This is a genomic window from Erwinia sp. MYb416 (genome assembly GCF_037479575.1).
In the GTDB taxonomy this organism is placed as follows: domain Bacteria; phylum Pseudomonadota; class Gammaproteobacteria; order Enterobacterales; family Enterobacteriaceae; genus Erwinia; species Erwinia rhapontici.
In genome coordinates this window covers 115,344-173,014 of the sequence record NZ_JBBGYT010000443.1, presented here as the reverse complement: position 1 = coordinate 173,014, position 57,671 = coordinate 115,344, and the positions used below count along the sequence as shown (strand labels likewise).

The 57,671-nt window shown below is 52.3% G+C and carries 44 protein-coding genes, 1 tRNA gene and 2 pseudogenes (2 of these 47 cut by a window edge); 22 read left to right on the top strand and 25 right to left on the bottom strand.

Annotated features, from left to right (window positions below; all coding sequences use genetic code 11):
• The 5 genes from rpsO to WH277_RS28090 form a co-directional block, all read left to right on the top strand.
• A protein-coding gene (gene rpsO / locus WH277_RS28105) for a 30S ribosomal protein S15 (protein ID WP_133844034.1) crosses the window boundary here: on the top strand, nucleotides 1-131 show its end. The gene continues 139 nt to the left of window position 1, outside the view; only the last 131 of its 270 coding nucleotides appear in the window; the start codon falls outside the window, past its left edge; it ends in the stop codon at nucleotides 129-131.
• Nucleotides 132-440: 309 nt separating this feature from the next.
• Nucleotides 441-2,576: a polyribonucleotide nucleotidyltransferase gene (pnp, locus tag WH277_RS28100; protein WP_133844032.1), complete on the top strand. Its 2,136-nt coding sequence runs from the start codon at nucleotides 441-443 to the stop codon at nucleotides 2,574-2,576.
• A gap of 129 nt (nucleotides 2,577-2,705) precedes the next feature.
• On the top strand, nucleotides 2,706-3,590 hold the full coding sequence (gene nlpI / locus WH277_RS28095) for a lipoprotein NlpI (protein WP_133844030.1): 885 nt from the start codon (nucleotides 2,706-2,708) through the stop codon (nucleotides 3,588-3,590).
• A 101-nt stretch (nucleotides 3,591-3,691) separates the two neighbouring features.
• The gene (gene yrbN, locus WH277_RS28825; protein WP_445235344.1) at nucleotides 3,692-3,751 is read left to right on the top strand and encodes a protein YrbN; all 60 of its coding nucleotides are present in this window, start codon (nucleotides 3,692-3,694) and stop codon (nucleotides 3,749-3,751) included.
• Nucleotides 3,752-3,767: 16 nt separating this feature from the next.
• Nucleotides 3,768-5,699 (top strand): DEAD/DEAH family ATP-dependent RNA helicase, encoded by a 1,932-nt coding sequence (locus tag WH277_RS28090; RefSeq protein ID WP_133844028.1) that lies wholly within the window; start codon nucleotides 3,768-3,770, stop codon nucleotides 5,697-5,699.
• Nucleotides 5,700-5,808: 109 nt separating this feature from the next.
• Here WH277_RS28090 and WH277_RS28085 read toward each other — a convergent pair whose 3' ends face one another.
• The 3 genes from WH277_RS28085 to ubiU all read right to left on the bottom strand — a co-directional run bounded on the left by WH277_RS28085 (nucleotide 5,809) and on the right by ubiU (nucleotide 8,901).
• Nucleotides 5,809-6,816 (bottom strand): luciferase-like monooxygenase, encoded by a 1,008-nt coding sequence (locus WH277_RS28085; protein ID WP_133844026.1) that lies wholly within the window; start codon nucleotides 6,814-6,816, stop codon nucleotides 5,809-5,811.
• A 202-nt stretch (nucleotides 6,817-7,018) separates the two neighbouring features.
• A complete protein-coding gene (locus tag WH277_RS28080; RefSeq protein WP_133844024.1) occupies nucleotides 7,019-7,897 on the bottom strand; it encodes a U32 family peptidase in 879 nt (292 codons plus the stop codon).
• An 8-nt stretch (nucleotides 7,898-7,905) separates the two neighbouring features.
• On the bottom strand, nucleotides 7,906-8,901 hold the full coding sequence (gene ubiU / locus WH277_RS28075) for a ubiquinone anaerobic biosynthesis protein UbiU (RefSeq protein ID WP_133844022.1): 996 nt from the start codon (nucleotides 8,899-8,901) through the stop codon (nucleotides 7,906-7,908).
• 208 nt (nucleotides 8,902-9,109) lie between these two features.
• Here ubiU and ubiT point away from each other — a divergent pair, with 208 nt between their 5' ends.
• Nucleotides 9,110-9,634, top strand: a complete 525-nt coding sequence (ubiT, locus tag WH277_RS28070) for a ubiquinone anaerobic biosynthesis accessory factor UbiT (RefSeq protein ID WP_133844242.1) — start codon at nucleotides 9,110-9,112, stop codon at nucleotides 9,632-9,634.
• Nucleotides 9,628-10,131 (top strand): GNAT family N-acetyltransferase, encoded by a 504-nt coding sequence (locus WH277_RS28065; RefSeq protein WP_159337321.1) that lies wholly within the window; start codon nucleotides 9,628-9,630, stop codon nucleotides 10,129-10,131. The genes ubiT and WH277_RS28065 overlap by 7 nt, the downstream gene beginning before the upstream one ends.
• Here the strand turns inward: WH277_RS28065 and WH277_RS28060 are convergent.
• Complete coding sequence (locus WH277_RS28060; RefSeq protein ID WP_133844018.1) at nucleotides 10,118-10,423, bottom strand: GIY-YIG nuclease family protein; 306 nt, start codon at nucleotides 10,421-10,423, stop codon at nucleotides 10,118-10,120. The two genes, WH277_RS28065 and WH277_RS28060, sit on opposite strands and share 14 nt — an antisense overlap.
• Before the next feature lie 103 nt (nucleotides 10,424-10,526).
• On the bottom strand, nucleotides 10,527-11,048 hold the full coding sequence (locus WH277_RS28055) for a type 1 glutamine amidotransferase domain-containing protein (protein ID WP_159337322.1): 522 nt from the start codon (nucleotides 11,046-11,048) through the stop codon (nucleotides 10,527-10,529).
• A gap of 212 nt (nucleotides 11,049-11,260) precedes the next feature.
• Between WH277_RS28055 and WH277_RS28050 the strand changes: the two genes are divergently transcribed.
• On the top strand, nucleotides 11,261-11,659 hold the full coding sequence (locus WH277_RS28050) for a DUF350 domain-containing protein (RefSeq protein WP_133844014.1): 399 nt from the start codon (nucleotides 11,261-11,263) through the stop codon (nucleotides 11,657-11,659).
• A gap of 2 nt (nucleotides 11,660-11,661) precedes the next feature.
• On the opposite strand, the gene nrdG is transcribed toward WH277_RS28050, so the two are convergent.
• On the bottom strand, nucleotides 11,662-12,126 hold the full coding sequence (gene nrdG, locus WH277_RS28045; protein ID WP_133844012.1) for an anaerobic ribonucleoside-triphosphate reductase-activating protein: 465 nt from the start codon (nucleotides 12,124-12,126) through the stop codon (nucleotides 11,662-11,664).
• Nucleotides 12,123-14,261, bottom strand: coding sequence for an anaerobic ribonucleoside-triphosphate reductase (gene nrdD / locus WH277_RS28040; RefSeq protein ID WP_339507482.1), 2,139 nt, complete (start codon nucleotides 14,259-14,261; stop codon nucleotides 12,123-12,125). The genes nrdG and nrdD overlap by 4 nt, the downstream gene beginning before the upstream one ends.
• A 297-nt stretch (nucleotides 14,262-14,558) precedes the next feature.
• On the opposite strand from nrdD, the gene WH277_RS28035 reads away from it, so the two are divergent.
• Together WH277_RS28035 and WH277_RS28030 are read left to right on the top strand one after the other, a co-directional pair.
• The gene (locus WH277_RS28035; RefSeq protein WP_339507481.1) at nucleotides 14,559-17,111 is read left to right on the top strand and encodes a DEAD/DEAH box helicase; all 2,553 of its coding nucleotides are present in this window, start codon (nucleotides 14,559-14,561) and stop codon (nucleotides 17,109-17,111) included.
• 130 nt (nucleotides 17,112-17,241) lie between these two features.
• Nucleotides 17,242-19,614, top strand: a complete 2,373-nt coding sequence (locus WH277_RS28030; RefSeq protein ID WP_133844006.1) for a beta-N-acetylhexosaminidase — start codon at nucleotides 17,242-17,244, stop codon at nucleotides 19,612-19,614.
• 48 nt (nucleotides 19,615-19,662) lie between these two features.
• On the opposite strand, the gene ridA is transcribed toward WH277_RS28030, so the two are convergent.
• From ridA to argF, 4 genes are all read right to left on the bottom strand, one after another.
• The gene (ridA, locus tag WH277_RS28025; protein WP_133844004.1) at nucleotides 19,663-20,049 is read right to left on the bottom strand and encodes a 2-iminobutanoate/2-iminopropanoate deaminase; all 387 of its coding nucleotides are present in this window, start codon (nucleotides 20,047-20,049) and stop codon (nucleotides 19,663-19,665) included.
• Nucleotides 20,050-20,583: 534 nt separating this feature from the next.
• Nucleotides 20,584-21,048 (bottom strand): aspartate carbamoyltransferase regulatory subunit, encoded by a 465-nt coding sequence (gene pyrI, locus WH277_RS28020; RefSeq protein ID WP_133844002.1) that lies wholly within the window; start codon nucleotides 21,046-21,048, stop codon nucleotides 20,584-20,586.
• Between the two features lie 12 nt (nucleotides 21,049-21,060).
• Entirely contained in the window at nucleotides 21,061-21,996 is a 936-nt protein-coding gene (pyrB, locus tag WH277_RS28015; RefSeq protein WP_133843999.1) for an aspartate carbamoyltransferase, read from the bottom strand.
• Nucleotides 21,997-22,301: 305 nt separating this feature from the next.
• Entirely contained in the window at nucleotides 22,302-23,312 is a 1,011-nt protein-coding gene (gene argF, locus WH277_RS28010) for an ornithine carbamoyltransferase (RefSeq protein WP_133843995.1), read from the bottom strand.
• Between the two features lie 157 nt (nucleotides 23,313-23,469).
• Here argF and rraB point away from each other — a divergent pair, with 157 nt between their 5' ends.
• The gene (gene rraB, locus WH277_RS28005; RefSeq protein WP_133843993.1) at nucleotides 23,470-23,898 is read left to right on the top strand and encodes a ribonuclease E inhibitor RraB; all 429 of its coding nucleotides are present in this window, start codon (nucleotides 23,470-23,472) and stop codon (nucleotides 23,896-23,898) included.
• 55 nt (nucleotides 23,899-23,953) lie between these two features.
• Nucleotides 23,954-24,718, top strand: a complete 765-nt coding sequence (miaE, locus tag WH277_RS28000) for a tRNA isopentenyl-2-thiomethyl-A-37 hydroxylase MiaE (protein ID WP_133843991.1) — start codon at nucleotides 23,954-23,956, stop codon at nucleotides 24,716-24,718.
• A 66-nt stretch (nucleotides 24,719-24,784) separates the two neighbouring features.
• Here miaE and WH277_RS27995 read toward each other — a convergent pair whose 3' ends face one another.
• Complete coding sequence (locus WH277_RS27995) at nucleotides 24,785-25,288, bottom strand: GNAT family N-acetyltransferase (RefSeq protein WP_259150696.1); 504 nt, start codon at nucleotides 25,286-25,288, stop codon at nucleotides 24,785-24,787.
• A gap of 220 nt (nucleotides 25,289-25,508) precedes the next feature.
• Between WH277_RS27995 and WH277_RS27990 the strand changes: the two genes are divergently transcribed.
• Nucleotides 25,509-26,696 carry a YjgN family protein gene (locus WH277_RS27990; protein ID WP_159337325.1) on the top strand — a complete coding sequence of 396 codons (1,188 nt, stop codon included), beginning with the start codon at nucleotides 25,509-25,511 and terminating at the stop codon, nucleotides 26,694-26,696.
• 2 nt (nucleotides 26,697-26,698) lie between these two features.
• Nucleotides 26,699-27,715 (top strand): M48 family metallopeptidase, encoded by a 1,017-nt coding sequence (locus WH277_RS27985; protein ID WP_339507479.1) that lies wholly within the window; start codon nucleotides 26,699-26,701, stop codon nucleotides 27,713-27,715.
• A 291-nt stretch (nucleotides 27,716-28,006) separates the two neighbouring features.
• Here WH277_RS27985 and WH277_RS27980 read toward each other — a convergent pair whose 3' ends face one another.
• From WH277_RS27980 to pepA, 3 genes are all read right to left on the bottom strand, one after another.
• On the bottom strand, nucleotides 28,007-30,862 hold the full coding sequence (locus WH277_RS27980) for a valine--tRNA ligase (RefSeq protein WP_227535626.1): 2,856 nt from the start codon (nucleotides 30,860-30,862) through the stop codon (nucleotides 28,007-28,009).
• Nucleotides 30,863-30,867: 5 nt separating this feature from the next.
• Nucleotides 30,868-31,323, bottom strand: a complete 456-nt coding sequence (locus WH277_RS27975) for a DNA polymerase III subunit chi (RefSeq protein ID WP_133843981.1) — start codon at nucleotides 31,321-31,323, stop codon at nucleotides 30,868-30,870.
• A gap of 134 nt (nucleotides 31,324-31,457) precedes the next feature.
• Nucleotides 31,458-32,966, bottom strand: coding sequence for a leucyl aminopeptidase (gene pepA / locus WH277_RS27970; RefSeq protein WP_133843979.1), 1,509 nt, complete (start codon nucleotides 32,964-32,966; stop codon nucleotides 31,458-31,460).
• A gap of 256 nt (nucleotides 32,967-33,222) precedes the next feature.
• Here pepA and lptF point away from each other — a divergent pair, with 256 nt between their 5' ends.
• Both lptF and lptG read left to right on the top strand, forming a co-directional pair.
• Nucleotides 33,223-34,323: an LPS export ABC transporter permease LptF gene (gene lptF / locus WH277_RS27965; RefSeq protein ID WP_159337326.1), complete on the top strand. Its 1,101-nt coding sequence runs from the start codon at nucleotides 33,223-33,225 to the stop codon at nucleotides 34,321-34,323.
• Entirely contained in the window at nucleotides 34,323-35,399 is a 1,077-nt protein-coding gene (gene lptG, locus WH277_RS27960; RefSeq protein ID WP_167863394.1) for an LPS export ABC transporter permease LptG, read from the top strand. Before lptF ends, lptG begins: the two co-directional genes overlap by 1 nt.
• A gap of 678 nt (nucleotides 35,400-36,077) precedes the next feature.
• On the opposite strand, the gene WH277_RS27955 is transcribed toward lptG, so the two are convergent.
• Together WH277_RS27955 and WH277_RS27950 are read right to left on the bottom strand one after the other, a co-directional pair.
• Nucleotides 36,078-37,373 (bottom strand): DUF445 domain-containing protein, encoded by a 1,296-nt coding sequence (locus WH277_RS27955; protein ID WP_159337327.1) that lies wholly within the window; start codon nucleotides 37,371-37,373, stop codon nucleotides 36,078-36,080.
• A gap of 7 nt (nucleotides 37,374-37,380) precedes the next feature.
• Complete coding sequence (locus tag WH277_RS27950) at nucleotides 37,381-38,883, bottom strand: helicase HerA-like C-terminal domain-containing protein (RefSeq protein WP_133843971.1); 1,503 nt, start codon at nucleotides 38,881-38,883, stop codon at nucleotides 37,381-37,383.
• A gap of 130 nt (nucleotides 38,884-39,013) precedes the next feature.
• On the opposite strand from WH277_RS27950, the gene WH277_RS27945 reads away from it, so the two are divergent.
• Nucleotides 39,014-39,634 carry a LysE family translocator gene (locus WH277_RS27945; protein ID WP_171148904.1) on the top strand — a complete coding sequence of 207 codons (621 nt, stop codon included), beginning with the start codon at nucleotides 39,014-39,016 and terminating at the stop codon, nucleotides 39,632-39,634.
• 72 nt (nucleotides 39,635-39,706) lie between these two features.
• Here WH277_RS27945 and WH277_RS27940 read toward each other — a convergent pair whose 3' ends face one another.
• Nucleotides 39,707-40,219: a DUF2501 domain-containing protein gene (locus tag WH277_RS27940; protein ID WP_171148903.1), complete on the bottom strand. Its 513-nt coding sequence runs from the start codon at nucleotides 40,217-40,219 to the stop codon at nucleotides 39,707-39,709.
• Nucleotides 40,220-40,526: 307 nt separating this feature from the next.
• Here WH277_RS27940 and WH277_RS27935 point away from each other — a divergent pair.
• Both WH277_RS27935 and WH277_RS27930 read left to right on the top strand, forming a co-directional pair.
• A tRNA-Leu gene (locus WH277_RS27935) sits at nucleotides 40,527-40,611 on the top strand.
• Nucleotides 40,612-40,788: 177 nt separating this feature from the next.
• Nucleotides 40,789-42,055, top strand: a pseudogene (locus WH277_RS27930) (tyrosine-type recombinase/integrase).
• A gap of 109 nt (nucleotides 42,056-42,164) precedes the next feature.
• Here WH277_RS27930 and WH277_RS27925 read toward each other — a convergent pair.
• From WH277_RS27925 to hsdR, 5 genes are all read right to left on the bottom strand, one after another.
• Nucleotides 42,165-43,268, bottom strand: coding sequence for a nuclease (locus WH277_RS27925; RefSeq protein ID WP_339507478.1), 1,104 nt, complete (start codon nucleotides 43,266-43,268; stop codon nucleotides 42,165-42,167).
• Between the two features lie 143 nt (nucleotides 43,269-43,411).
• Nucleotides 43,412-45,313, bottom strand: a complete 1,902-nt coding sequence (locus tag WH277_RS27920) for an AAA family ATPase (protein ID WP_339507477.1) — start codon at nucleotides 45,311-45,313, stop codon at nucleotides 43,412-43,414.
• Nucleotides 45,314-45,357: 44 nt separating this feature from the next.
• The gene (locus WH277_RS27915) at nucleotides 45,358-47,136 is read right to left on the bottom strand and encodes a restriction endonuclease subunit S (RefSeq protein ID WP_339507476.1); all 1,779 of its coding nucleotides are present in this window, start codon (nucleotides 47,134-47,136) and stop codon (nucleotides 45,358-45,360) included.
• Nucleotides 47,136-48,608 carry an N-6 DNA methylase gene (locus WH277_RS27910; protein ID WP_339507475.1) on the bottom strand — a complete coding sequence of 491 codons (1,473 nt, stop codon included), beginning with the start codon at nucleotides 48,606-48,608 and terminating at the stop codon, nucleotides 47,136-47,138. The genes WH277_RS27915 and WH277_RS27910 overlap by 1 nt, the downstream gene beginning before the upstream one ends.
• A gap of 73 nt (nucleotides 48,609-48,681) precedes the next feature.
• Nucleotides 48,682-51,117 carry an EcoAI/FtnUII family type I restriction enzme subunit R gene (gene hsdR, locus WH277_RS27905; protein WP_339507474.1) on the bottom strand — a complete coding sequence of 812 codons (2,436 nt, stop codon included), beginning with the start codon at nucleotides 51,115-51,117 and terminating at the stop codon, nucleotides 48,682-48,684.
• Nucleotides 51,118-51,554: 437 nt separating this feature from the next.
• On the opposite strand from hsdR, the gene WH277_RS27900 reads away from it, so the two are divergent.
• The 3 genes and pseudogenes from WH277_RS27900 (at nucleotide 51,555) to WH277_RS27890 (ending at nucleotide 56,330) form a co-directional block, all read left to right on the top strand.
• Nucleotides 51,555-52,502: a hypothetical protein gene (locus WH277_RS27900; RefSeq protein WP_339507473.1), complete on the top strand. Its 948-nt coding sequence runs from the start codon at nucleotides 51,555-51,557 to the stop codon at nucleotides 52,500-52,502.
• Between the two features lie 8 nt (nucleotides 52,503-52,510).
• Nucleotides 52,511-53,011: pseudogene (locus WH277_RS27895) on the top strand (tyrosine-type recombinase/integrase); the annotation flags it as partial.
• 67 nt (nucleotides 53,012-53,078) lie between these two features.
• Entirely contained in the window at nucleotides 53,079-56,330 is a 3,252-nt protein-coding gene (locus tag WH277_RS27890; RefSeq protein WP_339507472.1) for a hypothetical protein, read from the top strand.
• A 398-nt stretch (nucleotides 56,331-56,728) separates the two neighbouring features.
• Here WH277_RS27890 and WH277_RS27885 read toward each other — a convergent pair whose 3' ends face one another.
• On the bottom strand, nucleotides 56,729-57,229 hold the full coding sequence (locus tag WH277_RS27885; RefSeq protein ID WP_200642768.1) for a DUF4411 family protein: 501 nt from the start codon (nucleotides 57,227-57,229) through the stop codon (nucleotides 56,729-56,731).
• A protein-coding gene (locus WH277_RS27880; RefSeq protein WP_339507471.1) for an ImmA/IrrE family metallo-endopeptidase crosses the window boundary here: on the bottom strand, nucleotides 57,226-57,671 show its 3' end. It continues 697 nt past the right edge of the window; the window shows 446 of its 1,143 coding nt (coding positions 698-1,143); the start codon falls outside the window, past its right edge; it ends in the stop codon at nucleotides 57,226-57,228. The genes WH277_RS27885 and WH277_RS27880 overlap by 4 nt, the downstream gene beginning before the upstream one ends.

Here is a 57,671-nt window from a genome sequence, read left to right as displayed (position 1 = left end):
AGAAAGACCACCACAGCCGTCGCGGTCTGCTGCGTATGGTTTCCCAGCGTCGTAAGCTGCTGGATTACCTGAAGCGTAAAGATGTTGCACGTTACACCAGCCTGATCGAACGTCTGGGTCTGCGTCGCTAATTCTTACAGGTTGTCCCGCCACGGTTTCAGAACATCTGAACACTAAAGTGGGTAATCGGACAACCTGGTGCGAGTTTCGCTGGAAAGGGGCCTTTATGGCCCCTTTTTTCAAGCAAGCGGCAGCAATTAAACGCAAACTATTGTATTGTTGGTGAGTGTGATCTTCAGTTGCAGAGGTTCGCGCGGCTAATGAGAGGCTTTATCCCATCTGGGATCAGGGTTGTCATTAGTCGCGAGGATGCAAGAATGAAGATTAGAAATCCACGGTCGGTATAAAAAACTACCGGCCCTGAAGTTAAGGAACTAATTTTGCTGAATCCGATCGTCAAAAAATTCCAGTATGGTCAGCACACCGTCACACTTGAGACCGGTATGATGGCCCGCCAGGCAACGGCAGCCGTAATGGTAAGCATGGACGACACCGCAGTGTTCGTCACCGTTGTAGGCCGCAAAACGCCTAAGCCAGGTCAGGACTTCTTCCCACTGACTGTTAACTACCAGGAGCGTACTTATGCTGCTGGTCGTATCCCGGGCAGCTTCTTCCGTCGCGAAGGCCGTCCAAGCGAAGGCGAAACACTGACCTCTCGTCTGATTGACCGTCCGCTTCGCCCACTGTTCCCGGAAGGCTTCGTAAACGAAGTGCAGGTTATCGCGACCGTTGTTTCTGTTAACCCACAGGTTAACCCGGACATCGTTGCGCTTATCGGTGCTTCTGCTGCTCTGGCGCTGTCTGGCCTGCCATTCAACGGTCCAATCGGTGCGGCACGCGTCGGTTACCTGAATGATCAGTACGTACTGAACCCAACCACCGACGAACTCAAAGAGAGCAAGCTGGACCTGGTGGTTGCCGGTACGAAAGGCGCAGTGCTGATGGTTGAGTCTGAAGCTGAGCTGTTAAGTGAAGATCAGATGCTGGGTGCGGTGGTGTTTGGCCACGACCAGCAGCAGATCGTTATCGACACCATCAACGAACTGGTCGCTGAAGCAGGCAAACCACGTTGGGACTGGACGCCAGAAGCTGTCAACGAAGCGTTACACGCGCGTATTGCTGCACTGGCTGAAGCTCGTTTGAGCGATGCGTACCGCATCACTGAAAAACAGGAACGTTACAACCAGGTTGGCGTGATCAAATCTGAGACCACAGCAGCACTGCTGGCGGAAGAAGAGACCCTGGACGCTGGCGAAATCAGCGACATCCTGCACACGCTGGAGAAGAACGTTGTGCGTAGCCGCATTCTGCGCGGTGAGCCACGTATCGATGGCCGTGAAAAAGACATGATCCGTGGTCTGGATGTGCGTACCGGCGTTCTGCCACGTACTCATGGTTCAGCACTGTTCACCCGTGGTGAGACTCAGGCACTGGTTACCGCAACGCTGGGTACTGCCCGTGATGCGCAGAACCTTGACGAACTGATGGGCGAGCGTACTGACAACTTCCTGTTCCACTACAACTTCCCTCCGTACTCTGTCGGTGAAACCGGTATGGTCGGTTCGCCTAAGCGTCGTGAAATTGGTCACGGTCGTCTGGCGAAACGCGGTGTGCTGGCAGTGATGCCAAAAGGCGATGCGTTCCCGTACACCGTACGCGTTGTGTCTGAAATCACCGAATCTAACGGCTCGTCTTCAATGGCGTCCGTGTGTGGTGCTTCTCTGGCACTGATGGATGCTGGTGTACCCATCAAAGCGGCCGTAGCCGGTATCGCGATGGGTCTGGTAAAAGACAACGACAACTTTGTTGTTCTGTCTGACATTCTGGGCGACGAAGATCACCTGGGCGACATGGACTTCAAAGTAGCCGGTAGCCGTGAAGGTATCACCGCGCTGCAGATGGACATTAAAATTGAAGGTATCACCCGCGAAATCATGCAGGAAGCACTGAACCAGGCTAAGGGTGCGCGTCTGCATATCCTGAGCGTGATGGAACAGGCTATCAGCACTCCGCGTGGCGATATCTCTCAGTTTGCACCACGTATTCACACCATCAAGATCAGCGTTGATAAGATTAAAGACGTGATCGGTAAAGGTGGTTCTGTTATCCGTGCGCTGACCGAAGAAACTGGCACCACCATTGAAATCGAAGATGATGGTACCGTTAAAATCGCAGCGACCGACGGTGAGAAAGCGAAATTTGCTATCCGTCGTATCGAAGAAATCACCGCAGAAATCGAAGTGGGCCGTATCTACAACGGTAAAGTGACCCGCATCGTTGATTTCGGTGCCTTCGTCGCTATCGGTGGTGGTAAAGAAGGTCTGGTTCACATTTCTCAGATCGCTGATAAGCGTGTAGAGAAAGTGACTGACTACCTGCAGATGGGCCAGGAAGTGCCAGTGAAAGTACTGGAAGTTGACCGTCAGGGTCGCGTACGCCTGAGCATCAAAGAAGCCAGCGAACAGGCACAGCCTGAAGCTGAAGCTCCTGCAGCACCAGCACCTGAAGCAGAATAAAAGCATTACCATTGAGTCCTCTGCATCTTCGGATGCGGAGGATTGTTATAACGCGAGGGCGGGATGGCCTTGTGAACGGCAGGCGGATGACAGGATGCTCGTCCCTATGTTTGTTTTCGGGAGTGGTAAATGAAGCCATTTTTGCGCTGGTGTATTGTTGCGACAGCTTTGACGCTGGCAGGATGCAGCAACACCGATTGGCGTAAGAACGAAGTTTTGGCAGTTCCATTGCAGCCTACGCTGCAACAGGAAGTCATTCTCGCTCGTATGGAACAAATACTTGCCAGTCGGTCATTGACCGATGATGAACGCGCACAGCTGTTATATGAGCGCGGAGTGTTGTATGATAGTCTCGGTCTGAGAGCACTGGCGCGAAATGATTTTTCACAAGCGCTGTCTATCCGACCAGATATGCCCGAAGTATTCAATTACTTAGGCATATATTTAACGCAGGCAGGCAATTTTGATGCTGCCTATGAAGCGTTCGATTCTGTACTTGAGCTTGATCCAACTTACAATTATGCGCGTTTAAATCGAGGTATCGCTCTCTATTACGGCGGAAGATTTAAACTGGCGCAAGATGATCTGCTGGCGTTTTATCAAGACGATCCTAACGATCCCTTCCGTAGCCTGTGGCTGTATCTTACTGAACGTGAGATCAACGCAGACCAGGCAAAAGTTTCGCTCAAGCAGCGTTACGAAAAAGCGGTGAAGGAACAATGGGGATGGAATATTGTCGAGTTCTACCTGGGCGATATCAGCGAAAAAACGCTGACTGAACGGCTCCAGGCGGACGCAACGGATAACACCTCGCTCGCTGAACATCTCAGTGAAACCAACTTCTATTTAGGTAAGTACTACCTAAGTCTGGGGGAGAAGGACAACGCTCAAGCGTTGTTCAAGCTGACGGTCGCCAACAACGTTCACAACTTTGTTGAGCATCGATATGCATTGTTGGAGCTGGCGCTACTCGGCCAGACACAAGACGATTTATCAGAATCTGACCAGCAATAGCTGACGAACTTTTATTGCCCGAATTTTCGAAAAGTCATCATCTTAGCGGATGAGGGCCTTTTTGTTCGTCGAAACCACTAATTTGAGCCGGTTCACACTTTTTGATTAAAATGACTGAAAATTTTCACGACGAGTTATGTAGACTGGCCGCCGCAATCTAAGAGGCACGTGTACTACATGACTGATATCCAAACTACTTTTGCTGACCTTGGCCTGAACGCCGACCTCCTCGAATCACTGACCGGCATGGGCTACGTTAAGCCATCTCCAATCCAGCTTGAGTGTATTCCTCATCTGCTGGCTGGCCGTGATGTTCTGGGTATGGCACAGACCGGCAGTGGCAAAACTGCAGCATTCTCGCTGCCTTTATTACACAACATTGACCCTACCGTTAAAGCGCCACAGATTCTGGTGCTGGCACCGACCCGCGAACTGGCGGTTCAGGTTGCTGAAGCGATGACCGAATTCGCCAAACACATGCGCGGTCTGAACGTGGTGGCCCTTTACGGCGGCCAGCGTTACGACGTGCAGCTGCGTGCTCTGCGTCAGGGACCACAGGTTGTTGTGGGTACACCTGGCCGTTTGCTTGACCACCTGAAACGCGGCACGTTAGACCTGTCTAACCTGCGCGGTCTGGTGCTGGACGAAGCCGATGAAATGCTGCGTATGGGCTTCATCGAAGACGTTGAAACTATCATGGCTCAGATCCCAGACAATCATCAGACTGCTCTGTTCTCTGCTACCATGCCAGAAGCGATTCGCCGCATTACCAAACGCTTCATGAAAGATCCGCAGGAAGTGCGTATCCAGTCAAGCATGACGACACGTCCTGATATCAGCCAGAGCTACTGGACTGCCTATGGCCGTAAAACTGATGCACTGACTCGTTTCCTGGAATCTGAAGACTTTGATGCTGCAATCATCTTCGTGCGTACCAAAAGCGCTACGCTGGAAGTGGCTGAAGCGCTGGAGCGTAGCGGTTACAACAGTGCTGCACTGAATGGTGACATGAACCAGGCACTGCGTGAGCAGACGCTGGAGCGTCTGAAAGATGGTCGTCTGGACATCCTGATCGCGACTGACGTTGCTGCCCGTGGTCTGGACGTTGAGCGTATCAGCCTGGTTGTTAACTATGACATCCCGATGGACGCAGAATCTTACGTTCACCGTATCGGCCGTACCGGTCGTGCGGGTCGTGCTGGCCGTGCTCTGCTGTTCGTTGAGAACCGTGAGCGTCGCCTGCTGCGTAACATCGAACGCACCATGAAGCTGACTATTCCAGAAGTAGAACTGCCAAATGCAGAACTGCTGGGTGAGCGTCGTCTGGCTAAGTTTGCTGCTAAAGTTCAGCAGCAGCTGGAAAGCAGCGATCTGGAGCAGTACCGTGCTCTGCTGGCTAAAATGCAGCCAGAAGAAGAGCTGGATATCGAAACACTGGCCGCCGCACTGCTGAAAATGGCTCAGGGCGAACGTCCACTGATCGTTCCAGCTGATGCACCACAGCGTCCACGCAGCCAGTTCCGTGACCGTGATGACAGCCGTGACAATCGCCGTGGTGACCGTCCGGACCGTGGTCCACGTGAACCACGCGAAGCACGCAGTGGTGAAGCACGTGGTGATGCGCCGCGTCGTGAACGTCGTGATGTTGGCGATATGGAAGTGTACCGCATTGAAGTGGGCCGTGATGATGGTGTTGAAGTTCGTCACATCGTTGGCGCTATCGCTAACGAAGGCGATATCAGCAGCCGTTACATCGGTAACATCAAGCTGTTCGGTACTCACTCTACTATCGAACTGCCAAAAGGCATGCCGGGCGAAGTTCTGTCACACTTCACTCGTACGCGTATTCTGAACAAACCCATGAATATGCAGCTGATTGGTGATGCACAGCCACGCAGCAATGACCGTGGCGGCGAACGTCGTCCAGGCGGCCCTGCACGTGGTGGCTTCGGCTCTGGCGCAGGTCGTGAAGGCGGCGCTCCACGCGGTGGTGCTGAAGGCGGTCGTCGTTTCAGCAATGACCGTGGCGGCGAACGTCGTCCAGGTGGCACCAGCCGTGGTCCACGCACTGAAGGCGGCGCAGCACCTACCCGTCGTCGTGATGCGTAATCACTGATGCCCAATAAAAAACCAGCCTTCGGGCTGGTTTTTTTATATCTGCGATTTGTGCCATCCATCTCTGATCATGTAGTGGCGAGGCACGCCTCGCCCTCAGAATCTACAAGGCGTTACGTGCCTGCATCGCCAGCTCGAAGGAGTAGAGGCGAGCCTGGGGATCAAAGATCTGGCCGTTAACCATCACCTCATCCGCCTGCGTTTCGCGCATCAATGCGGCCAGCCCCTGACGCACCTTCTCTTTATCGCCGACCACCGACATATTCAGCGCCTGCTGCACGCCGTACTGCTCGGACGGTGACCACAAATTATCCATATTTTCCACCGGTGCTGGCAGTGGGCCTGGCTTGCCACGGCGCAGGTTAATAAACTGCTGTTGCATGGAGGTAAACAGGAAGCGCGCATCACGTTCGCTGTCGGCGGCGACAACGTTAACGCACACCATCGCGTACGGCTTCTCCAGCCGCGCTGACGGCTTAAAGTTGTCACGGTACAGATCCAGCGCCTGTAACAGCATTTCCGGGGCAAAATGGGAGGCGAAAGCGAACGGCAAGCCCATCTGTGCTGCCAGTTGAGCACTGTAAAGGCTGGATCCGAGCAGCCAGACGGGAATTTTCAGCCCGGTTCCCGGAACGGGCTGGACAATCGGCATCTCGTCACCGGAATGATCAAACCAGCGGATCAACTCCGCTACGTCGGCGGGGAAGTTATCGACATGACCCGCCATATGGCGGCGCAGTGCCAGCATTGTACGCTGGTCAGAACCCGGCGCACGCCCCAGACCAAGATCGATACGGCCAGGATAAAGTGACTCCAGCGTACCAAACTGTTCTGCAATCACCAGCGGTGCATGATTTGGCAGCATGACACCACCAGAGCCTAAACGCAGCGTCTGCGTATTTGCCGCCAGATAACCTATCAGCACCGACGTCGCTGCACTGGCGATCCCGGTCATATTATGGTGTTCGGCCAGCCAGTAACGATGAAAGCCAAGTTTTTCTGACTGCTGTGCCAGAGAGAGTGATGAATGAAAAGCATCGCGTGCGGATGCCCCCTGTGGGATAGGGGCAAGATCCAGTACGGAAAGAGGAACATTTTTTTTATCAGGCATAGTTGCTCACTTTGTCTAACGGCCGACACTGCGCCATGTGCAAAAACGACAGGCTACGGGATCTGTTGTCCCTGTTATTGTCCGTTTGCAGCACTCAAGAAATAAAGTGCGCACAGAACAGACGAAACAATAGTGCCTGCGGATAGTTAGGCTGCTAGCCAATCAAAGTATTATCCATCATCTGCCAGAATGAAACAGCTATTTAGCTGACCAGCTCAAGCCCTGCAACGCGGCGCCAGTAGCCATTACACTCATTGCTGCGTGCCATCATCAGTGGCTGATGGCCTGTTTCGTTTGCGCGGAACCGATCCACCATCGACAACGTTTCTGCATCCTGCGGCGAAAGACGCACAATGTCGACCAGCCCCTGCATTGAGATCAGGTCATTGCCGAGGTTATAGCAATTGCCGCTCATGGTCTGGATCCCGTTCAGGACGAACACCTGCTGGTCTTCCTGAGTGCGAACACGTCGCCCCTGCGGGTAGTCAATGCAGCAGGTCTGGCATTCATCTTTGCTGCGATTTTCAGAGCGGGCAGTAAAGCAGCGGGCAGAGTACGCCAGCGGCAGATAACCGTAACTCAACACCTCGACCTCAAACTGCTGGCGAATGCCCAGCTCATCACACTGCTTCAGTAATTGCACCAGCCAGTCGCGCGACAGTTCCACCGGCATACACCAGCGGGTCATACCCATTTTCAGCAGCAGTTGCAGCGTAACGGCGTTATACACATTTAGCGCAGGTCCGGCGACAAAAGGCACGCCCGCTTCATTTGCCAGCGTCACCGCACCCACATCATTAGCTTCAATGAGAAACTCGCCGTTATCGACATAGCGCTTCAGTTCCGTCAGTTCAGAAGGGGATTGCACCAGTGCCAGAGTGCTCAGAACGACCTGTTTACCGGCGGAGGCCAGCGACTTCGCCATACTCAACCAGTCAGCGGTTTTCGTTGCACGGCGTTTGCTGCAAACAGATTCGCCGAGGTAGATGACGTCAGCCTGACTGCTGGCGGCAGCCTGATAAAAGGCATTCAGCGTTTCTTTTGGCCAGTACCACAGTACCGGACCCAGTGAGTATTTCATGATATCTCCTACTGCCACTGGCGGTGATAAGCACCGAGCGTTGTCTGAGTGCCTTCACTCAGCGCACTCAGCGCCGCCATCCATTGCGGCTGTGCGGTGAAATTTTGCGGGTCAGCTTTACAGCGATCGATGGCCTGGCGCCAGATACGCGCCACCTGTTCAACATAGGCCGGGCTACGCTGACGTCCCTCAATTTTGACGGAGACAATATTGGCTGCCATCAGCTCAGGTAAGAGTGCCAGCGTGTTCAGGCTGGTGGGTTCTTCCAGCGCATGATAGCGCGCCTCATCTACCTTATAGCGACCCTTGCACAGCGTGGGGTAACCGGCATTTTCTCCGTTGTCATAACGATCAATCAGCACTTCGTTCAGACGGGATTCCAGGCCTGCCTGGGTTTGCTGCCAGCGAACGAAGCGCGCGGGGGAACAGGCACCGACGGTATTGGGCGACTCGCCGGTCAGGTAAGACGAAAGATAACAACGTCCTTCCGCCATAATGCACAAGCTACCAAACGCGAACACCTCGAGTGGAACGGTAGTGTCACGCGCCAGTTGGCGCACCTGGTGCATCGATAGCACTCGTGGCAATACCACGCGTGCAACATCAAAGTTACGCTGATAAAAGCGTACGGCAGCGGCATTTGTGGCAGACGCCTGTACCGAAACATGGCGTTCAATATGAGGATATTTATCTGCGGCATACGCCAGCATGGCAATATCTGCCAGGATTAAGGCATCAGCACCCGCATCTGCGGCCATATCCACCGCACGCTGCCAGCGTTGGTAGCCATCGGGATGGGCAAAGGTGTTAATGGCCACATGGAGTTTACGTTTACGCTGATGCACGTAGTTTGCGGCTTCCTGCAGGCGTTTATCGGTGAAATTCAATCCCGCAAAATGGCGGGCATTGGTCTCATCTTTCAGGCCGATATACACCGCGTCGGCACCATTTTCGATGGCGGCCTTCAGTGCCGGAAGATTTCCGGCCGGGCAGAGAAGTTCCATAAGAAGCGATCCAACTAATCAGAAGAGTTGAAGAGTTTAGTGAGGAAGGCCGAGACAAATTTTGATTTAAGGCAGCTAATGGCGTATTGATGGTGTTCGTGTACCCTGATAAAACTCATAGAGTTCGCACACTTTGTTGATCCAGCCGTCAGACGCTTTTTGCTGCTGTGGCAAAATAGCTGAAATTTATTCGTAAGGAGTGATAATGGTGTTGAACCCGCTACGCAGCCACTGTGTCCGTCACGGGCCGCAATTACTGCGTTTCCCACTGCGGTTTACCCCGTTTGCAGTGAAGAAGCCGCTATTACAGGCACTGTTACGCTGGCAGTTTCAGCAGGCGCTGGCGGAAGGCGAGCTGGACTTCCTTGAAGGGCGCTGGCTGGGGATTGAGGTCAAGGACCTTGAACTCCGTTGGTCAGTCACGCTGGAACAGGGGCAGCTTCGGGTCGCTGAACGTGAGGAGGCTGATGTCTGGTTTCGCGGCAATGCCAATGACCTGGCGCTGATCGCTGCCCGCAGGCAGGATCCGGACACTCTGTTTTTCCAGCGCCGTTTACTGATTGAAGGTGATACGGAACTGGGCCTGGAAGTCAAAAATATGATGGATGCGATAGATCTGGACGCCATGCCAGCGCCGCTACGCATCGGGCTTATGCAACTGGCTGATTTTATTGAGGCCGGAATGAAAGAGGACGCGATTCCCCCGGCGGATCGCGCAGGTGCCACATGTTAATTCGTTCAGAAATTGGCATCGATGCGGCGAGCATCGACAGCCTGCTGCGCCGTAGCTTCCCAACCTCTGCGGAAGCGGAACTGGTGCAGCAACTGCGGGAAGATGGGCTATTAACCCTCGGTGTCGTTGCAACAGATGACGATGGCCAGGTGCTGGGCTATGCGGCCTTCAGCCCGGTCACGCTCAACGATGAAGATCGGCAGTGGGTAGGATTAGCGCCGCTGGCGGTTGATGAAAGCGTTCGCAGGCAGGGCGTGGGTAAACAGTTGATTTACGAAGGGCTGGATACGTTGAATGAGTTTGGCTATGCCGCCGTTGTGGTGTTGGGCGATCCCGCTTTCTACGGTCCTTATGGCTTTGAACCGGCTGCACGCCACCAGCTGCACTGCCGCTGGGAAGGCACTGAAGCGGCGTTTCAGGTGTACAAGCTGGCGGATGACGCCTTTGATGGCGTTGAAGGCCGCATCGAGTTCTCCGCGCCCTTTAATCGCTTCTGAGCGCAGCAAGCCATTGAACAAGTGATACAGGCTGGTGTTCTACCAGCCTGATCTTCTGTGGTTTTTTCAGTTGCTTAACCTGATATTCCAGCTTCGACGCCAGCGAACGATCCCCTGCCTCACAGTGAAATACCAACACCAGCGGTCCTTTACCGCGCAATGCTTTTGCGCCTTTACCACTCTGGTGCTGGGCAAAACGCCTGGCCACGTCATTGGTGATGCCGGTGTACAGCATTCCTTTAGCGGTTCGCAGAATATACAGTCGCCAGTCCCCGGGTGCAGCCGCGCTCATAGGGTTTCTCAGATAAAAAACAGTACGGCTACTTTAGCGTATATGTTGGCAGAGAGGGAGAGGCAGGGGGGCAGCAAGGGCCAGCCGGAGCTGGCCCGAAGCATCATGCGGCGTTAAGAATACGCAGCGATTCGCGGTTAAAAGCGGGGAGATCGTCCGGCGTGCGGCTGGTGACCAGCCTGTCGTTATCGACCACGACCTCTTCATCGTAGAAATCAGCACCGGCATTTTTCAAATCAATCACCACCGGTTTCACCGTGGTCATTTTGCGACCGCGTACGGCATTGGCACTGATCAGCAGCTGTTGCCCGTGACAGATAGCGAAGACAGGTTTGCCCAGTGCAACAAAGGCTTTGGTGAAGGCGACAAAACGGTCATCGCCGCGCAGCGTGTCCGGGGAGTGGCCGCCGGGCAGCAGTAGCGCATCAAACTCGGCCGGATGGACATCATCGATATTTTTATCGACCTTCAGGCTGGCTTTACCCTGCTTACCAGTAATAGTTTTACCCGCTTCACTGTCAATGGTAATGACCTGGTGGCCGGCTTTTTTATACGCCTCTGCGGGAGAAGTAAATTCTGAGTCTTCAAATTCATCGGTAATCAGCACCGCAATTTTCTTGCTCATATTTCCTCCTGTGAGTTTCATTTAAATGCGCAGTAAGTGTGGTTCACTGGTGCTGAAAAGCAAATTCAGGGGCACAGCGAGGGGCACAGGTGGATGATTTTAGAAGGGAACATAGGGCACACAAAGGTAAAGAAGACGCAGGTCGCTGGTGTTTATGTATACCGCACCCTATGATAATTCCCCATTAAGCTCCCACTTTTCAGGACGATCTCATGGCCACGCTGCACTCCTTACTCGCTTTTGCTTCTTATTTTTTAACCAGCGGCGCGCTGGTACTGATCTTTCTGTTTATCTATACCCGCATTACACCGCACAACGAATGGCGTCTGATTAAAGAGAATAATCTGGCGGCGACTTCAGGGTTCATCGGGGCACTGCTGGGTTACATTATTCCGCTGGCCAGCGTGGCCATTAACTCCGTTAACCTGCTGGATTATCTGGTCTGGGGTGCAGTGGCGCTGGTTGTGCAGCTGCTGGTATTTACCGCAGTGCGCCTGTTTATGTCGGATATCAGCCGCCGCATTGAGGATAATCACCTGTCTGCGGGGCTGTTCCTCGGTGGGGTGTCTACCGGCGTGGGGATATTGAACGCCGCCTGCATGACCTACTGATCTCAACGTAAATTATGGATCACCTGGTTGCTGCTGCCGCGCCACAGCAGCGCCGGGTCTTTGAGTGCCTGAATAAACTTCCCGTCGATCAGCACATTCACGCTGGTGACCACCTGCTGCTGCTCTGTGCTCAGTTCCTCCAGGCGGTAACCTGTCCACATCCAGATATCTTTGCCAGCACACTCACGCTGCACTCGCCGCAACAGCCGTCCGACATCCGCCAGATTGGCCGGATGCAGCGGATCGCCGCCTGACAGCGACAACCCCTGGCGCGGAATACGTGTATCGTTGAGGTCGGCAATCAGCTGCTCTTCCATTTGAAGGGTGAACGGCAACCCGGAGTTCAGCCGCCAGGTGCTTTTGTTATAACAACCGGGGCATTCATGCACGCAGCCGGAGACAAACAGCGTGCAGCGCGTGCCGGGACCGTTAACGATATCCACCGGGTAGTACTGATGGATGTTCACCCCAGCTGACCGTTACCCAGGTGCTTCACCCGACGTTTAACCTCCTCCTGCTTCCCGGCGTTAAACGGACGGGCATCAGGACTGCCGAGATAGCCGCACACCCGCCGCGTCACCGAGACGCGGGTGCTGTCATGGTTACCGCATTTCGGGCAGGTAAAGCCTTTACTGGTGCACTCAAACTCGCCGGTAAAACCGCACTCATAGCACTCGTCGATAGGCGTATTGGTGCCGTAGTAAGGCACCCGGCTGTAGCTGTAATCCCAGACGTCTTCCAGCGCCTTAAGGTTGTGCTGAATGTTAGGGTATTCGCCGTAACAGATAAAACCGCCGTTCGCTAACGGTGGATAACCGGCTTCGAAGTCGATTTTATCGTACGGATTGACCTTCTTCTCCACGTCGAGGTGGAAGCTGTTGGTGTAATAGCCTTTATCGGTGACGCCCGGCACCACGCCGAACTCGGCGGCATCGAGGCGACAGAAACGGTCGCACAGGTTCTCACTGGGCGTACTGTACAGACTAAAGCCGTAGTCCGTTTCCTCTTTCCATGCCTCGACGGCGGCGCGCAGTCGGGCAACAATCTCCAGCCCTTTGGCGCGCAGTTGCGCATCATCATAAGGATGTACACTGCCGCCGCTCAGGGCATTCAGCGTTTCATGAATGCCAATATAGCCCAGAGAAATGGAGGCTCTGCCGTGACGGAAGATAGGTGCCACCGGATCATCGGCTTTCAGGCGCACTCCGCACGCACCCTCCATATAGAGGATGGGGGCCACGCGGGCCTTCACATTTTCCAGCCGGGCGATGCGTGTCATCAGGGCTTTCTTCGCCAGCAACAGACGCTGGTCGAGCAGCGTCCAGAAGCGGCTCTCATCACCCTGTGCCTCCAGCGCAATACGCGGCAGGTTAAGGCTGATCACGCCGATATTGTTACGGCCATCGTGGATCGGCTCGCCGTTCTCTTCATACACGCCCAGGAAGCTGCGGCAGCCCATAGGGGTTTTAAACGATCCTGTGACCTTGACCACCTGATCGTAATTGAGAATATCCGGATACATGCGTTTGCTGGCGCACTCCAGCGCCAGCTGTTTGATATCGTAGTTGGGCTCGCCAGCGGCCTGATTTAGCCCGGCTTTGATAGCAAAAACCAGTTTCGGGAACACCGCCGTGTTATGATTTTTCCCCAGCCCGGCAATGCGGTTCCGCAGAATCGACTGCTGGACCAGGCGCGCCGCCCAGCTGGTGCCAAGGCCAAACCCAAAGGTGACAAACGGCGTCTGGCCGTTAGCGGTATGCAGTGTATTCACTTCATATTCCAGTGACTGGAACGCGTCGTAGCACTCTTTCTCGGTGCGTGTCTGGGCATAGGCTTCGACATCCGCCACCTGCCATTGCTGCGCAGTGGCACGATGTTTCACCAGGCTGGCTTCCACAAACGGGGCCAGCACCTCATCAATGCGGTTAATGGTGGTGCCGCCGTAAATATGGCTGGCCACCTGGGCGATAATCTGTGCGGTAACGGCGGTCGCGGTGGAGATCGACTTTGGCGGTTCGATCTCGGCATTCCCCATTTTGAAGCCATGGGTCAGCATGCCGCGCAGGTCAATCAGCATACAGTTAAACATCGGGAAGAACGGCGAATAGTCGAGGTCATGATAGTGGATCTCACCGCGTTCATGCGCACTGACCACATCGCGCGGCAGCATATGCTGACGGGCATAGTGTTTAGCGACGATGCCGGCCAGCAGATCGCGCTGGGTCGGGATCACTTTGCTGTCTTTGTTGGCATTTTCATTCAGCAGTGCCGGGTTGCTCTGTTCAATCAGACCGCGAATTTCATGGTTCAACCGACCGCGCAGCTCGCGTGCTACGTCGCGATCGTGGCGGTATTCAATATAGCTGCGTGCCAGCTGCGGGTAACGGCCTGCCATCAGTTGGTTCTCAACCGCGCGTTGAACCTCTGCGATATCCACGCTCGGGCGGGCGGTGAGCTGAGCGCTAATCTGGCTGGCGGCAGTGGCGCAGTAGTCGTCATCGTCAATTTTCGCAGCCTGTGCAGCGGCACGGATTGCCGCCTCAATACGCGCTGGATCGAAGGCGACCTGACAGCCGTCCCGCTTGATTACCTGAGTTGCCACCGCTGCTCTCCTGAATGAAGAAAATCTATATGTGGGTTTGAGTGGCTATAGTAAACGCTATATATAGTGTTGCGATCAGATTTAAACGCCGTTTTATTGACCTGAGGCAAAGATCTGACAGCAGCGTAGCAAAGATAAGCGATGGTCAACGTCGGTTAAGGTTTTGTGTGGTTATACGCTATTTTTTGCCATCAAGGTGTGCTGTGGCGGTTGCATTCAACCCAAAGGAATCACTACTATTGCCGGTTGCCATAGAGCGAAATCCATTTTGCTCTGGTCTCTCAGGGATACTGTCTGATGTCGTCTGTCGCTTATAACGAAAAACAGGTCATTCGCTGGCTCGGTGCACGTACCGTGGCCCGGGCGCGCGATCTGGTCGCCAGCGTACAGAATCTGCAGTGGCAAAATAATTTGCTGACCGGCGAGGTGCCGGGACGTAAAGCGGAACCTTTCAGCGTGATCGTGCATTTCAGTCGTCCCCAGGGCAGGTTGCTGGCCAGCGGGGAGTGCAGCTGTGCTGTAAAAAATAACTGTAAGCATGTCGCGGCGCTGATGCTGGCGAACCTGCAACCCCGCCAGCCAACAGCGGCAGTGGTCCTCAAAACCATTGAGGCAGTGCCTGTCCCGGTGCTGCAACTGCAATCACGTGCCAAATTTATCAGCGGCTATGGTCACTATGGTCATCGCCAGAAGCGCCTCGATTTTGCCTCCGTCAGTTTTGACTACGCAGGCGTGAACGTTGATGCAGGAAGCCGGGCGGAGAACTTTACCGATCGAAATGGCCTGCGTTACCACGTTCAGCGCCATACGGAAGAGGAGCAGTCCTGGCTGGCGCAGATCGACACGGTCGGGCTGAATGCCATCCCCGCCGGGCATATTTATACGCCTGCTCCGTTGCCCCCGGCGATCTTCGCCCCGGCATCGCCGCCGCAGTGGCGTGATTTGATTAAAAAAGGCCTGCCGGCGCTGCGCAAACGCGGCTGGCGCATCAGCATGGATGATGATTTTACCTGGAACGTCTCTGACGTTGATGCGATTGAAGGGCGCGCAGTACAGGGCGAGGACGGCTGGTTCGATCTTGAGCTGGCGATGAAAATTGGCCGCCGACGCGTGCGCCTGGAGCCGCTGCTGGCGAAGCTGTTTGAGCGTGACCGCCGCTGGATGTCCGGCAATCTGCGTCTGATCGATGATGACGAACAAATTGAGCTGCGTGACGATAAGAATCAGCGATTGCTGTTCCGCGCGGGTCAGTTAAAGCCGCTGGTGGGCAATCTGATTGACCTGTTTGGTGCACATCAACCGCTGCGGCTGGCGGCCTGGGACATCGGGCGTCTCAGCGAGTCCGGCGATCGTAATCGCTGGATATTTGACGGTGACAACGCGGTCCATCAGCTGGCAGAGCGATTGAACGGGCACAGCGGTGTACAGGCCATTGCCCCGCCTGTTGGCTTGCAGGCCACCCTGCGCGATTATCAGCAGCAGGGCGTGAACTGGATGCAGTTCCTGCGTCAGCATCAGCTGGCGGGCATACTGGCCGATGATATGGGGCTGGGGAAAACGATTCAGACGCTGGCCCACCTGCTGCTGGAAAAAGAAGCCGGGCGCCTCGATCGTCCTGCACTGATCGTGGTGCCGACCACGCTGGTCCATAACTGGTGCTGTGAAGCACGGCGCTTTGCCCCCGATCTGCGAGTACTGGCGCTGACCGGGCCGCAGCGCAAAGACTTTTACGATCAGATGGAACAGTACGACGTGGTCATCACCACCTATTCACTGCTGTGGCGCGATCAGCCGCAGCTGGTGGCGCACTATTATCATCTGCTGATCCTCGATGAAGCGCAGTATGTGAAGAACAGCGCCTCACGCGCCGCCTCGGTAATCCGCACCCTGAAGACGCGGCATCGTCTCTGCCTGACCGGAACCCCGCTGGAAAATCACCTCGGGGAGCTGTGGTCACAGTTTGATTTCCTGCTGCCGGGCTTCCTCGGCAGCGAACGCGACTTCACCCAGAACTGGCGTATTCCGGTGGAACGCAATGGCGATAAAATCAGGCGTGAGCTGCTGGCGAAGCGCGTGCGGCCGTTTATGCTGCGCCGCCGTAAACAGGAGGTCGCCAAAGAGCTGCCGCCGAAAAATACCATTGTACGCAGCGTGCCGCTGGACGGTGCGCAACGAGAACTGTATGACCAGGTGCGCGCCGCCATGCAGGACCGCGTACAGTTAGCGATGCAGCAGCAGGGGCCGGGACGCAGCCATCTGCTGGTGCTGGATGCCCTGCTAAAACTGCGCCAAATCTGCTGCGATCCGCGTCTGATGTCCGATCCGCGCGCCGAGCGGGTGAAACACTCTGCCAAGCTGGCGCTGCTGCGCGAGATGCTGCATGACCTGCTGGCAGAAGATCGGCGCATCCTGATCTTCTCGCAGTTCACCACCATGCTGGGCATCATCGCCGAAGAGTTACAGAAAGCGCGCATTCCTTATGTCATCCTGACGGGCAGCACCCGCGATCGCACTGAGCCGGTACGGCGTTTTCAGCAGGGCGAAGTCCCGGTGTTTCTGATCAGCCTTAAAGCGGGCGGAGTTGGGCTGAACCTGACGGCGGCCGACACGGTGATCCACTACGATCCCTGGTGGAACCCGGCGGCTGAAAATCAGGCCACCGATCGCGCTTATCGCCTCGGGCAGGATAAACCGGTCTTTGTGTATAAGCTGATCGCGGCCGATACCATTGAAGAGAAGATCGTCGCGATGCAGCAGCAAAAAGCCGAGCTGGCCGGAGAGATCCTCGACGACGAGCTGAGTGAACCCTCCAGTTTCAGTCAGGACGATCTGGCGGCACTGTTCTCCTGACATCACCGCCCGGATAGCATCAAAACGTTAACGGCGCCTGCGCCTTATGGAATTCGTTTCGTGAGATGTAACTTGATGTAACACGCGAATTATGTTTTATGAGGTCATCACAAAAAAAGGATGCCCTGATATGCCATGGTCACTGCGCCCGCTGTTGCTTGCCTGTTCCCTGTTTCTGCCATTCACTGTGGCTGCCGACCCGGCAGGGAAACTCCCGCTGATGCCCTGGCCGCAGCAGGTAGAGCAGCCAGAGGGTAGGGGAAATCTGGCCCTGACCATGCCGCTGGCGATTCAGGTTAAGGGCGATAACCTGCACGAGGCAATCCCGCGCTGGCAGCAACGCCTGGCGCGTCAGACCGGTAACCCTGATCTGCCGATTTCCGCCAGTGCCACGTCATTACAGATCCGTATCGCCCGACAGGTTGCCGCTATTCCTCAACCGGACAGCGATGAGAGCTACCGGCTGGTGGTCAGCGCCGACGGCATCACACTGGATGCAGCCACCCGTTTTGGCGCGATGCGCGGCATGGAAACGCTGCTGCAACTGGTGCATAACAGCACGGTGCCCCTGGTGACGATTAATGACCACCCGCGCTTTCCGTGGCGCGGGATCCTGATTGATTCTGCCCGCCACTTTATGCCCATTGAGACGCTGAAACGCCAGATTGATGGCATCGCCGCTGCGCGTATGAACGTCTTCCACTGGCACCTGACCGACGACCAGGGCTGGCGTTTTGGTTCCAGCCATTTCCCGCAGTTGCAGGAAAAAGCCAGCGACGGACTGTGGTACAGCCCGCAGCAGATGCGCGATATCGTCAGCTATGCCGCCCATCGTGGCGTGCGTGTGGTGCCGGAAATTGACTTTCCGGGGCACGCTTCGGCACTGGCGGTGGCGATGCCTGAACTGATCGCGGCACCGGGGCCTTATCAAATGGAACGTGGCTGGGGCGTCTTTAAACCGCTGCTCGATCCGTCCCGCGAACAGGTTTATCAGTTTATTGATACGCTGGTGGGCGAGGTGGCCGCCATCTTCCCCGATCCTTATCTGCATATTGGTGGCGATGAAGTGGATCCCAGCCAGTGGGATAACTCTGAGGCTATCGCTCAGTTTATGCAGCAGAAAGGGTTGAAAGACAGTCATGCACTGCAGGCATATTTCAATCAACGGGTGGAGAAGATCCTGGAAAAACACCAGCGACAGATGATCGGCTGGGATGAAATCTATCATCCCGATCTGCCGCGCAGCATTCTGATCCAATCCTGGCGCGGACCGGATGCGCTGGGTGAAGTGGCAAAAAACAACTATCGCGGCATCCTTTCTACCGGCTTCTATCTCGATCAGGCCCAGCCTGCGGCGTTCCATTATCGCAATGAAGTCTGGCCGCAGGGACTGAACGATGCCGATCGGATCAAAGAGGGCGAAACAGCACAGAGCTGGCAATTTACGCTGCCACGTCTTAAGGGTAAGCCGCTCACAGGCAGCTTTACGCTGATTGATGCCGTTGGTGGATGGCGCGGATTTATTGATTTCGAAGGGCGCTCGCGGCGTATGGTGCGGGAGATCCGCTGGCTGTCGCCCACCCAGTTTACCTTCCGTGTCGACAGCTGGATGGGCGAGCTTCGTCCAGTGCTCACCCTGGCGGGCGACAACATGAGCGGCTACTGGCGCATCGGTAACGTGCGCTATCCCACGGTGGGCAGCAGGCTGCCGCAGCCTCCGCAGGGTATAAAACCGGTACTGCCGGATGATGCCCAGTTGCGAAATAACCTGCTGGGCGGGGAAGCGGCGCTGTGGAGCGAAATCGTCGATGAGAACGTGATTGACGTCCGTTTGTGGCCGCGGGCATTTGTGGTGGCAGAGCGGCTGTGGTCGGCCTCTGATGTGACGGATGAGAAGAATATGTATCAGCGCCTGGCAGCGGTTGATAGCTGGTCCGCCGTGTCGGTGGGTCTGCAACAGCACGCGGAGACGCAGTTGCAGATGATGCGTCTGGCCAACAGTAGTGACACGGTGCCGCTGCAAATCTTCGCTGAAGCGCTGGAGCCTGCGCAATTCTATACCCGACAGCATCTGAAATATCAGGCCGGACATTACACGCAGGCTGAACCGCTCAACCGGCTGGCCGATGTGCTGCCATCCGAAAGCAACAAAGTGCGTGAGCTGGATCAGCAGGTGGACGCGCTGATCGCCAATCGGGGTGACCGACAGGCGGCGCAGGCGATCCGCCGTCAGCTTCTGCAGTGGCAACACAATATTCCGCTGGTAGAGCCAGTGCTGGCACAGAACCCGCAGCTACGGCCGCTGCTGCCGGTGGCAGGGCAGGTGGCGGAGATCAGTCAGATGGGGCTGTCACTGCTGGATGCCATGGAAAAGGAACAAACTTTTGGCGCTCGTGAAGTGGCGAAGATGCATCAGCGGCTGGATCAGGCAGCGCTCAGCCAGGATGAAGTGGTGATTGCGCTGGTGTATCCGGTGGAGAAATTATTGCGCAACGGGAAATAACGGCGGGTCGATCGTTGATCGACCCGTACAACGATTCACGACGTTCGCTTAACGACGTACAGCGATCGCTTCGATTTCGATGTTCACATCTTTTGGCAGACGCGCCACTTCCACACACGAACGTGCCGGGAAGCTGGCCTGGTGCTCAGTGAAGAAGGCTTCGTAGGTGGCGTTCACCGTGGCGAAGTCATTCAAATCTTTCACGAACACGGTGGTTTTAACGATATCACCCACTTTCAAACCCGCGGCCTCAACAATCGCTTTCACATTTTCCAGCGACTGGCGTGCCTGAGCGGCAATATCGTCCGCCACAGCACCGGTTTTCGGATCGACCGGGATTTGGCCTGACGTGAAGATCATGCTGCCGAGATCCACACCCTGAACATAAGGGCCGATAGCGGCGGGGGCGTTTTCCGTACTGATTTCGCGTGACATAGTTTCTCCTGAATGTGTGCGATGGTGAGGATAGGGGTACAGCGTATCATTTTTGCCCGGGCCGGGCATGCCCGGCCCCTACAGGTACAGTGATATTCCGTAAGAGCGAGGCCCGACAGCAACGGTGATACCCCGTAAGAGCGAGGCCCGACAGTAACGGTGATACCCCCGTGGTGGCGAGGCCCGACAGCAACGGTGATACCCCGTAAGAGCGAGGCCCGACAGTAACGGTGATACCCCGTAGGGACGAGGCCCGACAGCAACGGTGATACCCCGTAGTGGCGAGGCCCGACAGCAACGCAGATACCCCGTAGGGGCGAGGCCCGACAGTAACGGTGATACCCCGTAGGGGCGAGGCCCGACAGCAACGGTGATACCCCGTAGTGGCGAGGCCCGACAGCAACGGAGATACCCCGTAGGGGCGAGGCCCGACAGTAACGGTGATACCCCCGTAGGGGCGAGGCATGCCTCGCCTCTCTGTTTGACCCGGCGCGTGTCACATCCTGCCCACGCAACGGAGCAAATGCAACGGCATTAACCGTTTGCCATCACCACATGGTGCGCGAACTCTTTCTCGCAGTATTTACATTTCAGGTGCAGCTCATCCTGGCGCTGTTTCACCGCGAAGCTGGAATGCACCGGTTCAGAACGGCTGATGCAGTTGCTGTTCGGGCAGGTCAGCACGCGTTCAATCCGGTCTGGCAACGTCGGGGAGCTCTTCGCCACCACGTTGTAATCATCAATGCGGTTCACCGTTGCGTGCGGTGCATACACCGCCAGCTGGTTGATCTGATCGTCGGTCAGGAAGGTGTTCTCAATCTTGATCAGGTCTTTGCGGCCCAGCTCACCCGAGGGCAGATTCAGGCCAATGGTAATGCGCTGGTCGGTTTCCGTCAGGCGGAACAGGGAGAGCAGCTTAAAGCCAATCTGAGCCGGGATATGGTCGATCACCGTGCCGCGTTTAATCGCTTCAACCTGTAATTTATTATCGTGTGTCATGTGCTTATCCCCTTAAAGAACCGGTTCGCTGTTCAGTACCAGCGCCAGAAGTGCCTGGCGTGCGTAGATACCGTTACCTGCCTGCTGGAAATACCAGGCGTGCGGCGTGTGATCGACATCCGTGTCGATTTCGTCAATACGCGGCAGCGGGTGCAGAACTTTCATATTCTCGCGTGCGCCCACCAGATCGCTGGCGCGCAGAATAAACTGGGCTTTGACGTTAGCGTATTCCGACGGATCAAGACGCTCTTTCTGTACACGGGTCATATACAGAATGTCCACCTGCGGTACCACTTCTTCAATGCTGTCATGACGTGTCCAGACAATGCCTTTTTCGTCGAGCATATCGGTGATGTAAGCCGGCATCGCCAGTGCATCAGGCGCAATAAAGTAAAAACGATTGCCTTCAAACTTCGCCAGCGCCTGGGTCAGTGAATGTACGGTGCGGCCATATTTCAAATCACCGACCATCGCCACGCTGAGGTTATTCAGACGGCCCTGCGTTTCCTGCAAGGTAAACAGATCGAGCAGCGTCTGAGTCGGATGCTGATTGGCGCCATCGCCCGCGTTCAGGATCGGCACGCCGCCGGAAAACTCGGTTGCCAGACGCGCGGCGCCTTCCTGCGGATGACGCATGACAATCGCATCCACATAGGTGCCAATCACGGAGATGGTATCGGCCAGGGTTTCCCCTTTCTTGCCCAGCGAGGTGTTGCTGCCATCGGCAAACCCGACCACGGACGCGCCAAGACGATGCATCGCCGTTTCAAACGAGAGGCGGGTGCGGGTGGACGCTTCAAAGAAGCAGCTGGCAATCACGTTGTGCTTCAGCAGCTCAGGCTGTGGGTTCGCCTTCAGGCTGGCCGCGGTACGCAATACCAGCTCCAGCTCTTCACGGTTGAGATCGTTAATTGAAATAATGTGTTTGTGATATAGGGGGTTAGCCATTTCCACTCCTTTTGCCGTTATCATTCATGATGCAGCGGTGTCGGCTGCCTCATGAGTGCTATAGCGCAACGTTTTTGCATTAAAATGCGGGCAAAAAAAAGCCCCTCAATGAGGGGCTTTTCTTGATGATCGGTCATGCAACGGGAGGAAAAACGGTGCTGCCCGCCTGTAGAAAGGCGATTCAGTACGGCTTGATTAACGCAATTTAGTTTCATGCATCCTCCCGGCAAACGGGGTGCATTATACGCATTCATCCGTTTGCAGCAAGCGAAAAACGCGTAACGTAATCGTTTGCCTGGGGTGAGTTACCCCAGCTGTGCCAGCGTGGCCACCATCACCGCTTTGATGGTGTGCAGACGGTTTTCCGCCTGGTCAAACACCACGCTGTGCGATGATTCAAACACTTCGTCAGTGACTTCCATGCCGCCGTGCAGATCGTACTGCTGTGCCATCTGCTGGCCCAGCGTGGTCTGGTCATCGTGGAACGCAGGCAGGCAGTGCAGGAACTTCACCTGCGGGTTCCCGGTCGCCTCAAGCATCGCCATGTTCACCTGATAAGGGCGCAGCAGGGCAATACGTTCGTGCCATACCTCTTTCGGCTCACCCATGGATACCCAGACGTCGGTGTAAATGAAGTCCGCGCCCAGCACGCCTTGCGCAATATCTTCTGTCAGGGTGATTTTTCCGCCGGTTTTTTCTGCCACGCTGCGGCATTCAGCAACCAGCCCCGCATCCGGCCAGCAGCTTTTCGGTGCCACCAGGCGCAGATCCAGGCCTGTCAGCGCCGCCGCCTCCAGCAGAGTATTGCCCATATTATTATGGGTATCGCCGACGTAGGTCAGCGTCATCTGACTGAAGGCTTTCTCCGGCAGGTGTTCCTGCATGGTGAGCAGGTCCGCCAGCAGTTGGGTGGGATGAAACTCGTTGGTCAGCCCGTTCCACACCGGCACGCCAGCGTGTTCGGCCAGGGATTCCACCAGCACCTGGCCGTGGCCGCGATATTGAATACCGTGGTACATCCGGCCCAGCACGCGGGCGGTGTCTTTCATCGACTCTTTATGGCCGATCTGGCTGCCGCTCGGGCCAATCCAGGTGACGTTCGCGCCCTGATCGTATGCGGCAACTTCGAAAGAGCATCGGGTGCGGGTCGAGTCTTTTTCGAAGATGAGCGCGATATTCTTACCTTTCAGGTGCTGAATTTCTTCGCCATTTTTTTTATCGGTTTTCAACGTGGACGCCAGCGCCAGTAAGCCGTTGATTTCAGCGGGGGTGAAATCGAGCAGCCTGAGGAAGTGACGTTGATATAACTGACTCATAAAGCACTCCGGGATGATCTTTAATGAATTAAAATTCAATTTAACCGTATTAATATTCACTTTCAACCCCGAAGAGCAGAAACTTGCTTTTAAAGGTAGTGGCGCAGAGGGCACTGTGGGAAAATACGCGAAATAACGCCTTAATGAGGAAGCGATCATGGCTAATGAAGCATTGTTGGAAGAGCAGCGTGAAGAAACGCGGCTGATTATTGAAGAACTGCTGGATGATGGCAGTGACCCGGACGCGCTGTACACCATTGAGCATCATTTCTCTTGCGACAGCTTCGATGCGCTGGAGAAAGCGGCCGTGGAAGCCTTTAAGCTGGGTTACGAAGTCACTGAGCCGGAAGAGCTGGATCTGGAAGATGGCACCAAAGTGATGTGCTGCGATATTCTCAGCGAAGGCGCGCTGAACGCTGAACTGATCGACGCGCAGGTTGAGCAGCTGATCGATGTGGCGGGCAAGTTCAACGTTGACTACGACGGTTGGGGCACCTACTTCGAAGATCCGGACGCGCAGGATGACGACGAAGGCGATGAAGATGACGAAGCCATCGACGGCGAAGATAACGGCATCCGCCACTGATTCTCCCCTGTAAATTCTGGCCGGGCATGCCCGGCCATTTCATGACGTTGAGCAAATGAATACCGAACACCTGCTGGCCCCTGTCCTCGATTTCCTGCACTGCCGTACGCCTCAAGCCTGGATTGACGAAGCCCGTCAGCCGCAACATCTTCCTCTGTTACTGACCGACCATCTGGTATGTGAGCTGAAAGCAGCCCAGACCGCCATGTGGCTGATCCGTAAATATGTTGCGGACAAAGCCAGCGGCGATGCCCTGCTGGCGTGGCTGAAACCCTGGGAACAGTTTGTTCACAACGATCAGGCCGATCTTGCCTTCCTCGAACAGCATAAAGGTCTGTCAAAAACCATTATCAGCCGTGAAGAGGTGCCTTATGGCGATGAGCTGGTGGATAAGATGGTGCTGCTGATCAAAGAAGAGCTGCACCATTTCTATCAGGTGCTGGAGATTATGCAGGCGCGTGGTATTCCCTATATGCGCATCACCGCCAGCCGCTATGCCAAAGGGTTAATCCGCGAGATCATCACGCATGAACCACAAACGCTGGTGGATAAACTGATCTGCGGAGCCTATATCGAAGCGCGATCCTGCGAGCGTTTTGCCAGTCTGGCACCGTATCTTGATGATGAACTGGCGGGGTTTTATATTTCGCTGCTGCGCTCAGAGGCGCGTCACTATCAGGATTACCTGGCGCTGGCTGCACTGATCTCACCGACGGATATCAGCGTGCGGGTGCGTAAAATCGGGGAAACGGAAGCGCGTCTGATCATGGAACCGGACAACCAGCTGCGTTTTCACAGTGGCGTTCCGAACTTCGCCTGAGAGGCGAGCGGATAAAAGGGCTGATTGGAACAGATGATCGGCCCCTGCAGGGGCCGTCCGCTGCGGTTAAAGGGTTTTCAGCATCGTCACTTCGCAATCCACATGACCGGTGGCACCCATCGGGCCATCGATATGCTCAAAACCGAGATGTTCATACAGGCGAATGGCGCGCGTCAGTGACGCGGTAGTTTCCAGATAGCAACGTTTAAAGCCCTGCTGGCGGGCATAGTCCATCGCCTGAATGGCCAGACGGCGTGCCAGCCCGAGGCCACGCACCGACGGCATAAAATACATTTTCTGCAGTTCACAGACATCCGCATCGCTGCTCGCCAGTGGCGCGATGCCACCGCCACCCACCACCTTTCCTTCCACTTCGACCACCCAGAAAGCACAGTTCTCTTCACTATAGACTTCATAGAGATGGTCAAGATTAGGGTCAGAAACGGTATAGCCTTTATCTGCCGTCAGGCCAAATTCTGCCGATACGGTGCGGATCACCGCAGCAATATGCGGGTTGTCAGCGGGAACGATCGGGCGCACGCGCAGGGTTGTCTGAATTGCGGTTGTCATACATTTCGCTCATGGTCTGTCGGTTGCAGGTAGTGTAATAACACTGCCAGCGTGCGGATGCAATGTCTGTGCATCAGGGGTTAACGTGTCTGAGTATGTTATCTAAATGATAATTATTTATTGTCGGGTTTCCAATGCCATGCTTAAATAGCGCGGCTATTTATTACGCTTTTATTTTCTGCTTCCCAGCAGTCTATTTCTATTTCAGGAAGAAAAACAAATGGAAAACAATACCTCGAATCAGCAGCGTCATGCGGTGCTGTTTCACGGTCGTTCTGGTGAATATTTCTCTATCTGGCTGGTCAATGCACTGCTGACCATGATCACATTGGGTATTTATTCTGCCTGGGCCACCGTCCGTCGCCGTCGCTATTTCTATGGCAATACCGAAATTGCGGGCGATCGCTTTGATTACCACGCTCGTCCCATTGATATCTTGAAAGGCCGTATTATTGTCTTCGTGGGCCTGGTGCTGTTCTTTATCCTCTCTTCAGCCATGCCGGGAATCTCACTGGTATTCGCGCTGGCGTTCTTCGCGTTAATACCGTGGATTGTCATCCGCAGCTGGCGTTACAACGCGCTGATGAGCAGCTTCCGTGGTGTGCGTTTTAACTACCTTTGCCGCGTGGGCCGTGCTTACTGGACCATGTTCCTGTGCCCGGTACTGCTGGTGCTGGCGCTCTATCTGGTGGTCGGTGCGGTCGGTTTCTTAGCCGCGAACAGCGGCAGCATCAGCGCTGGATTGACCGTTGGCATCCTGGCCTTTGTGCTGTTGCTGGCAGGCCTGGCGGCCGTGCAGGGTACCGTAGCTGCACTGAACCACGATCTGTATATCAACAACATGTCCTACGGTTCCCTGCCATTTAAAGCAGCGCTGAGCAAAAAAGCGTTTATCAAAATGGTGCTGATCAGCTTCCTGATTATGCTGCCATTCCTGATTATTGCCGGCATGCTGATTGGCTCGCTGTTTGTCTCGATCTTTTATGCCGTGGCAATGGGTATGACCGATCCAGAGATGATGAACAATCTGATGGCAGGAAACTTTTTGAATATCTTCCTGACCTTCTTAATATTACTTTTCGGTGGTTTAGTTTCTTCTGCTTATTTAGTCGTGGCACAGCGTAATTACGTGTTTGGCCAGACTCAATTAGGTGAAAAACTCCGCCTTAAGTCAACTATGTCTACAGGATCATTCTTAGGCCTGACGCTGACCAATACCCTGATTGTGATTTTCACCCTGGGTCTGGGGACGCCAATTGCTGAAGTTCGTCTGGCACGCTATATGGCGAACAGCACGGCGCTGGAAGGCGATATCTCTCTGCTGGACGTGCAGGCGCACCATGACACTGCCGGCACCGCCGTAGCAGAAGAAGTTGTTTCCGCATTCGATCTGAACGCTGGCATCTGACCTTGCAGCTGAACGGTTTTTATCAGTACCCTGGACGGGCAGCTCGCGAGGCTGCCCGTCTCACATTAGCGGAACAGCATGTGACGCTGGATCAGGGCACGCACCGGCAGCTCCTGATGTTGAACGATGTGACGGTCTCTGACGCGCTCGGGACCATCCCGCTGACGATCTCCTTCCCGGACGGCGGGCGCTTTGTCCCGGATGATGATGCGGCGTTCCGCGAGTGGTGGCAGCAGCGTCGTCGTCCAGGCCTCGTTCACCGGCTGGAACAGCATCGCCGGGGTGTCGTTGTTACTTTGCTGGCCACGCTGGCCGCCATTGCGTTCTACATCTGGGTGATCCTGCCCGTGACCAGCCGTGTGCTGGCGCAGCATATTCCCGCGTATGTTGAGCGCCAGGTCGGCCAGCAAACCTTCACTCTGCTACAGCATACCGGCTTCAGCGTTGGACGCCTGACGGAAGAGCAACAGCAGCGTATCAACCGGCTGTTCCGTGACATTATTCCGGCAGAGATGAAAGATGACCCGACGCCGCTGCGGCTGAAGATCATGCATTTCGCCGGGGGGCCGAACGCCTTTATGCTGGCAGACGGTACGCTGATCGTCAGCGATGACCTGGTGCGCATGGCGAAAAGTGACGATGCGATTGTCGCGGTGATGCTGCATGAGATGGGGCACCATCAGCATCGTCATGTGATGCGTATGCTGGTGCGTTCGTCGCTGGTGTCGCTGAGCTATCTCTGGCTGACCGGCGATGTCAGCGGGATTGGTGACACGCTGTTACAGTCGGCGGCGTTTATTGATCAGCTTCAGTTCTCACGCAGCATGGAGCGTGAGGCCGATGAGTATGCCATTGTGCAGATGAAGGCGCAGGGGCGTTCTCTGGCAGCGATGTCTGAGATCTACCGGCAGCTTGAACAGTCCGCAGAGAAGGAGAGCAGTGGGATTAATCTGCCGGAATGGATGAGTACCCATCCGGATATGCCTGCGCGCATCAAAGCCATTCAGGCGGCGGAGTAAATCTGTCAGAAAGGGCGAGGCACGCAATAAAAAAGGGCCAGGCATGCCTGGCCCCTACGGGGAACGGTGTTGTAGGGCAGGGCACTGCGCCCCACAGGGATTGATAGTGTAGGGGAGGGGCATGCCGCCCCCACAGTGATTGATGTTGTAGGGCAGGGCACGGCGCCCCACAGGGATTGATAGTGTAGGGGAGGGGCACGCCGCCCCCACAGGGATTGATATTGTAGGGCAGGGCATGCCGCCCCACAGGGATTGATATTGTAGGGGAGGGGCATGCCCCTCCCTTCACCATTACAGCGCGGCAATCACCGCTTGCTGCTCAATCAGTTTGATCTTCGCCTGCTCAAAGTCCGCCAGACGTTCACGCTCTTTCGCCACGACGGCTTCCGGTGCGCGCGCCACAAACCCTTCATTGCCCAGCTTAGCGGTGATTTTTTCCATCTCCACCTCCAGCTTAGCCACTTCCTTCACCAGACGCTCCAGCTCCGCCGCTTTATCCACCAGGTCAGCCATCGGGATCAGCAGCTCAGCACCGTCAACCAGTTTGGTCACGGAAACCGGGCCTTTCTCGCCCGCTGGCAGCAGCTCAAGCGTTTCAAGACGCGCCAGGGTTTTGAGGAAGTTATGGTTATCGTTCACACGACGCACCACATCGGCACTGGCGCCACGCAACAGCACATCCAGCGGTTTGGACGGGGAGATATTCATCTCGTTGCGAATGTTACGCACCGCGACGATCGCCTGCTTCATCCACTCGGTGTCGGTCATCGCCGCCACATCAACACGGCTTTCGCTGAATGCCGGCATCGGTTGCAGCATGATGGTGTCGTCGCTGATGTTTTTCAGCACTTTCACCTGCTGCCAGATGGTTTCAGTGATAAACGGAATAATCGGATGCGCCAGACGCAGCAGGGCTTCCAGTACCGTAACCAGCGTGTTGCGCGTACCGCGCAGCTGAGCCTCAGAACCGCCGTTCATCACCGGCTTAGCCAGCTCCAGATACCAGTCGCAGAACTGGTTCCAGGTGAACTCATACAGAATGTTAGCGGCGATATCGAAGCGATAGCTGTCCAGCGCTGCACGATAGGCTTTCACCGTTTCGTTGAATTCCGCGAGGATCCAGCGGTCCGCCAGCGACAGTTCCAGCTCGCCGCCGTTGAAGCCGCAGTCGTGCTCTTCGGTATTCATCAGCACAAAGCGGCTGGCGTTCCACAGCTTGTTACAGAAGTTGCGGTAACCTTCCAGGCGCTTCATATCCCAGTTGATGTCGCGGCCGGTTGAGGCCAGCGCCGCCAGGGTGAAGCGCAGAGCATCGGTGCCGTGCGGCTCAATACCGTTCGGGAACTGCTTCTCGGTGCGCTTACGGATTTTCTCCGCCAGCTGCGGCTGCATCATGTTGCCGGTGCGTTTCTCCAGCAGATCTTCCAGCGAGATACCGTCAACCATATCCAGTGGGTCGATCACGTTGCCTTTGGACTTGGACATTTTCTGCCCTTCGTCGTCACGGATCAGACCTGTCATATACACGGTTTTGAACGGCACCTGCGGTTTGCCGTCTTCATCTTTGATGAAGTGCATGGTCAGCATGATCATGCGGGCAATCCAGAAGAAGATGATGTCGAAGCCGCTGACCAGCACGCTGGTCGGGTGGAAGGTGCGCAGCGCTTCGGTGTTCTCCGGCCAGCCCAGGGTGGAGAAGGTCCACAGCCCGGAAGAGAACCAGGTATCCAGCACGTCTTCGTCCTGGGTCAGCACCACATCGGCACCCAGATTGTTCTCGGCGCGCACTTCTTCTTCGCTGCGCGCCACGTAGACGTTCCCTTCGGCATCATACCAGGCCGGGATACGGTGACCCCACCACAGCTGACGCGAGATGCACCAGTCCTGGATATCACGCATCCACGAGAAGTACATGTTTTCATACTGCTTCGGTACGAACTGGATCTCACCCTGTTCCACCGCTTCTACCGCCACTTTCGCCAGCGGGGCCGTGCGCACGTACCACTGATCGGTCAGCATGGGCTCGATCACCACACCGCCGCGATCGCCATAAGGCACGGTCAGGTCGTGGGGTTTGATCTCATCCAGCAGGCCGAGAGCATCAATCGCTGCCACGATCGCTTTACGCGCCGCAAAGCGTTCAAGCTTCTGGAATTCAGCCGGAATGGTCGGATCGCAGGCATCAGACTCTTCGCCGTTGGTGTCATACACCTGGGCTGTTTCACGGATGTCGCCATCGAAGGTCAGGATGTTGATCATCGGCAGCTTGTGGCGACGTCCCACTTCGTAGTCGTTGAAGTCGTGCGCCGGGGTGATCTTCACGCAGCCGGTGCCTTTCTCCATGTCAGCGTGTTCATCACCGACGATCGGAATACGGCGACCGACCAGCGGCAGCACGAGGAATTTGCCGATCAGATCTTTGTAACGCGGATCTTCAGGATTGACCGCCACGCCGGTATCACCGAGTACGGTTTCCGGGCGCGTGGTGGCGACCACCAGATAATCTTTACCGTCAGCGGTTTTCACCCCGTCGGCCAGCGGATAGCGGATGTGCCACATGGAGCCTTTTGACTCGCGGTTTTCCACTTCCAGGTCAGAGATGGCGGTGCGCAGTTTAGGGTCCCAGTTCACCAGGCGCTTGCCACGGTAGATCAGGTTCTCTTTGTGCAGGCGAACGAACACCTCTTTCACGGCATTCGACAGGCCTTCATCCATGGTGAAGCGCTCACGCTCCCAGTCCACGGAGTTGCCCAGACGACGCATCTGGCGGGTAATGGTGCCGCCGGATTCGGCTTTCCACTGCCAGATTTTTTCGATGAACGCATCGCGGCCGTAATCTTTACGGGTTTTGCCTTCTTCCGCGGCGATCTTACGCTCTACCACCATCTGCGTGGCGATGCCCGCGTGGTCGGTCCCTGCCTGCCACAGGGTGTTTTTACCCTGCATGCGCTGGTAGCGGATCATGGTGTCCATGATGGTCTGCTGGAAGGCGTGACCCATATGCAAGCTACCGGTTACATTCGGCGGCGGGATCATGATGCAGAAGCTTTCCTGGCTGGTGTCGCCATGCGGTTTAAAGTAGCCCTGTTGTTCCCAGTGCTCGTAAAGCGGCTGCTCGATATCTTGCGGGTTATATGTCTTTTCCATGTCTGCTATGTCTTAGGCAAAGGGGGCGTTGCCGTATTCAAGTGGAATCCAACGCTGCGATAAGCTTTATAGCGGTCGCGCGCCAGCTGTTTCAAAGATGGTTCATAGGGGACGAAGTCTACCACTTCATAGAAAGCGGTGGCAAAATCTGCAAACTGCGGCAGCAGGCTGATCAGCAGATCGCGCGGTGAATTACCGCGACGTTGTGGCCAGGCCAGCTCGACCGGGGCACCATACTTTGGGCCTTCTCCAGCCAGATTATGCGGCACGAAGGCATTTGCCGGGCGTTGCCACAGGGCTTCATCCAGCCGGATGGCCTGCGCTTCGTCTTCACAGGCAATCAGCACGCGTTTCCCGTCACGCCAGCGGGCCTCAGCCAGATCGCAGACCAGCGCTTCATGAGCGCTCAGCCCGTCAACCGGGGTATCGGTTTCCAGCAGATAGAAAGTTGCGTTTTTCATAATGATGCCAGTTGGGTTGGTCAGATCCGCAGGGGCCAGGCATAGCTGGCCCCTGCAAATACGATGGCGGTGTCGCAGGGGTCAGGCATGCCTGACCCGAACGAGGCACCCTGCAGGCACCTGTTACCGTCGGTTTAATCGTCGCCGTTCAGACCTGCGCGGTTCAACAGGAACTGAGAGAGCAGGGCAACCGGACGACCGGTCGCGCCTTTGGCCTTTCCTGAACGCCAGGCGGTTCCGGCCACATCAAGATGTGCCCAGTTGTACTTACGCGTGAAGCGCGCCAGGAAGCAGGCTGCGGTGATGGCACCACCCGGGCGGCCGCCAATGTTTGCCATATCGGCAAAATTGGAATCCAGCTGCTCCTGATATTCATCCGCCATCGGCAGACGCCATGCGCGATCGCCTGCCTGTTCTGAAGCACCAATCAGCTCATGCGCCAGCGGGTTGTGGTTCGACAGCAGGCCGCTGATATGGTGGCCCAGCGCAATCACGCAGGCTCCGGTCAGCGTAGCCACGTCGATAACCACATCCGGGTCAAAGCGCTCAACGTAGGTCAGGGCATCGCACAGAACCAGTCGACCTTCCGCATCCGTGTTCAGCACTTCTACGGTCTGGCCAGACATGGTGGTCAGCACATCACCTGGACGGTAAGCGCGGCCACCCGGCATGTTTTCACAGCCCGCCAGCACGCCCACCACGTTCAGCGGCAGACCCAGCTCAGCAACCATGCGCATGACGCCGTACACTGAGGCCGCCCCGCACATATCGTACTTCATTTCGTCCATCGCTTCGCCCGGCTTGAGCGAGATACCGCCGGTATCAAAGGTCACGCCTTTCCCGACCAGCACGATGGGACGCGCTTCTTTATCCGGGTTGCCTTTGTACTCGATCACCGACATCAGGGATTCATTCTGCGAACCGGCCCCGACGGCAAGATAGGCGTTCATCCCCAGCTCTTTCATCTGCTGTTCGCCGATGACGCGGGTGGTGATGTTGGCCCAGGTATCCGCCAGCTGGCGCGCCTGTGACGCCAGGTAAGCGGCGTTACAGATGTTCGGTGGCATATTGCCGAGATCTTTCGCGGCCTTAACGCCCGCAGCCACCGCCAGACCGTGCTGAATCGCACGTTCACCGCTGGTCAGTTCGCGGCGCGTCGGCACGTTGAACACCAGCTTGCGCAGCGGACGACGCGGCTCAACCTTGTTGCTTTTCAACTGGTCGAAGCTGTACAGCGTCTCTTTTGACGTTTCTACCGCCTGGCGTACTTTCCAGTAGGTGTTGCGCCCTTTGACGTGCAGCTCGGTCAGGAAGCAGACGGCTTCCATCGAACCGGTGTCGTTCAGCGTGTTAATGGTCTTTTGAATGACCTGCTTGTACTGACGCTCATCCAGCTCACGCTCCTTGCCACAACCAATCAGCAAGATACGTTCAGAGAGAATGTTCGGCACATGATGCAGCAGCAGAGTCTGGCCGACTTTTCCTTCCAGTTCACCACGGCGCAGCAGGGCGCTAATGTATCCATCGCTGATTTTATCCAGCTGTTCAGCAATCGGTGACAACCGGCGCGGTTCAAACACGCCCACCACAATACAGGCACTGCGCTGTTTTTCCGGGCTACCGCTTTTTACACTGAACTCCATGCACTCTCCTGAATCTTAAAGACAACGGCGCTTGCTGCGGCTAGAATAGACCGCTTTCGTAACGTATAGCGCTGTCGCATAACGCTGTTGTCAGATTGGGTTTTGGTGAGGATTATTTTTTTTTGCATCACCAGAACGCGGTTGTTGTCATACTATTTTAGTAGTGACATGGGCCATTGATGAGAATAAATGGCGTATAAGCGATGAAACTAGCGATTTTCCTGCAAAAAGACAAGTTTTCACAGGCGTACTCAGCGTGATCATTATTAGATATCTGGTTCGGGAAATGCTCAAAAGCCAGCTGGCTATCCTGTTCATCCTGCTGCTGATCTTCTTTTGTCAGAAGTTAGTCAGGATACTGGGAGCCGCGGTGGATGGCGAAATTCCTACAAATTTAGTGCTGACCTTATTGGGCCTTGGCGTGCCCGAGATGGCACAGCTGATCCTGCCGTTAAGCCTCTTTTTAGCCATTTTGATGACGCTTGGCCGATTATACACCGAGAGTGAAATCACCGTGATGCACGCCTGTGGTTTAGGCAAGAGCGTGCTGGTGAAGGCGGCGATGATCCTGATGTTGTTCACGGCATTGGTTGCCGCGGTCAACGTCGGCTGGATGGGGCCGTGGTCTTCTCGTTATCAAAGTGAAGTGATGCAGAACGCGAAAGCGAACCCGGGCGCCGCTGCGCTGGCCGCCGGTCAGTTCCAGCAGTCTGGCGATGGTCAATCTGTGCTGTTTATCGAAAACGTCAAAGGCAACAATTTTGGCAATGTTTTCCTCGCGCAGTTGCGGCCGAAAGGCAATGCCCGGCCGTCCGTGGTGGTCGCTGACCATGGACATATGGAACAGCGTAAAGACGGTTCGCAGGTGGTGACGCTCGACAGCGGCACCCGTTTCGAAGGCACTGCGCTGCTGCGTGACTTCCGCATTACTGACTTCAAAAATTATCAGGCGATTGTCGGCCATCAGACCGCTACCCTTGACCCGAATGACTCTGAGCAGATGAGCTTCGGCGAGCTGTGGCACTCTGATAAACCTGATTTCCGCAGTGAGTTGCACTGGCGACTGACGCTGGTGTTCTCGGTGCTGATCATGGCGCTGATGGTGGTGCCGCTCAGCGTGGTCAACCCGCGTCAGGGACGCGTGCTGTCGATGCTGCCAGCGATGCTGCTCTATCTGGTGTTCTTCCTGCTGCAAAGTTCGCTGCGCTCCAGCGGCAATAAGGGGCGCCTCGATCCGGCTCTGTGGATGTGGGGGGTTAACCTCGGGTATCTGGCGCTGGCCGTACTGCTGAATGCGTGGGATACGGTGCCAATGCGCCGACTGCGCGCGCGTTTCACTCGCGGAGGATCGGTCTGATGTTTGGCGTTCTTGACAAATATATCGGTAAAACGATTTTCAATACGATTATGGCGACGCTGTTTATGCTGGTGTCGCTCTCCGGCATCATCAAATTTGTCGATCAGCTGCGTAAAACCGGGCAGGGCGAATACACCGCGCTCGGTGCCGGGCTGTATACCCTGCTGAGTGTGCCGAAAGATATTGAGATCTTCTTCCCGATGGCCGCGCTGCTCGGGGCACTGCTGGGCTTAGGTACGCTGGCCCAGCGCAGCGAGCTGGTGGTGATGCAGGCTTCCGGTTTTACCCGTATGCAGATTGCCGCCTCGGTGATGAAAACCGCGATCCCGCTGGTGCTGCTGACCATGGCCATCGGTGAGTTTGTGGCCCCGCAGGGTGAGCAGATGGCGCGTAACTACCGTGCGCAGCAGCTGGTGGGCGGTTCGCTGCTCTCCACGCAGAGCGGGCTGTGGGCGAAAGACGGCGATAACTTTATCTTTATCGAACGTATTCGCGGCGACAACCAGCTGGCGGGCATCAGTATTTACAGCTTTAACAAAGAGCGCCGTTTGCAAACCGTGCGCTATGCCGCCTCTGCGCAGTACAACGCGGAGAAAAAACTGTGGGAGCTGGCGCAGGTGGATCAGTCCGACCTGACGGACCCGCAGCAGGTGAAAGGCACCCAGACGCTGAGTGGCGAATGGAAAACCACCCTGACCCCGGACAAGCTGGGTGTGGTGGCGCTGGACCCAACGGCGCTGTCGATCACCGGGCTGTATAACTATACGAAGTATCTGAAGCAGAGTGGGCAGGTGTCTGGCCGCTATGAGCTGAACATGTGGAGCAAGATCTTCCAGCCGCTGTCGGTGGCGGTGATGATGCTGATGGCCCTCTCGTTTATCTTTGGCCCGCTGCGCAGCGTGTCGATGGGGATGCGCGTGGTCACCGGGATCAGTTTTGGCTTCCTGTTCTACGTGCTGGACCAGATCTTTGGGCCGTTGAGCCTGGTGTATAACATTCCGCCATTGCTGGGCGCGCTGCTGCCGAGTGCCGCGTTCTTTGCGATCAGTGTGTTTATGCTGCTGAAGCGGCGGTAATCAGGGCGCTCGGGCCTATCCCGCAGGCGGACCTTTTGTTTCGGTCAGCCTGTGGTGTTAAAGCCAGGTCAACGTCAAGGGCGTTTCGCTTTCCCGCTGTCGCGGGATGAGCGACCCCGGGCGGCCAATCGCCGCCGCCCTGGGGACCCGGGCTTGCGGCAGGCGCCGCGCCCGCTTTCAGCGGGTTCCCTCAGAAAATCGACTTTCCTGCCGGACCGGGTGTGACGGGACGTCCCTGTCCCGGCACACCCTCTCGCCAACGTCCTGTTGGCGCGTCCTGGAAATCCGATTTCCTTCGGCGCAGCTAAGATGCCGCCTCAACGTCAAAACCCAAACCAGAAACACTTTTTGGTTTGGTTTGGTTTGGTTTGGTTTGGTTTGGGTTGGGTTGGGTTGGGTTGGGTTGGGTTTGACCTGGGATGTTGACTTTCAGGCGGCAATTAAGAATCGCTGAGGAAGCGAAGAGAACCAGGATGAGCCGACAGGACGTCGGCGAAAGTTCGGGCCGGTACAGGACGTACCGTCACGAACGGTCCGTCGGTGAAGCGAGCAGACGAAGGCACCCGCGAAGCGGGCGGTTCGCCTGCCGCAAGCCCGGGGTCAAGGGGCGGCGGCGACTGGCCGCCCCTTGTCGCTCAGCCCACGCAGTGGGAAAGCGAAATGCCGTTGACCTTGCCTCTACAGCACCTGCGTCCTTTCCAGCAGCTGCGGCACCAGCGACAGCAGATACAAAATCAACCCAATCACCCCACCGACTAATGTGCCGTTGATGCGGATGCGCTGCAAATCCTTGCCGATATTCAGCTCCACCTGATGCGACATATCCGCCGCGTCCCAGCTCTTCACCGTATCGCTGATATGACGGCTGAGAAACGCCGAGAACTCCGGTGCCACGTTGCTGGCGGCCTCTTCCATATGCTGATTGAGCGAGTTGCGCAGCGGCTCATCCTGCATCAGGGTTTCGCCGAACCACTGACCGGCAGCACTCACTTTGGCGTGCAGCGTGGAGTCGGGGCGCTCCAGATCGTCTTTCAGCCAGCCACGCAAATCATTCCACAGCTGGCCGATATAGCGGTTCAGCGTCTCATCCTGCTTCAGATATGCTTTAATCTCTTCCGCTTTCTCCGCCATCTCCGGGTCGTTACGCAGGCGGGTAATCAGCCGCTGCACGGCGCGGTTAAAGCCCTGGCGCAGCTGGTGCGCATCATCGTGTTCAATCTCGGTGAGGATCGACTGCACCGCATTGGCCGCCAGCTCGGCGCTTTTCTCTCCCAGCCACTCGCTCGGCAGCATCTTCTCCTTCAGCGGATGCTCGCGCTTCAGCCAGCTCACCACCTGATGGGCGATAAACTCATGTGTGCCGGGCTTGTTCACCAGTTGCAGGATCTGCGCCAGCGCATCGTCCAGCAGCTGCTGATGGCGGTTATTTTTCGTCAGACTTTCGAGGATCATGGCCGCCGACTGGCTGAGATCCACTTTATCAATCGCTTTGTGGATCGCCCGGCGCATAAACCCCTGAATACGCTGATCGTCGGCCAGATCGAGAAAGCCGCGCACGGTTTTCAGCACCATCCCGCTCAGGCGGGCGGCGTTGTCCGGGTGGCTCAGCCAGTTAGCAATAATCTGCGCCGGATTATGGCGGCGGATCAGCGCCAGCAGCGAATCGGTATTGAGGAATTTGTCCTGCACGAACAGGGCGAGATTGTCGGCGATACGATCCTTATTACGCGGGATAATCGCCGTATGACGGCCCGCCAGAGGGATCGGCACCCGGCGGAACAGCGCGCTGACCGCGAACCAGTCCGCCAGTGCCCCGACCATCGACGCCTCTGCCACCGCTTTCAGCCCGGCGACCCAGGGATTGGGCGGCCAGTACAGCGGCCAGAGAATAGTGGCGATAAACAACAGCGCCGCACCGACCAGCAACAGCAGCGGCAGGCGCTTCGCCCGGATTAACTCACGTTCCTTATCCATAAAGCCCTTATCGTTTCCTTCCGCCCATAATGCTGCCTAACACACCACGGATGATTTGATTGGTGATCTGTCGCGCCGCGCTTTTGGCCACGCTCTGCACCACGCCATCATGCTTGCCGCCGCGCGGCCCGGTGGTGCCGAACAGAATGTCCTTCAGCCCGCCGAGAATACCGTTATCCACCGCCACGTTTTCGCCTTTGGCGGCGGGAGCGCTGGCGCTGTTCGTGGCATTCTGTATCCCTTTTTGCAGCATCTCGTAAGCGGATTCGCGATCGACAGCTTCTTCATATTTGCCGGAGAGGGACGAGTGGTTAATCAGCCCGTTACGCTCGTCGTCGGTCACCGGGCCCATGCGGGAACCGGGGGCAATGACCATCGCACGCTGCACCACAGAGGGGCTGCCTTTCTCATCGAGGAAGGAGATCAACGCTTCGCCGGTGCCCAGCTCCTGAATGGCCGTCACGGTATCAAACGCCGGGTTGGCGCGCATGGTCTGCGCCGCCACCTTGACCGCTTTCTGGTCTTTCGGGGTAAAGGCACGCAGGGCATGCTGCACGCGGTTACCCAGCTGGCCGAGCACCGCATCCGGCACGTCCGACGGGTTCTGTGAGACAAACCACACGCCCACGCCTTTTGAGCGGATCAGACGGATCACCTGCTCGATCTTATCCAGCAGCACAGCGGGCGCATCGTCAAACAGCAGATGCGCCTCATCAAAGAAGAACACCAGTTTCGGCTTCTCCAGATCGCCCGCCTCCGGCAGTTGCTCATACAGCTCCGACAGCAGCCACAGCAGGCTGGTGGCGTACAGTTTTGGCATCTGGTACAGCTTCTCCGACGCGAGGATGTTGATTATCCCTTTGCCGTTCTCATCGGTGCGCATCCAGTCTTTGATATCCAGCATCGGCTCACCAAAGAAGTATTCCGCTCCCTGCTGCTCCAGCGACAGCAGCCCGCGCTGGATAGCGCCCACCGAGGCGCTGTTGATATTGCCGTACTGGGTCTGGAACGCTTTGGCGTTCTCGCCGATATACTGCGTGGCGGCGCGCAGATCCTTAAAATCGAGCAGCAGCAGGCCCTGGTCGTCGGCCACACGGAAGATAATCTGCAATACGCCGCTCTGTACGTCGTTCAGATTCAGCAGGCGTGCCAGCAGCAGTGGCCCGAGGTCCGACACCGTAGCGCGCACCGGGTGGCCGCGTTCGCCAAAGATATCCCACAGCGCCACCGGATTCCCCTGCGGTGACCAGTCCGTGACGCCAATCTTCGCCAGACGGGCGAGCAGTTTCTCTGACTCCGTCCCGGCTTTGGCAACCCCGGTCAAATCACCTTTTACATCGGCCATAAACACCGGCACGCCGATATTCGAGAAGCTCTCCGCCAGCTTTTGCAGCGTGACGGTTTTACCGGTGCCGGTCGCACCCGTAATCAGCCCGTGGCGGTTCGCCATCGCGGGCAGCAAATGCAGTTGTTGTTCCGTGGTCTGGGCAATCAGCAGCGGCTCGGTCATCGTCAACGATCCCTTTGGTGGTAAGACGGAGAATATTTTGTAAGCATAGCAGGCGTCTCCGTCAATTACGGCTTGCCAGTTAATGTCCACTCTCAGTAAGTTAGACGATATTACATGATGGAGGTGGAAGATGGATGCAGCAGTACTTTCAGTGATTTCAATCGGCGGTGCGCTGGCGCTGGGTGCCATCAGTCCGGGACCGAGCTTTATTCTGGTGGCGCGTACCGCCGTTGCCTCCTCACGCCGTGCCGGCATCGGTGCCGCGCTGGGCATGGGCGCGGGTAGCCTGATCTTCGCCATTATCGCCCTGATGGGGCTGCATACGCTGTTAAATGCCGTGCCTGTGCTGTGGCTGACGCTGAAGACGGCGGGGGGCCTGTACCTGCTGTGGATGGCGTACAAGATGTTTCGCGGTGCCCGCGAACCGCTGGTGCTGGACCTGCCAGGCAGCAACGGTAAAACGCTGAAGCGCGCCTTTCTCACCGCCTTTACCACCCAGATCAGTAATCCTAAAACCGCGATGGTGTTCGCCGGGGTGTTTGCCGCGCTGCTGCCTGCCCATGTGAGCAACGGCATGCTGATTGCCATCCCGCTGGTGGCGATGATGGTGGATGGCCTGTGGTATCTGTTTGTGGCTTATGCGCTGTCGTCACGCGGGCCGCGGAACACCTATCTGCGCTTTAAAGCCCCGCTCGACCGTTTAGGGGGCGGCGTGATGGCGCTGCTGGGCATTCGGCTGATTGTAAAATAAAAAAAGGCCACACAACGGTGGCCGGGGGGAAGAAGGCGGCAAGGGGACAGCCCTGCCGCCTTAAGAGAGAGATTACGAGATAAACTGCTTGCCCTGCTTCAGCACCAGATCACAGGCTTTGGTTTTCACCTTCTTGCCGATGGCGGTATCACCCAGCGATTTCAGGTTCACCTGCTGATTGTTGCCGGTGTTCAGCAGACCCATCAGGCCCTGCTTATAGTCGGTGGTTTCCTGCTGCTTCTGCGTATCCGCCAGCCCCAGCTTACCGAGCAGTTTGTCTTTCACCGATGACACATTGTTATCGACAATATTGTTCTTCACACAGTACTCCAGCACACCCGCCGCATTGGTCATGGTGCCCGCGCTGAGCGACTGGCTGCCGCCGTTCAGTAACCCGGTCAACGCGCCCAGCGAGTTACCCGCAGGCGCTGCGTTAGCACCGGAGGTATTGGTGCTGCTGTTGTTCTGGCCCAGCGCGCTGGCGGCTGAGTTAAGCTGATCCTGCCAGCTGGCGGCACCCGCCGTGGCGCTGAACAGTGCGGTGGCCACTGAACCTGCCAGAACCCATTTCATTGCTGCTTTCATTGTTAGCCCTATTCGATGTGATGTGACGCACGCCGCCCTCCTGGCCACGCGCTGATATCTGATTGTTCCGACTGCCGGAGAGCGGGTGAGTTCCACTGCACAGCGCCGTACAGCCATTATGGTCCAGGGTTTAAGAATTATCTGCACTGAAACATCACAGGGGCGGGGCAAGCCACGCCCGAACGGGATATCAATACGCTGGCCCGGCGCACGTTTTTTCAGCACTCAGACGCAGACCCTGCGGAATAGGGTTGCGTATGCAGGCGGTAACGGTATAATCCACAACGTTTTCCGCATACCCTTCAGTGCCGAAGTGGCGAAATCGGTAGACGCAGTTGATTCAAAATCAACCATCGAGAGATGTGCCGGTTCGATTCCGGCCTTCGGCACCATAAAGCGTATGAACATTGAAGCCACCGAAAGGTGGTTTTTTTGTGCCTGCGATTCAGCCTCCGCAATGTCCCTCATTTTCCTCAACCTGCATCAACGTACTGCTGCGGATACAACTGAGGGTATATCCTGGTTCGTTAATGTTTGTACCCACACCGAACCTTGAAAGGATGCTCAACATGGCGCTGAGTGATGTGAAGGTTCAGTACGGCTAAGCCGGAAGCAAAAGCCTATAAGTTAACTAACGGCGAAGGTATGGTATTGCTGGTTCACCCGAACGGTTCAAAGTATTGGCGGCTACGTTATCGCTTCGGCGGTAAGGAGAAGATGTTGGCGCTGGGGAAATACACTGAAGTCTCGCTGGCGGATGCCAAGGCACGCCGGGATGAGGCCCGTAAGCTATTAGCTAATGGTGTCGATCCCAGTGAGAACAAGAAAGCCGTTAAGGTAGAGCAGGAGCAAGAGGCGATAACGTTTGAAGTGGTTGCCAGAGACTGGCATGCCAGCAATTAGAAATGGTCTGCATCGCATAGTACTCGTGTATTGAAAAGTCTGGAAGATAATCTCTTTGCTGCTATCGGTAAGCGGAACATTGCAGAACTGAAAACGAGAGACCTACTTGTACCTATCAAAGCAGTCGAGTCATCCGGGCGTCTTGAAGTCGCCGCCTGTTTACAACAGCGGACTACCGCGATTATGCGCTTTGCCGTTCAGAGTGGCTTAATCGACTACAACCCCGCTCAAGAGATTGCCGGTGCGGTTGCTACGGCGAAAAGACAGCATCGTGCTGCTCTGGAACTTAATCGCATTCCTGAATTGCTTCACCGCATCGATCACTATTCTGGCAGGCCGTTAACCCGACTGGCGTTTGAACTCACTTTGTTGGTTTTCATCCGTTCAAGCGAGCTGCGTTTTGCCCGCTGGGCAGAAGTGGATTTTGAAACGGCCATGTGGATGATCCCCGGTGAGCGTGAACCGTTGGACGGTGTTAAACATTCGCAGCGTGGTTCAAAGATGCGGACGCCTCATCTTGTTCCCTTGTCGCGTCAGGCCTTAGCTATTTTAGAAAAGATCAAAAGCATGAATGGAAACCGAGAGCTGATTTTTGTAGGAGATCACGATCCGGGTAAACCCATGAGTGAGAACACGGTGAACAAGGCGCTGAGAGTGGTGGGCTATGACACGAAAACGGAAGTATGTGGGCATGGTTTTAGAACGATGGCGTGTAGTTCTCTGATTGAATCAGGATTGTGGTCGAGGGATGCGGTGGAGCTGCATATGAGTCACCAGGAACGCAACTCTGTGCGTGCGGCTTATATCCATAAGGCGGAGCATCTGGGGGAGCGCAGGCTGATGGTGCAGTGGTGGGCGGATTATTTGGATGTGAATCGAGAAGCAGTCATATCTCCATTCGAATACGCAAAACTCAACAATCCATTGAGGTAAGAAAAATAGTGCAACGATACGCCGCAGCTGATACTGCGGCTGTTATTCATTTTTAGAGGGCTTCTAACATATTAATTTCGTATATATCAGGAAGGTCATCGTCAGCGAATTACAATTCGGTGTTCCAGTTTCCGAAATATCGCTTCAATTTCTCGATGGTATGACGCCACCTCGGTGCCGTTGGCCTGCACACCGTGTTTTGATTACCGAAGAAGCCGACCTCGCTCACTGCCTCTTGTTCACTACGGGTTTCAAGCCATTTAACAGAGACAAAATATTCTGATTTATCGGGATCATCGGAGTTGTCGCGATACCAGGCACCAAACTTGAGCACGTCCATTGCGAGTTTTTCGCCATCGTCAGTGTTAACCATAAAACTGCTGGCCGGTTCAACGGCACTCTGCACCAGCCCTACGCCCACATAACCTGTTTTAGGAATATTGACCCAGACGCGGTCGCCCGGTTGGAGCTGTTTTAACGTCTGGCTGTACCAGCTTCCGCCACCTGCACTAATAAAACCGTAGCGACGAGCCTCTTCCCAAACCCGGCTGTGTGGGTCGCCAAATGAAACGTAAAACTCACCGTTCCAGGGTTCTTTAGTGCTGCCATTTACGCTTGAAATTGCCTGTGCGGCATTGGTTTGCGTTTCGCTCGGATCGATAAGCCAGGTGCGGCTTAAAAGCTGTTCGTTACCGTGCTGGAACACCTTAAAGAGCAGGATGTTAATTGAGATACCATTCTTGCTAAGATAGTCGACGATTCGCTCGGTGGACGGATCCAATTCGGCTGCGACAATGATGATTTGGTGCGACTGGTTCAGTGAATCTTCTTCCAGTTCGATATTGAAGCGTTGTTTAAACGCGTCGCCTAAATTACCGCCGCCCGAGAATTTCTCGTAAATCTGTGACAGACGATCGGCGGTTAAGTCATCCACCCAGGAGGCGTAATCCAGCGCCTGGGCAACGACTTCACGCGGCGTGCGGTCGCGTTTAAGCTCAATCAGGATCAGCGAGGCATCCGGCGCAATCGCCAGTAGGTCGATACGCCCTTTGTCGAGCGTATTTTCCTGATGGCCGATGATCATCCATTGGTCAGAGAGAATGGAGGGATCGTTTAAGATCATCTTCTCCAACAGTTGCTCGCTAGCGAGTTTGCTGATGGTTAGCGGCTCGGGTGTCTCTCCTACCCGCCAGATAGCGTGATGAACTGGCATTAGTGCTTCCCCTTTAAATCTGAATTTCAAATTATTGTTTTGATATATGTTCTTACTTTAAAAAAGAAGTAACACTTCAATGGATGTCATATTAATTTAGTGGTATTAAAAATTAAGTACCGTATGATATTAACTCGAAAAATTTATTCATGGCATTTGCTCTCTATGAAATCAAATAGTGGCCTAAATATTTCAAAACTCTCTGCTGGTAATACCGGCACCATTGTTTTAGCAAATTCAGCTTTGTCACCCGCAAACTCTATGATTTCACTACCTGCGATGAAAGGTCGTTTGATGAACCATTTCTCAAGCAAATCCTCTTTATAAAACAATAGTTCTATAGATAAGTGAGAGCCTCCGCGCCCACCCCATGCTTGATTTTTTTCGTCAATAACTTGTTTTTTAATGTCATTATCCTTTGGAACAGGAAGCAACAAAGCGTAATGACATTCATATTTTAATTTTTTAGCTAATCCAGAATATGGGTCCATAACAATGTCCAGACCTTTAAGACCTTTCCAGTCGTTATATGCATCGTCAAAGTCAAATAAGGCAAACATTTTTCTGTTAGGGAAGTTTAGCTTCAATTCATCACGGGAGAATAAATTTCTCAAGAAAGTACGGTCGAAAGCATTTTGAATTCCAAACGGACAGTTTCGTCTAGGGTTTAGCTTATCCCATGCGATGTTGAGAATTATTTCATCAGTGACCCCTTCAGTAAAAAGCACATTTCCAGATGATGTTTTGAGAAATTGATTTAATGCCAGTCTGGCTTCGGTTTCTGAAAAAGAGATGATCCCGGCAGATAAGTCACGAATAACCTGGTTTTTATCTTGCTTACAAAATTTTACCTTGTGGTTCTCAGAATATATCACGGAAATATATTTTTGCTCTAATGAAGCGATAGTTGAAGCACTGTGAGTAGTCACTAAAATGTGGTTTTTACATAACGCAATTGTATTAATTTCTTTAACTTGATTGATAAATTGATGCTGCCATTCTGGATGCAAAAAAGCATCAGGCTCATCAAGTAATGTCACACAGTTTTTATTTTTGAAAAACTCCGAGACTGCATAAACATAAACCGACTGAAATTGCCCATCACTAAAGGAACTAATGTCACCTTCAATATTAGAATCTAATCGTAAGGGTACAGTTATATCAGAAAGCATTCCTAAAACTTTTAGGTTATCAAGCTGCTGAAAAAGTTCATCCCAGCGCTTTTCAAATTTTTCTTGTAATTTCTTTATGGATATATACAGTATGTAATGGTCTTCATCTTGAAAGTATCCTTCATTAATGGATATTTGATCAGTATTATCCCATATGCATTGCGATAAAGAATCAAGAAATTCTTTAGTAATGCCGACTGCATTCCAATATCGATCCGTTTCATCATTCAGCTGAATATTAAAATCTCTTTTACCCTTAGCATAATCAGGGCGATCTAACTTTAATCTGATGACCGGCTCAGTAACTTCTTTGGTGCCAGGTTTTGTCAGACCCAGCTTGCTTACTGCAAGTTTATTTAGAATATAATTTCTAGCAGGATTATCTTGATGCTGCGATATAATAAGAGTTAGAAGCAGACTTTTGTAATCTGGCCCAATCCCAATAAATTTACGTGAATCGGATAAATCAGCGCCTTTAATTTTTCTCTGAAATAATGATTTGTAATTACCAATTAAGCTAGACACAGTAGTATTATGTCCGGTGTAATATACAAGTATATTGTCAGGGAAAGGGGTTTTTTCTAATTTTCGTTGGCCAACCTCATCATTGATGAACAACCGATCCTTGGCCCATTCAATTTTGGTCACAATCCCATCAATTTCGTAAAATATGCAATACTCAAAACTAATTGTGTTGTTCTCTTGACCAAACTGATCAATATGACGAAAAATTTCAATGATAGCTTCAAAAAAATTAGATTTCCCGCTTGCATTTTTCCCAACAAAAACATCTATGCCATTATTATCATCAAAATTCATCTGGAAGTCATGAATGTTTTTGTATCGCGAAATGTAAATTGATTTTATGCGCACCTAACACTCCTTAGTATTCTATTAATTATGCAATAATGGCCACGTTAATTTTCAAAATGAAAAATAATAGAATCAGTTAAATTCTTTTTAATACCTTCACTTTTTACAACTAGATTTTTAAGAGTGTCGACAAGCACTAAAACACTTTCTATAACAGAAATTATCTTCTTTTTTTCATTATAAGGAGGTAATGCAACAGGCAATAGGGAAACTTGATTTCGTGTAACATTTTTCATTGATGCGCTGGTACCACCAGCTACTATTCCGTAATACTCACGTGAAAGCATAGAATTATTCACTATATTGATATAGTTCACATCTATCAAATCGGGAAATTGGAAACGTATAATTTTATCACTAAGCATTAAATGCTTAGGCACCGTTTGAGGTACAACCACAGAGCGGGCAACCAACTCGGATGTATTTGCTCTTGATAAAAGGAAATCATTCCCTTTAACTTCATATTCCTGTTTAGGCTCCAATTTTACCGGTAGCGCCTTGTTTTCCTCAGCATTGAACTCTCCCCAAGTAACTGCGCTGATTTTCAAGACCCCCCAGTCATCGCCATTTCTTGGATGTGACTCGCATTGCGGGCTCCACCCGGCCTCTGAACCAAGTGCCAAATCACCTAAACGACACCATTCCCATCCCATTGGTAGGACAAATGGTTTTTCCTCATCACTCACAGGCGGCAACGGTTTTTGTTTTTTAATTTTACCTTCTTTCACCAATTGCGCTTTTTCCTGCTCAATACGTTTAAGCAGTTCAGACGCAGGTTCGTCGTTAGGGTCTTGCGGCACCAGTTTACCCATTACCGCCAGTTGCAGAATGGTTTGCTTAAACGTGTCGATACTAGCTTCAGTGGTAAACAGTGTGTCGAAATACTGGCTAATTCGCGCCCAGTTCTCGGCTGATTCTTCTGCGTTTTGGCTATCGGTGAGCGTTGCCAGTAGCGTTTCTACAAGCTGAGAATGCGCATCCAGACTGGTCAGGGATTGCTGTTCCAGTTGATCGCAGAGTGACATCAATTCATTTACTTTATTAGTAATCCTAAATTGCTCTTCTAATGGCGGAATCATGAATGGATGAGAAGAAAACTCGTCAAATAATAAACTTTCAACTGTTGTACCAACCTTAGTAAGGTTTTTAATTATATATCGTTCAAAACCATTCATCATAAGAAGAATATAGTTTTCGATATTAGCAATGAATGGAGTCAAGACCTTTAAATCCTGATTAACTGTACATTCAACACTTGTTATCGCAACAGGGAATTTTCTTCTTAGAATTCCGCTCCTTGCCACAAACAATAAACTTCCAAGACTAACCTTAGCCAAACCATCACTAATAGCAAAATCAGTAACACAATCTTCTGATGTATTAATTAAATGAGTTTTCATATCCTTTGGAGTTACCCAAGGGATATTCCCACCCCAATATTCACTTCTCATTTTACTTGGTGTTTTGCCTCCAGAAAAAGATCCGAGATGTGAAAGAGTTGCCCACTCCCACCCGCTCGGCAATTCAAAAGGCTTCTCATCCTCGCTAATTTCCGGCAAAGGCTTCTGCTTTTTAATCTTCCCCTGCTTTATCAGTTCCGCTTTTTCAGCGGCAATACGCTTTAACAACTCCGACGCGGGTTCATCATTCGGGTCTTGCGGCACCAGCTTACCGCGCACCGCCAGTTCAAGAATCAGCTCACGCAGCTTCTTAATGCCATAGAGGTCAATTTTGCCATTGCTGCCGCGCCCGGCGGTGGAGCGGGTTTGCAGGGCGGAAGTCCAGGTATCGAAATGGTCGGTTATCAACTTTTCAACAGCCATCAGTTTGCCCCCTTGTTGTCTGCCAGCGCGGCACCGAGGATGTCGCGCAACTGGTTGCGTAGTTCGCTGATTTCGCCCTGCTGCTGCTGGAATTTCGCCAGCAATTCGTCGGGGTCGTGGCTGATGGTTTCGCCCTGGTACGGGTTTTTGATGTCGAGGTTAAAGTTGCGGGCAATGATTTCGTCGATGCCCACTTTCCACGCCTGGTTGTTTTCTTCACGGCTGGCAAAGCCATCGGCTTCATTACCCCACCAGTCGATCTCGGCCTGGAACTCCTCAAACTTCATCGGCTTGGTTTTGCTGTAATTCTTCACGCCCGCCGGGTACGGATGCTCATAGAACCAGATTTCTTTCGTTGGCTCACCTTTGGTGAAGAACAGAATATTGGTTTTGATGCCGGTGTACGGGTTAAACACGCCGTTCGGTAACCGCACGATGGTGTGCAGGTTGCACTCTTCGGTGAGCAGCTTTTTGATTTTAGTTTTAACACCTTCACCAAACAGTGTGCCGTCAGGCAATACCACTGCTGCGCGGCCTTTATCTGCCAGCACTTCGATAATCAATTGCAGGAACAGATCGGCGGTTTCACGGGTTTGCATCTCTGCCGGGAAGTTTTTCTCAATACCGTCTTCTTCGGTGCCGCCAAACGGCGGGTTGGTGATAATCACATCCAGTTGCTCGTCCCATGAGGAGAGCGGCTTGTTGAGTGTGTTGTCGTGGCGGATTTGCACTGGCACTTCAATGCCGTGCAGCAGCATATTGGTGGTACACAACAGGTGTGGAAGCTGTTTTTTCTCGACGCCGTGGATCTGCTGTTGCAGCGTTTTGTGGTCTTCGGTGGTGTTGACGTAATGCTCTTTCACATGGTCGAACGCACAGGCGAGGAAGCCGCCAGTGCCACAGGCCGGGTCCATGATCGATTCACCTAATTTAGGATCGATGCGGTTGACCATAAAGCGCGTGACGGCACGCGGAGTATAGAACTCACCCGCATTACCGGCGCTTTGCAGGTCGCGCAGGATTTGTTCGTAGATATCGCCGAACAGGTGGCGTTCAGAGCTGCTGCTGAAGTCGATTTCGTTAAGCTTGTTGATTACTTGGCGCAGTAACGTACCGTTTTTCATGTAGTTATAGGCATCGCTAAACGCCTGTTTCACCACAAAGCCGCGCGGATTCTTATCGATCGGAGCAGTGAGATTTTTCAGTGTAGGAAACAAATCATCGTTGACGAATTCCAGCAGGGCATCACCAGTGATGCCTTCACTGTTCGTCGCCCAGGTACGCCATGAATAGCGCTGCGGGATCGGCAGCTGGTAGTCGTCCTGCTCCAGTTCCAGCTCTTCTTCCTGGGTATCAAAAATCTTCAAAAACAGCAGCCACGAAAGCTGCCCGAGACGCTGTGCATCGCCGTCCACGCCTGCGTCTTTGCGCATGATGTCCTGCAGAGATTTAATGACTGAACTAATCGACATGTTTTCTTACCACTCTTAAAAAAGGATGCCACCGGGGCCGTAAGCGCCTGGTGGCAGAATAGGGGGTGGGTTATCAGGCTGAACGTAGTGGTGACTGGTAAATTTCGCTTTCCAGTTCGTTCACGGCATCTTCGTAGGCCTGTTTGCTACCAAAACTGCTTTTAATAATTTCGAGCGGGCGACCGAGCGAATCGAACGGTTTTAGCTTCAACACCTGGATGTCCTCGATTTCCTGCACGCCTTCGTCGGCGTATTTATCCAGAAGCGTGTTTAACACGTTCTGCGCAGGCTCGGAATATTTAGTGAAGTAGTTACGCTTGCGAACGTTGTCTACACGTTCTTTGCGCGTCAGTGGCGGCTGGCCGTAAACCACATGGCACAATAGATCGAACGGGTCGAGATCTTTGCCCACTTCTTCTGCCAGCACATCCCAAAGCACACCGAGCTGCTCAAGCTCATCAATGATGATCTGTTTGCGGTCCGCAGAGTGCCACTTACGGATGAAGTCATCAAGCGATGCGTAATCTTTATCTTTAAGCAGCGTTTTGCGGGTGTAATCCTGGAAAGATTCAGTGACCAGCTTGCCGTCGGCATCGTAATACTGCACACGTTTTGCCAGGACTTTTACGCTGACACCATTGACGTGAAACTTACGGACTTTGTTTTCATCGTCTTCTTCAAAAGCCCCATTCCCTTTGCCTGATGTTGGGTCGTAGGTTGCAGGTGTCTCTGCGACCCCATTAACCAAATCAGATGGCTCTTGCTCGGAGGTTTCGTCTTCAAGTTGTTCGTCGAAATCAGAATCAGGATCGGTAATCTCTTGCGGCGTGGTGCGGATCACTTTTTCTGGCAAACCGTCGAAACGCGGATCGGCAAACAGTTCGGTGGCTTTTTTAAAGTCGAGTATGGTGAACCACAGCTTGCCGTATTTTTCGTTGATACGCGTGCCGCGCCCGATGATTTGCTTAAATTTGGTCATCGACTGAATGTTCTGGTCCAGCACTACGAGCTTGCAGGTCTGAGCATCCACACCGGTACTCATCAATTCTGAGGTGGTCGCTATCACCGGATAGGCTTTCTTAGGATTGATGAAGTTATCCAGCTGTCCTTTGCCGATATCGTCGTCACCGGTGATTTTCATCACGTACTTTTCGTTCTTTTTCACCTGCTCGGGGTTGAGGTTGACCAGTGCCCGGCGCATGCGATCGGCATGATCGATGTCGTTACAGAAGACGATTGTTTTATCCATCGGGTTGGTGCGTTTGAGATAATCAGTGATGGTTTGTGCCACCAGCCAGGTGCGCTCATCAATGACCATCGAGCGATCAAAATCTTTCTGGTTATAAATACGGTCATCAATCTGTTCACCGTGTTTATCAACCTGTCCTTTGGTAGGCCGCCAACCCTGTAAGTCAACATCGATATCCACCCGCACTACTTTGTACGGTGCGAGGAAGCCATCTTCGATGCCTTCTTTGAGCGAATAGGTGTATACCGGTTCGCCGAAGTAGTCGGTACTGGAGACTTCTTCGGTTTCTTTCGGCGTGGCGGTAAGGCCAATTTGCGTGGCACTGCTGAAGTATTCGAGGATTTCACGCCATGCGCTGTCTTCTGACGCGCTACCGCGATGGCATTCGTCGATAACAATCAGATCGAAGAAATCAGGGGCAACTTGTTTAAACGCTTTTTGATGTTCTTCCGGGCCGGTAATCGCCTGGTAGAGTGCCAGTTGAATTTCATAGGCTGGGTCAATTATCCTGCCCGTCACTTTTGCCATCGCGCTGCCAAAAGGCACAAAGTCGTTCGTTTTAGTTTGATCAACAAGGATATTACGGTCAGCAAGAAACAAGATACGTTGCTTATTTTTTGCTTTCCATAGACGCCAGATTATCTGGAACGCGGTGTAGGTTTTCCCGGTTCCTGTCGCCATGACTAATAACAGACGCTTTTGTCCCGCAGAGACAGCTTCGACCGTTTTATTAATCGCCTGAAGCTGGTAGTAACGGGGGGATTTACCGGTGCTGTCGTCGTGGTAATCCTGACTGATGACAGGCAATTGCTCGGCGGTGAAACCTTTCCAGACGCAATATTTATTCCACAGCTGTTCCGGCGTTGGGAAATCGTTGAGTGTGATTTCAGATTCAAGCTGTGCGGGATTCGTTTTGTCGTGGAAGACAAAACCATCACCATTTGAAGCAAAGACAAAAGGCACGTCGAGTAGGCGAGCGTAGTCCAGACCCTGCTGCATACCCTTGCCGATCTCATGCTTATTGGCTTTCGCCTCTATGACTGCAAGCGGTAATCCCGGTTTGTGGTAAAGCACAATGTCCGCTGATTTCACTGTCAGACGTGCTGCCAGCTTCCCGCGCACCACCACTTTACCATCGCGGAGTTTCACTTCCTGGCGGATCTGCGACATCACATCCCAGCCCGCGTCTTTAACCGCTGGCATGATGAATTTGGTGATGATGTCCGTTTCAGTCAGATGAGTTTTGTTGATGCCAGCCATAGCAGAACACTCCACGATATTGGGTTAGCTCTGATTTTACACAGATTAGTGCATAACGTAATGGCTTGAAACGATGTTTTGGACAGCAATTGGCAAAATTATTATTCGGCAGGAAAAACTCCGTGGTTTCAGTTCATTTCTTGGATAGCATGATCTGATCCTATGATTAACATATAGTAATGTTGACAGTATCAGACCTGCTTCCAACAGTTGCTACGGTGAAAAGTTTGCAATGTCCTTTGTTGGCACGAACTAGCCAGGCTTACGGTCCCTAAGGGCCGCAATGAGAGAACTGCGGGAGTTCATAATGTTCTGTAAGTGTATGGAAGAATTACTGATTTGTCGTGTTTTAATCAACATGATGCAGATGGTTAGTGGCTTTAAGTAGATTATATTGAAACAAGTAATTTAATGACATATGGAAACTAAGGGGTTAGATGAAAAAGGTTTCGATTACTCAGGAAGAAATTAATCAAGGCGAAGGTAATTTTCACGATTACATGAGCTACGTGAGAGATCGTTTGTCCGCCAAGTTAGTTGAACCAAGTTATTCACTTTTTGCTGCAGCGGACCTTATTACTGAAGATGGATACAAAATAGTTTTAGGGTCTAATCCGGATGATGCTGGGCTGTCAGTGACAAATTGGTTGGCAAATTTTTACGGAGACAGGCAGCATATTTCGTATTGTTTTCCTCCTATTGCCTATCAAATTAATGGGGTTTTATATTGTGTCAGGATGCCTATTGAACGAATAAAAGAAATTCCTTTACTGGAGGCGGTGATCGGTCTGACTGAGGAAGCTGTAATGAGAATTACCAGTAGTAAACTAGAAAAACTTCAGGCTGACTATAACGAATTTTATACGATGTTCTATGACATCAGCCGTTTTGATATCACTACAATAATTCATTTAGAATCAGCTGCAGATCGGCTGCTCGCAGGAGCTGCTCATTATGCGCTTTCCCGATGGGAAAGCCTTCACTTCATCGAACGTGCAATGAAAGAGGTTTTGGAACCGAAAGGTGTAAGATTGTCGGGTAGTGACGGTCATGACATTAGTGGTGCGCTTCACCGTGAGTGGATTAAGGCTGGATTTCCTGCTCTCCCGATTGAATTACTTCAGAAGGTGATGTGCACTCCAGCTATTCGGTATCAGAGAACTCCGTATCCCTTTATTGCTTCTGTTGCTGCTCACCATGCTTCGATTCGCCTGGCCGCGATTATAGCAAGGGAAATACCTCAAGAGCCTAAATTAAAAGATAAAATGATTATTAACAGCTCTGTCTTGTTTCGTGAGGGGGCATTGGCTATCGCCCGCTTATATAAATCGATGGATCCTACATCAGAAACATGGGAGCCTGTAAGACTAATATCTCCCTCTTGATTAAATCAACACAAGTCATCATGTTCACTGGAGTTTTAGCTCAGGAACTAAGTTTTGCTTGCTGGGATAATATCTATTTCGAAAAACGACTCAGGGAGATACCTGCATAAATAATGACGATGAAACGACCATATACAATTCCATTGGCGGGTCAATTGAGCCACTCAAGCCCATTACAGGACTGTACCAATCGAAATTCATTTGATTAAATGGTCGTACTAAACTGGTCCCAAGGTAAGTGTGAATCAGGTAATTGAATTGTTGAGATACAAAGGAATGCTGACGTGACATGGTTTTCGCCAAACGATTAGTACAATTCTGCATGAGAAGGATTTAACTCAGCGTGGATTGAAACGCAGCTTGCACATGTGGATAAGAACGCGATACGTGGGACTTACAACCGTGCTCAGTATTTGGAGCAGCGTAGGGAGATGATGCAGTGGTATAGTGATTACATAGTTAGCTTGGCTGAAGATCATACACCACGGTGTTTTATTCAAAAAAAGTAGTATGAATAAAAACTCCAGCGGATAAACACAAAGGTTTGATGTCGGTGAAAAATGGAGCATAAAAATCATGAAAGTACAGGAAGCCAAATTTTCATCTAAAGAATTTTTAAAGCGTCGTCGTCCAGAAAAATTTTCTGATTCAACGATCCGAGAAACAGGGTCTTTAGATAGAGTTGTACTTGAACATTTTCTTTCTACTCTAAATACAAGAAATCAAGAATTGCAATTCGAAGATTTTGCAAAAAGAATATGTGAGAAAATAATTTGCCCTAATCTCCTTGAGCAGACTGGTCCTGTAGCTGGTGGCGATGGTAAAACTGACACACAAACTTTTCCAGTTTCGGAACAAAGTAAGATTCTTTGGTTCGAAGGAGTTAATGATACATCAAATAAAGAACGTTGGGCCTTTGCGGTAAGTACCCGTAAAGACTGGAAGAAAAAATGCCATGAAGATGTACTTAAGATAAAAGAAACAGAGCGTGGGTATACTAAAGTATTTTGCGTAACGAATAAATCTGCAAAGTCCAATATTCGTTCAGAGGTTGAGGATACACTAAAAACAAAAACTGGAATAGATGTCCGTATATTAGATATTAATTGGCTATTAGATCAAATTTACAAAAACCATTTTGAGCAATTGGTCATTGATACATTGTCAGTTCCAACGCAATATAAAAGAGAAGTTGTTTTTGGAGAAAATGATTATAAGAAGAATAAAAAATATGAAGAATTAACCGAGTATATTAGAGAGAAAATAAACCCTGCTGAAATTTCATATGAACAAGTGGATGTATTTTTAGAAATTGCAGAGTTAAGCGCTGAACTTGAGAAACCACTAATTGAAACACAAGGTCTATTTGAAAGAGCTATAAGAATCTCAAAAAAATTCGGGACTAATCAACAATTGTTAGATGCGTATTATCAATACGCTTGGAAGTCCAATTTTTGGATGGAAAATTTTAATCTCTTCGAAGAAAATCTTCAATTAGCCTATGAAAGTATAGCATCCTCAACTAATTCCTCAAAATGGGAGAAAGTTTTAAACTTAGTAACAGTTCATAAAAGTTATATTAGACTTAACAACGCAACATCTACAATCGACATTGAGAATATTGAACGTAACATGCTCGCCAAACTAGATGAGATAGCTGACGATGAATCACGTCCCAGTAATGCACTCACAGCGAGAACTCACAAATCTATTTATAAATTGACAACGTTTTCAGATGTAGAAGATGCTTCGGTTGTATTTGAAGAGTTACATGAAATTTTTAAAAATAGTGGGAATTTAATAGGCTATCCCTTTGAGAAAAACTTCCAACTTTTGAACGAACTAGATGACATTTTTTTCGAGGTAGATGCATATGAAAATTTATTAGACTATATGACTGAGCAATCTGCTGTTAGAGGTGGTGAAGTTAAAGGGGCATTATTAAATCTACGAAGAGGTATAAAGAGGATTCAAAATGGTCACCATTATCAGGCAATCAAGTATTTAGGAAAATCTTTTATTCCACTCTATAAAGAGGAATCACGAGATAAATTTATATTAGCATTAAAAGCTATTTCTTATGCTTACGAATCCATTGGGTTGCTATGGAGTTCACGTTCATGCTTGCTTCTATCCGCTTCTTTGATTACAGATAACTACTGGAAGTATGATGAGATATCATTAAAGCAGGCTGATATTTATTATAGTTTATGCCTAACGGAAATAAAACTAGGGAAATTAGCACATGCCCTTTTATGGTATGAACTGTTTTTAATAATTAACCAGAATATCAGTGATAGCTCGTTTCGTGATAAAGAAAATCAGCAGGTCGATTTTTACATAAGTCAACTAATTTTGAACACTGATCTAAAGGAAATAAATCGACAGAGTAATATTCCTGATGAACTCGATAGATTAGGACTTTTTGTATCATCGGGATGTCTTAAATATGCTTTAGGTTATATTGAAGATTTTGAGCGTGAGTACGAAGTTATTGCAGATAATGATAATAATGATTTTTTGCAAAAAATACGTGACTTTGATGCTGGATTTAATATTCAAGGTATAAAAGATAACCATGACAAACGAGGAGTACATACATCTTTTATTTTTGGATGCACCATAGAGATTAACTTTCCGAATCGGTCACCATTTATAGAGTTTTCAACTAATGTCTTATCACTTTTAGAGAGTGCTTTTGCAACTTGTACGATTGATAACATTTATCTGAAAGAAGCGTTTTTAATTATTGAATTAATAGCAGATGACGAAGATGACTTATCCTTATCACATGAAATAAATAGCAATAGTGGAAAACTAAATCTTACAATAAACTGCGCTGGTTTTGATACAAGTGATTTTAGAATCGATGCTCAACAAAAAATCACCAATGAATTCAGGAGGGTAGCATTTGATCTTCTTCCTGAATTATTTTTTATAAAAAACACAGAATACATTGAAAAAATGATCTTCGAAGATGCTGCATTCGACAGAGCAATTAGTTTCGGTGCCTGTATCAAAGCTATTGAAAATGTTCTTGGAAATGATATTGATCAACAAATTAAGAAGATTTATTCCACTAGTGCTGAAAAGAAAACTTACCCTCTTCTAAGAGATAAATCTTGGGATAGTAAATTTCCGAAAGTGTTGGAGAACGAGGATATAAATGCTCCAACACTTGGAAAAGGAAGAATGCTTGAAGAAGAACTTAATTCCGAAAATATAACACATAAAGATTATTCCATACAAAGTCTAATCAAATCTCGTCTATGGGATAGAACACGCTGGCAAGGAGTAGGCTTCACTCAATTAAAGTCGTGTTACCCAGGGTTATATCTATTATTTAAAGACCCAGGTGCAGGTGAGGTTATTTTTCAAGATCTTATATCATCAGTAGGCTTGGTAGATAGTAAAGCCAGATTACGGGTTTGTATTGTCAAAGGTATTTCAGTTAAAAACCCAACTCATTATAGAGTACTGATATCTGAAAATATGATGACAACCCCATTAACTAAAAGAATGACAATGATCAGTAGGATTAATACGATGACTCCTGATAGCAATGTCAATTTAGACAGATTTCTTGCTGCGTATCAGGCATGTGGAAAATTCTATCTTGGATGTGATGCGATGTTAAAAAATATTACTCCTGAGCATCCACAAAGAGATTGTCTAGGGATAGAAATGAGTACGTTAGATGTTAGGTGGGCTTGGGAAATTGGGTTAAATGATGTTGATTGTATTGGGGTTAATTTAAAAGAAGATGACCCATATATTCCTAATGATGTAGCTGACATCCCATTATTACAATTGATAAACAGTAAATAGAACTACTCGCTAGGAATGCCGCCTCTTAAGGAGGCGGGTTCTAAACAAATTGAAAACTGCGCCTCTAATCTGAAATAACTCGGACTCGTACTGACAGCTTCCGCACGCAGAGTGTAATCGAAACTGACCGTCAGCTCTGAGCGAGGAGCGGAAGTTCTCATATAGGTAATGAAGCCATTCCTAACATCGGAGTGTACTAATCAACGGGGAGCAGGCCAACCGTGGTGAAAACCTAAAAGGTGAAATCAAAACGATTGTTTCCAGTCTGGAACAGCGGGAGTTGTGAGATTGCGCTTTCAGCTTCAAATCTTAAGCAAATTTGGTTGTTAAATCGTTAAATTCAGCAGGGGGAGACCATGATTGCCTCCCCCTGATTTTCTTTATTTTTACGCGATAAGTTAGTTATTATTTTTCTCAAGCACAAAGCGTGCATTCAATTTTCGTAAAAACTGGAAGGTTGTTAAGCAGGGAACCTGTAGTTTTTGGCAGATATTTGGAACTTTAACTTTTCGTGTATTTGCCGGGAACAGTGTCTCATGGGTGATCACTGTCGCTCCCATAGACTTACCTTTTGCAATAATCCATGGGTCTGCTTTAGCCAAAAAGTTATCACGGTCCCGTGGGTTGTAGTCACCAGCCATCACATCGATCAGTATCTGCTGGAAAATGGACTGGGTCGCTGGGTCATCGTTATGAATAAAGTGCTCAGGTCTTGACCTTGCCCAATCCGCCAGTTCATCGTTACCCTCCCGTAACTCTCTGCCGATCATATCGACACTGGCAACAATGCCTTGCTCAAATTGCCAGTCAAGCCATTGCCAGTAAGCAGGGCATATATCCATACCGTAGTAAAAATTCTTGGCTTCAATGTAGGTATTCGCATCCAGCAGATATTTCAAAGCCCCAACTCCTTTGCAAAACGAGCGATACTGGCGGGTTTCATTCCATCAAGAAGATCGCCTGCATCACGAAGTAATAGTTGCCCACTCAGCGCCTGGCTCACCACTGCGCGAGAAAAAGAGGTACTGATTTGTGCGTTTTTAGTCCGGTAATAACCCGGTGACCCGGTACCTTTATCACGTTGCGCAAAGGCTTTTTGTTGCAGATGAACAAACAGTTCATATTCCTGTTGGTCGATCAGCCTGAGTGTTAAAGCACGGCGAGCAAGTGCCCAGCGACTTACGTGAAAATGCTGTTCCAGATGAGGCAGATTATCCTGCCAGCTTTCATAGCCAGCTTGCCAGTGTGTGAGAAACTCCTCTGCCGGCACTAAGAACTCAGCGGCGACGGCATTACATAAAATTTCTTCTTTAAGATGTGTGGCTGTTCCGCCATCAGAGA

Coding starts and splice junctions, on each gene's coding strand:
- WH277_RS28055 (WP_159337322.1), bottom strand. CDS start 11,048: ATGAGCAAGAAAATTGCGGTGCTGATTACCGATGAATTTGAAGACTCA.
- WH277_RS27945 (WP_171148904.1), top strand. CDS start 39,014: ATGGATGCAGCAGTACTTTCAGTGATTTCAATCGGCGGTGCGCTGGCG.
- pyrI (WP_133844002.1), bottom strand. CDS start 21,048: ATGACACACGATAATAAATTACAGGTTGAAGCGATTAAACGCGGCACG.
- WH277_RS28080 (WP_133844024.1), bottom strand. CDS start 7,897: ATGAAATACTCACTGGGTCCGGTACTGTGGTACTGGCCAAAAGAAACG.
- WH277_RS28035 (WP_339507481.1), top strand. CDS start 14,559: ATGTCGTCTGTCGCTTATAACGAAAAACAGGTCATTCGCTGGCTCGGT.
- argF (WP_133843995.1), bottom strand. CDS start 23,312: ATGAGTCAGTTATATCAACGTCACTTCCTCAGGCTGCTCGATTTCACC.
- WH277_RS28050 (WP_133844014.1), top strand. CDS start 11,261: ATGGCCACGCTGCACTCCTTACTCGCTTTTGCTTCTTATTTTTTAACC.
- WH277_RS27940 (WP_171148903.1), bottom strand. CDS start 40,219: ATGAAAGCAGCAATGAAATGGGTTCTGGCAGGTTCAGTGGCCACCGCA.
- WH277_RS27915 (WP_339507476.1), bottom strand. CDS start 47,136: ATGGCTGTTGAAAAGTTGATAACCGACCATTTCGATACCTGGACTTCC.
- pyrB (WP_133843999.1), bottom strand. CDS start 21,996: ATGGCTAACCCCCTATATCACAAACACATTATTTCAATTAACGATCTC.
- ridA (WP_133844004.1), bottom strand. CDS start 20,049: ATGTCACGCGAAATCAGTACGGAAAACGCCCCCGCCGCTATCGGCCCT.
- miaE (WP_133843991.1), top strand. CDS start 23,954: ATGAATACCGAACACCTGCTGGCCCCTGTCCTCGATTTCCTGCACTGC.
- WH277_RS27925 (WP_339507478.1), bottom strand. CDS start 43,268: ATGCCAGTTCATCACGCTATCTGGCGGGTAGGAGAGACACCCGAGCCG.
- nlpI (WP_133844030.1), top strand. CDS start 2,706: ATGAAGCCATTTTTGCGCTGGTGTATTGTTGCGACAGCTTTGACGCTG.
- WH277_RS27995 (WP_259150696.1), bottom strand. CDS start 25,288: ATGACAACCGCAATTCAGACAACCCTGCGCGTGCGCCCGATCGTTCCC.
- WH277_RS28030 (WP_133844006.1), top strand. CDS start 17,242: ATGCCATGGTCACTGCGCCCGCTGTTGCTTGCCTGTTCCCTGTTTCTG.
- WH277_RS27900 (WP_339507473.1), top strand. CDS start 51,555: ATGAAAAAGGTTTCGATTACTCAGGAAGAAATTAATCAAGGCGAAGGT.
- WH277_RS27990 (WP_159337325.1), top strand. CDS start 25,509: ATGGAAAACAATACCTCGAATCAGCAGCGTCATGCGGTGCTGTTTCAC.
- WH277_RS28085 (WP_133844026.1), bottom strand. CDS start 6,816: ATGCCTGATAAAAAAAATGTTCCTCTTTCCGTACTGGATCTTGCCCCT.
- WH277_RS27955 (WP_159337327.1), bottom strand. CDS start 37,373: ATGGATAAGGAACGTGAGTTAATCCGGGCGAAGCGCCTGCCGCTGCTG.
- WH277_RS27980 (WP_227535626.1), bottom strand. CDS start 30,862: ATGGAAAAGACATATAACCCGCAAGATATCGAGCAGCCGCTTTACGAG.
- WH277_RS28060 (WP_133844018.1), bottom strand. CDS start 10,423: ATGAGCGCGGCTGCACCCGGGGACTGGCGACTGTATATTCTGCGAACC.
- WH277_RS27950 (WP_133843971.1), bottom strand. CDS start 38,883: ATGACCGAGCCGCTGCTGATTGCCCAGACCACGGAACAACAACTGCAT.
- lptG (WP_167863394.1), top strand. CDS start 34,323: ATGTTTGGCGTTCTTGACAAATATATCGGTAAAACGATTTTCAATACG.
- pepA (WP_133843979.1), bottom strand. CDS start 32,966: ATGGAGTTCAGTGTAAAAAGCGGTAGCCCGGAAAAACAGCGCAGTGCC.
- WH277_RS28065 (WP_159337321.1), top strand. CDS start 9,628: ATGTTAATTCGTTCAGAAATTGGCATCGATGCGGCGAGCATCGACAGC.
- ubiU (WP_133844022.1), bottom strand. CDS start 8,901: ATGGAACTTCTCTGCCCGGCCGGAAATCTTCCGGCACTGAAGGCCGCC.
- WH277_RS27975 (WP_133843981.1), bottom strand. CDS start 31,323: ATGAAAAACGCAACTTTCTATCTGCTGGAAACCGATACCCCGGTTGAC.
- hsdR (WP_339507474.1), bottom strand. CDS start 51,117: ATGGCTGGCATCAACAAAACTCATCTGACTGAAACGGACATCATCACC.
- rraB (WP_133843993.1), top strand. CDS start 23,470: ATGGCTAATGAAGCATTGTTGGAAGAGCAGCGTGAAGAAACGCGGCTG.
- WH277_RS27910 (WP_339507475.1), bottom strand. CDS start 48,608: ATGTCGATTAGTTCAGTCATTAAATCTCTGCAGGACATCATGCGCAAA.
- WH277_RS27890 (WP_339507472.1), top strand. CDS start 53,079: ATGAAAGTACAGGAAGCCAAATTTTCATCTAAAGAATTTTTAAAGCGT.
- WH277_RS28090 (WP_133844028.1), top strand. CDS start 3,768: ATGACTGATATCCAAACTACTTTTGCTGACCTTGGCCTGAACGCCGAC.